General features: G+C 66.8%; 48 protein-coding genes, 1 tRNA gene, 3 rRNA genes and 1 pseudogene (1 of these 53 cut by a window edge). 28 read left to right on the top strand and 25 right to left on the bottom strand.

Annotation, left to right across the window (positions count from 1 at the left end; genetic code table 11):
* The first annotated feature begins 180 nt into the window (after nt 1–180).
* The 3 genes from BEMPMBAN_RS12795 to rrf all read left to right on the top strand — a co-directional run bounded on the left by BEMPMBAN_RS12795 (nt 181) and on the right by rrf (nt 5508).
* A 16S ribosomal RNA gene (locus BEMPMBAN_RS12795) occupies nt 181–1701 on the top strand.
* Between the two features lie 456 nt (nt 1702–2157).
* Nucleotides 2158–5277: ribosomal RNA gene (locus BEMPMBAN_RS12790) — 23S ribosomal RNA — on the top strand.
* Nucleotides 5278–5394: 117 nt separating this feature from the next.
* A 5S ribosomal RNA gene (gene rrf, locus BEMPMBAN_RS12785) occupies nt 5395–5508 on the top strand.
* Together the 16S, 23S and 5S rRNA genes form the textbook arrangement of a ribosomal RNA operon.
* A 65-nt stretch (nt 5509–5573) precedes the next feature.
* Here rrf and BEMPMBAN_RS12780 read toward each other — a convergent pair.
* The 7 genes from BEMPMBAN_RS12780 to BEMPMBAN_RS12750 form a co-directional block, all read right to left on the bottom strand.
* The gene (locus tag BEMPMBAN_RS12780) at nt 5574–6077 is read right to left on the bottom strand and encodes a methylated-DNA--[protein]-cysteine S-methyltransferase (protein ID WP_159230749.1); all 504 of its coding nucleotides are present in this window, start codon (nt 6075–6077) and stop codon (nt 5574–5576) included.
* Nucleotides 6077–7564 (bottom strand): DNA-3-methyladenine glycosylase 2 family protein, encoded by a 1488-nt coding sequence (locus tag BEMPMBAN_RS12775; RefSeq protein ID WP_159230748.1) that lies wholly within the window; start codon nt 7562–7564, stop codon nt 6077–6079. Before BEMPMBAN_RS12775 ends, BEMPMBAN_RS12780 begins: the two co-directional genes overlap by 1 nt.
* Nucleotides 7565–7706: 142 nt before the next feature.
* The gene (locus BEMPMBAN_RS12770; protein ID WP_159230747.1) at nt 7707–8336 is read right to left on the bottom strand and encodes a flavin reductase family protein; all 630 of its coding nucleotides are present in this window, start codon (nt 8334–8336) and stop codon (nt 7707–7709) included.
* 8 nt (nt 8337–8344) lie between these two features.
* Nucleotides 8345–10798 carry a phosphoenolpyruvate--protein phosphotransferase gene (gene ptsP / locus BEMPMBAN_RS12765; protein ID WP_159230746.1) on the bottom strand — a complete coding sequence of 818 codons (2454 nt, stop codon included), beginning with the start codon at nt 10796–10798 and terminating at the stop codon, nt 8345–8347.
* A complete protein-coding gene (gene dhaL, locus BEMPMBAN_RS12760; RefSeq protein ID WP_425294968.1) occupies nt 10795–11442 on the bottom strand; it encodes a dihydroxyacetone kinase subunit DhaL in 648 nt (215 codons plus the stop codon). The genes ptsP and dhaL overlap by 4 nt, the downstream gene beginning before the upstream one ends.
* Complete coding sequence (gene dhaK, locus BEMPMBAN_RS12755; RefSeq protein ID WP_159230745.1) at nt 11442–12449, bottom strand: dihydroxyacetone kinase subunit DhaK; 1008 nt, start codon at nt 12447–12449, stop codon at nt 11442–11444. The genes dhaL and dhaK overlap by 1 nt, the downstream gene beginning before the upstream one ends.
* A 12-nt stretch (nt 12450–12461) precedes the next feature.
* A complete protein-coding gene (locus BEMPMBAN_RS12750) occupies nt 12462–13238 on the bottom strand; it encodes an MIP/aquaporin family protein (protein ID WP_159230744.1) in 777 nt (258 codons plus the stop codon).
* Nucleotides 13239–13394: 156 nt separating this feature from the next.
* Here BEMPMBAN_RS12750 and BEMPMBAN_RS12745 point away from each other — a divergent pair, with 156 nt between their 5' ends.
* A complete protein-coding gene (locus BEMPMBAN_RS12745; RefSeq protein ID WP_159230743.1) occupies nt 13395–14138 on the top strand; it encodes an IclR family transcriptional regulator in 744 nt (247 codons plus the stop codon).
* Between the two features lie 53 nt (nt 14139–14191).
* Nucleotides 14192–15490 (top strand): glutaminase A, encoded by a 1299-nt coding sequence (gene glsA, locus BEMPMBAN_RS12740; protein WP_159230742.1) that lies wholly within the window; start codon nt 14192–14194, stop codon nt 15488–15490.
* On the opposite strand, the gene BEMPMBAN_RS12735 is transcribed toward glsA, so the two are convergent.
* The gene (locus BEMPMBAN_RS12735) at nt 15477–17090 is read right to left on the bottom strand and encodes an adenylate/guanylate cyclase domain-containing protein (protein WP_159230741.1); all 1614 of its coding nucleotides are present in this window, start codon (nt 17088–17090) and stop codon (nt 15477–15479) included. The genes glsA and BEMPMBAN_RS12735 overlap by 14 nt on opposite strands.
* Before the next feature lie 63 nt (nt 17091–17153).
* Between BEMPMBAN_RS12735 and nucS the strand changes: the two genes are divergently transcribed.
* Both nucS and BEMPMBAN_RS12725 read left to right on the top strand, forming a co-directional pair.
* On the top strand, nt 17154–17825 hold the full coding sequence (gene nucS / locus BEMPMBAN_RS12730) for an endonuclease NucS (protein WP_200845960.1): 672 nt from the start codon (nt 17154–17156) through the stop codon (nt 17823–17825).
* A complete protein-coding gene (locus BEMPMBAN_RS12725) occupies nt 17825–18127 on the top strand; it encodes an Rv1322 family protein (RefSeq protein ID WP_159230740.1) in 303 nt (100 codons plus the stop codon). The genes nucS and BEMPMBAN_RS12725 overlap by 1 nt, the downstream gene beginning before the upstream one ends.
* Nucleotides 18128–18134: 7 nt before the next feature.
* On the opposite strand, the gene mce is transcribed toward BEMPMBAN_RS12725, so the two are convergent.
* Nucleotides 18135–18617, bottom strand: coding sequence for a methylmalonyl-CoA epimerase (gene mce / locus BEMPMBAN_RS12720; protein ID WP_159230739.1), 483 nt, complete (start codon nt 18615–18617; stop codon nt 18135–18137).
* A 111-nt stretch (nt 18618–18728) separates the two neighbouring features.
* Here mce and BEMPMBAN_RS12715 point away from each other — a divergent pair, with 111 nt between their 5' ends.
* The 3 genes from BEMPMBAN_RS12715 to BEMPMBAN_RS12705 are packed head-to-tail and all read left to right on the top strand — an operon-like array spanning nt 18729 to nt 21309.
* Complete coding sequence (locus BEMPMBAN_RS12715) at nt 18729–19940, top strand: acetyl-CoA C-acetyltransferase (RefSeq protein ID WP_159230738.1); 1212 nt, start codon at nt 18729–18731, stop codon at nt 19938–19940.
* 54 nt (nt 19941–19994) lie between these two features.
* The gene (locus BEMPMBAN_RS12710; RefSeq protein WP_159230737.1) at nt 19995–20390 is read left to right on the top strand and encodes a DUF3817 domain-containing protein; all 396 of its coding nucleotides are present in this window, start codon (nt 19995–19997) and stop codon (nt 20388–20390) included.
* A 13-nt stretch (nt 20391–20403) separates the two neighbouring features.
* Entirely contained in the window at nt 20404–21309 is a 906-nt protein-coding gene (locus BEMPMBAN_RS12705; RefSeq protein ID WP_159230736.1) for a tetratricopeptide repeat protein, read from the top strand.
* A gap of 7 nt (nt 21310–21316) precedes the next feature.
* Here BEMPMBAN_RS12705 and BEMPMBAN_RS12700 read toward each other — a convergent pair whose 3' ends face one another.
* Nucleotides 21317–21718: a nuclear transport factor 2 family protein gene (locus tag BEMPMBAN_RS12700; RefSeq protein WP_200845959.1), complete on the bottom strand. Its 402-nt coding sequence runs from the start codon at nt 21716–21718 to the stop codon at nt 21317–21319.
* Entirely contained in the window at nt 21715–22983 is a 1269-nt protein-coding gene (locus tag BEMPMBAN_RS12695) for a cytochrome P450 (RefSeq protein WP_159230735.1), read from the bottom strand. The genes BEMPMBAN_RS12700 and BEMPMBAN_RS12695 overlap by 4 nt, the downstream gene beginning before the upstream one ends.
* Nucleotides 22984–23100: 117 nt before the next feature.
* On the opposite strand from BEMPMBAN_RS12695, the gene BEMPMBAN_RS12690 reads away from it, so the two are divergent.
* Nucleotides 23101–24306, top strand: coding sequence for a LuxR C-terminal-related transcriptional regulator (locus BEMPMBAN_RS12690; RefSeq protein ID WP_159230734.1), 1206 nt, complete (start codon nt 23101–23103; stop codon nt 24304–24306).
* On the opposite strand, the gene glgB is transcribed toward BEMPMBAN_RS12690, so the two are convergent.
* On the bottom strand, nt 24303–26525 hold the full coding sequence (gene glgB, locus BEMPMBAN_RS12685) for a 1,4-alpha-glucan branching protein GlgB (protein ID WP_159230733.1): 2223 nt from the start codon (nt 26523–26525) through the stop codon (nt 24303–24305). The two genes, BEMPMBAN_RS12690 and glgB, sit on opposite strands and share 4 nt — an antisense overlap.
* 4 nt (nt 26526–26529) lie before the next feature.
* Nucleotides 26530–28617: an alpha-1,4-glucan--maltose-1-phosphate maltosyltransferase gene (locus tag BEMPMBAN_RS12680; RefSeq protein WP_159230732.1), complete on the bottom strand. Its 2088-nt coding sequence runs from the start codon at nt 28615–28617 to the stop codon at nt 26530–26532.
* A 184-nt stretch (nt 28618–28801) separates the two neighbouring features.
* Between BEMPMBAN_RS12680 and glgP the strand changes: the two genes are divergently transcribed.
* Nucleotides 28802–31447, top strand: coding sequence for an alpha-glucan family phosphorylase (gene glgP, locus BEMPMBAN_RS12675; RefSeq protein ID WP_159230731.1), 2646 nt, complete (start codon nt 28802–28804; stop codon nt 31445–31447).
* 3 nt (nt 31448–31450) lie between these two features.
* Here the strand turns inward: glgP and BEMPMBAN_RS12670 are convergent, their stop codons facing one another.
* The 3 genes from BEMPMBAN_RS12670 to BEMPMBAN_RS12660 all read right to left on the bottom strand — a co-directional run bounded on the left by BEMPMBAN_RS12670 (nt 31451) and on the right by BEMPMBAN_RS12660 (nt 36411).
* Nucleotides 31451–32866: a neutral zinc metallopeptidase gene (locus BEMPMBAN_RS12670; protein WP_159230730.1), complete on the bottom strand. Its 1416-nt coding sequence runs from the start codon at nt 32864–32866 to the stop codon at nt 31451–31453.
* 173 nt (nt 32867–33039) lie between these two features.
* Entirely contained in the window at nt 33040–35040 is a 2001-nt protein-coding gene (locus BEMPMBAN_RS12665; RefSeq protein WP_159230729.1) for an ATP-dependent DNA helicase, read from the bottom strand.
* A gap of 15 nt (nt 35041–35055) precedes the next feature.
* Entirely contained in the window at nt 35056–36411 is a 1356-nt protein-coding gene (locus BEMPMBAN_RS12660) for a nicotinate phosphoribosyltransferase (protein WP_425294967.1), read from the bottom strand.
* 53 nt (nt 36412–36464) lie between these two features.
* On the opposite strand from BEMPMBAN_RS12660, the gene clpS reads away from it, so the two are divergent.
* Genes clpS through rdgB form a run of 11 tightly spaced genes read left to right on the top strand, consistent with a single transcriptional unit; the run spans nt 36465 to nt 43939 of the window.
* Complete coding sequence (gene clpS, locus BEMPMBAN_RS12655) at nt 36465–36779, top strand: ATP-dependent Clp protease adapter ClpS (protein WP_159230728.1); 315 nt, start codon at nt 36465–36467, stop codon at nt 36777–36779.
* A gap of 7 nt (nt 36780–36786) precedes the next feature.
* Nucleotides 36787–37371 carry an oxidative stress transcriptional regulator AosR gene (gene aosR / locus BEMPMBAN_RS12650; protein WP_159230727.1) on the top strand — a complete coding sequence of 195 codons (585 nt, stop codon included), beginning with the start codon at nt 36787–36789 and terminating at the stop codon, nt 37369–37371.
* Nucleotides 37371–38408: a P1 family peptidase gene (locus tag BEMPMBAN_RS12645; RefSeq protein WP_159230726.1), complete on the top strand. Its 1038-nt coding sequence runs from the start codon at nt 37371–37373 to the stop codon at nt 38406–38408. The genes aosR and BEMPMBAN_RS12645 overlap by 1 nt, the downstream gene beginning before the upstream one ends.
* Nucleotides 38409–38418: 10 nt before the next feature.
* Entirely contained in the window at nt 38419–38850 is a 432-nt protein-coding gene (locus tag BEMPMBAN_RS12640; RefSeq protein WP_159230725.1) for a M67 family metallopeptidase, read from the top strand.
* An 11-nt stretch (nt 38851–38861) separates the two neighbouring features.
* Nucleotides 38862–39146, top strand: a complete 285-nt coding sequence (locus BEMPMBAN_RS12635; RefSeq protein WP_159230724.1) for a MoaD/ThiS family protein — start codon at nt 38862–38864, stop codon at nt 39144–39146.
* Between the two features lie 21 nt (nt 39147–39167).
* Entirely contained in the window at nt 39168–40130 is a 963-nt protein-coding gene (locus BEMPMBAN_RS12630) for a cysteine synthase (protein ID WP_159230723.1), read from the top strand.
* A 10-nt stretch (nt 40131–40140) separates the two neighbouring features.
* Nucleotides 40141–40827 (top strand): rhomboid family intramembrane serine protease, encoded by a 687-nt coding sequence (locus BEMPMBAN_RS12625; protein ID WP_159230722.1) that lies wholly within the window; start codon nt 40141–40143, stop codon nt 40825–40827.
* Entirely contained in the window at nt 40824–41657 is an 834-nt protein-coding gene (murI, locus tag BEMPMBAN_RS12620; protein ID WP_159230721.1) for a glutamate racemase, read from the top strand. Before BEMPMBAN_RS12625 ends, murI begins: the two co-directional genes overlap by 4 nt.
* 58 nt (nt 41658–41715) lie before the next feature.
* The gene (locus tag BEMPMBAN_RS12615; RefSeq protein ID WP_159230720.1) at nt 41716–42489 is read left to right on the top strand and encodes a cyclic nucleotide-degrading phosphodiesterase; all 774 of its coding nucleotides are present in this window, start codon (nt 41716–41718) and stop codon (nt 42487–42489) included.
* 44 nt (nt 42490–42533) lie between these two features.
* Nucleotides 42534–43316, top strand: a complete 783-nt coding sequence (rph, locus tag BEMPMBAN_RS12610) for a ribonuclease PH (protein ID WP_159230719.1) — start codon at nt 42534–42536, stop codon at nt 43314–43316.
* A 5-nt stretch (nt 43317–43321) separates the two neighbouring features.
* Nucleotides 43322–43939 (top strand): RdgB/HAM1 family non-canonical purine NTP pyrophosphatase, encoded by a 618-nt coding sequence (gene rdgB / locus BEMPMBAN_RS12605; protein WP_159230718.1) that lies wholly within the window; start codon nt 43322–43324, stop codon nt 43937–43939.
* Here rdgB and BEMPMBAN_RS12600 read toward each other — a convergent pair.
* The 3 genes and pseudogenes from BEMPMBAN_RS12600 to BEMPMBAN_RS12590 all read right to left on the bottom strand — a co-directional run.
* Nucleotides 43930–45072 (bottom strand): annotated as a pseudogene (locus BEMPMBAN_RS12600) (acyltransferase family protein); the annotation flags it as partial. The gene rdgB and the pseudogene BEMPMBAN_RS12600 overlap by 10 nt on opposite strands.
* A gap of 19 nt (nt 45073–45091) precedes the next feature.
* The gene (locus BEMPMBAN_RS12595) at nt 45092–45436 is read right to left on the bottom strand and encodes a DUF3817 domain-containing protein (protein WP_159230717.1); all 345 of its coding nucleotides are present in this window, start codon (nt 45434–45436) and stop codon (nt 45092–45094) included.
* 13 nt (nt 45437–45449) lie between these two features.
* Complete coding sequence (locus tag BEMPMBAN_RS12590) at nt 45450–45851, bottom strand: hypothetical protein (protein ID WP_159230716.1); 402 nt, start codon at nt 45849–45851, stop codon at nt 45450–45452.
* Nucleotides 45852–45884: 33 nt separating this feature from the next.
* Here BEMPMBAN_RS12590 and BEMPMBAN_RS12585 point away from each other — a divergent pair.
* A tRNA-Leu gene (locus tag BEMPMBAN_RS12585) sits at nt 45885–45969 on the top strand.
* A gap of 36 nt (nt 45970–46005) precedes the next feature.
* On the opposite strand, the gene BEMPMBAN_RS12580 is transcribed toward BEMPMBAN_RS12585, so the two are convergent.
* Nucleotides 46006–46248, bottom strand: coding sequence for a hypothetical protein (locus BEMPMBAN_RS12580; RefSeq protein ID WP_159230715.1), 243 nt, complete (start codon nt 46246–46248; stop codon nt 46006–46008).
* A gap of 99 nt (nt 46249–46347) precedes the next feature.
* A complete protein-coding gene (locus BEMPMBAN_RS12575; protein WP_159230758.1) occupies nt 46348–46620 on the bottom strand; it encodes a WhiB family transcriptional regulator in 273 nt (90 codons plus the stop codon).
* Between the two features lie 100 nt (nt 46621–46720).
* Between BEMPMBAN_RS12575 and BEMPMBAN_RS12570 the strand changes: the two genes are divergently transcribed.
* Nucleotides 46721–47347: a TetR/AcrR family transcriptional regulator gene (locus BEMPMBAN_RS12570; protein WP_425294966.1), complete on the top strand. Its 627-nt coding sequence runs from the start codon at nt 46721–46723 to the stop codon at nt 47345–47347.
* Here BEMPMBAN_RS12570 and BEMPMBAN_RS12565 read toward each other — a convergent pair.
* A complete protein-coding gene (locus tag BEMPMBAN_RS12565) occupies nt 47303–48199 on the bottom strand; it encodes an AraC family transcriptional regulator (RefSeq protein ID WP_200845957.1) in 897 nt (298 codons plus the stop codon). The genes BEMPMBAN_RS12570 and BEMPMBAN_RS12565 overlap by 45 nt on opposite strands.
* Nucleotides 48200–48224: 25 nt before the next feature.
* Here BEMPMBAN_RS12565 and BEMPMBAN_RS12560 point away from each other — a divergent pair, with 25 nt between their 5' ends.
* Nucleotides 48225–49487, top strand: coding sequence for an amidohydrolase family protein (locus BEMPMBAN_RS12560; protein WP_159230714.1), 1263 nt, complete (start codon nt 48225–48227; stop codon nt 49485–49487).
* Nucleotides 49488–49589: 102 nt separating this feature from the next.
* Here BEMPMBAN_RS12560 and BEMPMBAN_RS12555 read toward each other — a convergent pair whose 3' ends face one another.
* The 3 genes from BEMPMBAN_RS12555 to BEMPMBAN_RS12545 are packed head-to-tail and all read right to left on the bottom strand — an operon-like array spanning nt 49590 to nt 52481.
* Nucleotides 49590–51425: a sulfatase-like hydrolase/transferase gene (locus BEMPMBAN_RS12555; RefSeq protein ID WP_159230713.1), complete on the bottom strand. Its 1836-nt coding sequence runs from the start codon at nt 51423–51425 to the stop codon at nt 49590–49592.
* Nucleotides 51422–51868 carry an SRPBCC family protein gene (locus tag BEMPMBAN_RS12550; protein ID WP_159230712.1) on the bottom strand — a complete coding sequence of 149 codons (447 nt, stop codon included), beginning with the start codon at nt 51866–51868 and terminating at the stop codon, nt 51422–51424. The genes BEMPMBAN_RS12555 and BEMPMBAN_RS12550 overlap by 4 nt, the downstream gene beginning before the upstream one ends.
* A 37-nt stretch (nt 51869–51905) precedes the next feature.
* The gene (locus BEMPMBAN_RS12545; RefSeq protein ID WP_159230711.1) at nt 51906–52481 is read right to left on the bottom strand and encodes a TetR/AcrR family transcriptional regulator; all 576 of its coding nucleotides are present in this window, start codon (nt 52479–52481) and stop codon (nt 51906–51908) included.
* A 107-nt stretch (nt 52482–52588) separates the two neighbouring features.
* On the opposite strand from BEMPMBAN_RS12545, the gene BEMPMBAN_RS12540 reads away from it, so the two are divergent.
* Nucleotides 52589–53593 (top strand): NAD-dependent epimerase/dehydratase family protein, encoded by a 1005-nt coding sequence (locus tag BEMPMBAN_RS12540; protein WP_159230710.1) that lies wholly within the window; start codon nt 52589–52591, stop codon nt 53591–53593.
* Nucleotides 53590–54044, top strand: the start of a protein-coding gene (locus BEMPMBAN_RS12535; RefSeq protein WP_159230709.1) for an acyl-CoA dehydrogenase family protein. It continues 1795 nt past the right edge of the window; 455 of the gene's 2250 nt are visible here — the first part of the coding sequence; it begins with the start codon at nt 53590–53592; its stop codon lies beyond the right edge, outside the window. Before BEMPMBAN_RS12540 ends, BEMPMBAN_RS12535 begins: the two co-directional genes overlap by 4 nt.

The raw sequence follows: 54044 nt of genomic DNA, 5'->3' as shown, positions 1-54044 counted from the left end.
CGGGTGTGTTGTTTGAGAACTCAATAGTGTGTTTGGTGGTTTTTGTTTGTTTTTTGGTCATGCCTGCATTTTCCCGTTTGGGGGTGTGACTGTTTTTGATGCCAGTTTTTGGTGTCTTTTTGTTAGGTCAGGCTTGTTCTGATTCGAATTCTGCTTGTGCTTTTGGGTGCGAGAAGTTTTTGTTTGGAGAGTTTGATTCTGGCTCAGGACGAACGCTGGCGGCGTGCTTAACACATGCAAGTCGAACGGAAAGGCCCTTCGGGGTACTCGAGTGGCGAACGGGTGAGTAACACGTGGGTGATCTGCCCTGCACTTTGGGATAAGCCTGGGAAACTGGGTCTAATACCGAATATTTCCTGCTGGTTGCATGACTGGTGGGGGAAAGCTTTTGCGGTGTGGGATGGGCCCGCGGCCTATCAGCTTGTTGGTGAGGTTATGGCTTACCAAGGCGACGACGGGTAGCCGGCCTGAGAGGGTGACCGGCCACACTGGGACTGAGATACGGCCCAGACTCCTACGGGAGGCAGCAGTGGGGAATATTGCACAATGGGCGCAAGCCTGATGCAGCGACGCCGCGTGAGGGATGACGGCCTTCGGGTTGTAAACCTCTTTCAGTAGGGACGAAGCGCAAGTGACGGTACCTGCAGAAGAAGGACCGGCCAACTACGTGCCAGCAGCCGCGGTAATACGTAGGGTCCGAGCGTTGTCCGGAATTACTGGGCGTAAAGAGCTCGTAGGTGGTTTGTCGCGTTGTTCGTGAAAACTCACAGCTTAACTGTGGGCGTGCGGGCGATACGGGCAGACTGGAGTACTGCAGGGGAGACTGGAATTCCTGGTGTAGCGGTGGAATGCGCAGATATCAGGAGGAACACCGGTGGCGAAGGCGGGTCTCTGGGCAGTAACTGACGCTGAGGAGCGAAAGCGTGGGGAGCGAACAGGATTAGATACCCTGGTAGTCCACGCCGTAAACGGTGGGTACTAGGTGTGGGTTTCCTTCCTTGGGATCCGTGCCGTAGCTAACGCATTAAGTACCCCGCCTGGGGAGTACGGCCGCAAGGCTAAAACTCAAAGAAATTGACGGGGGCCCGCACAAGCGGCGGAGCATGTGGATTAATTCGATGCAACGCGAAGAACCTTACCTGGGTTTGACATGCACAGGACGCCGGTAGAGATATCGGTTCCCTTGTGGCCTGTGTGCAGGTGGTGCATGGCTGTCGTCAGCTCGTGTCGTGAGATGTTGGGTTAAGTCCCGCAACGAGCGCAACCCTTGTCTCATGTTGCCAGCACGTTATGGTGGGGACTCGTGAGAGACTGCCGGGGTCAACTCGGAGGAAGGTGGGGATGACGTCAAGTCATCATGCCCCTTATGTCCAGGGCTTCACACATGCTACAATGGCCGGTACAAAGGGCTGCGATGCCGTGAGGTGGAGCGAATCCTTTCAAAGCCGGTCTCAGTTCGGATCGGGGTCTGCAACTCGACCCCGTGAAGTCGGAGTCGCTAGTAATCGCAGATCAGCAACGCTGCGGTGAATACGTTCCCGGGCCTTGTACACACCGCCCGTCACGTCATGAAAGTCGGTAACACCCGAAGCCGGTGGCCTAACCCCTTGTGGGAGGGAGCCGTCGAAGGTGGGATCGGCGATTGGGACGAAGTCGTAACAAGGTAGCCGTACCGGAAGGTGCGGCTGGATCACCTCCTTTCTAAGGAGCACCACAAGACTCAGGCCGGCCCGCATATCGCGGTTCACCGAGTTCTGGGCGATTCTGTGGATGGCCTTCGCCTGTAGTGGGTGGGGGTCTGGTGCATAAAGCGAGATAAAACAAGCAACTGACCGGGTCGGGACGGCCCCCCTTTTTTGGGGGGGTGGTATTCCTGGTCGAAAATGGCTGCCGGACACACTATTGGGCTTTGAGACAACAAGCCCGTGCCCTTCGGGGTGGCTTCACGTTGGTGGAGTCGGAGTGTTGTTGCCCTGCTTTGGTGGTGGGGTGTGGTGTTTGATTTGTGGATAGTGGTTGCGAGCATCTGAACGCACAGGTTTTGTGGCTTGTGTGTTTGGTGTAATGCAAATTTTTCTGATACCCGCGCATGGTCTGGCTCCTTCTTTGGAGGGGTTGGGGTGTGTGTGGGTGATGACTCATTTTTTTGGTTTTGTGTTGTAAGTGTTTAAGGGCGCATGGTGGATGCCTTGGCACTGAGAGCCGATGAAGGACGTGGGAGGCTGCGATATGCCTCGGGGAGCTGCCAACCGAGCGTGGATCCGAGGATGTCCGAATGGGGAAACCCGGCGCGAGTGATGTCGTGTCACCCGTACCTGAATACATAGGGTGCGGGGGGGAACGCGGGGAAGTGAAACATCTCAGTACCCGTAGGAAGAGAAAACAAAAGTGATTCCGTGAGTAGTGGCGAGCGAAAGCGGAGGATGGCTAAACCGTGTGCATGTGATACCCGGCAGGGGTTGTGTGTGCGGTGTTGTGGGGTTCGTCTTCTCAGATCTGCCGGTCTGGGCAACAGTGATAAAGGTTCGTGTTAGTTGAAGTGGCCTGGGATGGTCTGCCGTAGTGGGTGAGAGCCCCGTAGACGAAAACATGTTCTCTGTTGTGACGGTGTCCCCGAGTAGCAGCGGGCCCGTGGAATCTGCTGTGAATCTGCCGGGACCACCCGGTAAGCCTGAATACTTCTCAGTGACCGATAGCGGATTAGTACCGTGAGGGAATGGTGAAAAGTACCCCGGGAGGGGAGTGAAATAGTACCTGAAACCGTGCGCTTACAATCCGTCAGAGCCCTCCTTCGTGGTGGGGTGATGGCGTGCCTTTTGAAGAATGAGCCTGCGAGTCAGGGACATGTCGCGAGGTTAACCCGTGTGGGGTAGCCGTAGCGAAAGCGAGTCTGAATAGGGCGTATCCGATCCGTAGGGGTTGGTGTAGTGGTGTGTTCTGGACCCGAAGCGGAGTGATCTACCCATGGCCAGGGTGAAGCAGCAGTAAGATGTTGTGGAGGCCCGAACCCACTTAGGTTGAAGACTGAGGGGATGAGCTGTGGGTAGGGGTGAAAGGCCAATCAAACTCCGTGATAGCTGGTTCTCCCCGAAATGCATTTAGGTGCAGCGTCGCAGTGTTCGTGTCGGAGGTAGAGCTACTGGATGGCCGATGGGCCTCACAAGGTTACTGACGTCAGCCAAACTCCGAATGCCGACACGGTGTAATGCGGCAGTGAGACGGCGGGGGATAAGCTCCGTGCGTCGAGAGGGAAACAGCCCAGATCGCCGGCTAAGGCCCCTAAGCGTGTGCTAAGTGGAAAAGGATGTGCAGTCGCAGAGACAACCAGGAGGTTGGCTTAGAAGCAGCCACCCTTGAAAGAGTGCGTAATAGCTCACTGGTCAAGTGATTGTGCGCCGATAATGTAGCGGGGCTCAAGCACACCGCCGAAGCCGCGGCAGCCAAACTTGTTTGGCTGGGTAGGGGAGCGTCCTGCATCCGGTGAAGCCACAGAGTGATCTAGTGGTGGAGGGTGTGGGAGTGAGAATGCAGGCATGAGTAGCGATTAGGCAAGTGAGAACCTTGCCCGCCGAAAGACCAAGGGTTCCTGGGCCAGGCCAGTCCGCCCAGGGTGAGTCGGGACCTAAGGCGAGGCCGACAGGCGTAGTCGATGGACAACGGGTTGATATTCCCGTACCCGTGTGTGGGCGTCCCTGACGAATCACCGGTACTAACCGCCCAAAACCAGAGACACTGATCCCTTCGGGGTGACGGTTTCTGGGGCTGCGCGGAACCTTCGGTGGTAGTAGTCAAGCGATGGGGTGACGCAGGAAGGTAGCCGTACCAGTCAGTGGTAATACTGGGGTAAACCTGTAGGACGAACGATAGATAAATCCGTCGTTCATGTGTCTGAGAGGTGATGCATAGCCGATTGAGGCGAATTCGGTGATCCTAAGCTGTCGAGAAAAGCCTCTAGCGAGCACACACACGGCCCGTACCCCAAACCAACACAGGTGGTCAGGTAGAGAATACCAAGGCGTACGAGTGAACTATGGTTAAGGAACTCGGCAAAATGCCCCCGTAACTTCGGGAGAAGGGGGACCCCCGTACCGTCAACACCCTTGCGGTGGGCAGCGGTGGGGGGTGGCACAAACCAGTGAGAAGCGACTGTTTACTAAAAACACAGGTCCGTGCGAAGTCGCAAGACGATGTATACGGACTGACGCCTGCCCGGTGCTGGAAGGTTAAGAGGACCCGTTAACCCCTCGGGGTGAAGCGGAGAATTTAAGCCCCAGTAAACGGCGGTGGTAACTATAACCATCCTAAGGTAGCGAAATTCCTTGTCGGGTAAGTTCCGACCTGCACGAATGGCGTAACGACTTCTCAACTGTCTCAACCATAGACTCGGCGAAATTGCATTACGAGTAAAGATGCTCGTTACGCGCGGCAGGACGAAAAGACCCCGGGACCTTCACTACAACTTGGTATTGGTGCTCGATACGGTTTGTGTAGGATAGGTGGGAGACTGTGAAGCGGCCACGCCAGTGGTTGTGGAGTCGTTGTTGAAATACCACTCTGATCGTATTGGGCCTCTAACCTCGAACCGTATATCCGGTTCAGGGACAGTGCCTGGCGGGTAGTTTAACTGGGGCGGTTGCCTCCTAAAAAGTAACGGAGGCGCCCAAAGGTTCCCTCAACCTGGACGGCAATCAGGTGTTGAGTGTAAGTGCACAAGGGAGCTTGACTGCGAGACGTACATGTCAAGCAGGGACGAAAGTCGGGACTAGTGATCCGGCACCCCCGAGTGGAAGGGGTGTCGCTCAACGGATAAAAGGTACCCCGGGGATAACAGGCTGATCTTCCCCAAGAGTCCATATCGACGGGATGGTTTGGCACCTCGATGTCGGCTCGTCGCATCCTGGGGCTGGAGCAGGTCCCAAGGGTTGGGCTGTTCGCCCATTAAAGCGGCACGCGAGCTGGGTTTAGAACGTCGTGAGACAGTTCGGTCTCTATCCGCCGCGCGCGTCAGAAGCTTGAGGAAACCTGTCCCTAGTACGAGAGGACCGGGACGGACGAACCTCTGGTACACCAGTTGTCCCACCAGGGGCACCGCTGGATAGCCACGTTCGGACAGGATAACCGCTGAAAGCATCTAAGCGGGAAACCCCCTCCAAGACCAGGCTTCTCACCCATTAAGTGGGATAAGGCCCCCCGCAGACCACGGGATCGATAGACCAGACCTACACACCTAGCAATAGGCGCAGGGAACTGGCACTAACCGGCCGAAAACTTACAACAACAACAAAACCTCGCAACCACACCACACAAGAATCAACCACGATTCACACCCCACCACCAAAAAACACCCCCACCCCACAACACCAGGGGTGGCACTCAAAAACGAGTGAATAAAGTTACGGCGGTCCATAGCGGCAGGGAAACGCCCGGACCCATCCCGAACCCGGAAGCTAAGCCTGCCAGCGCCGATGATACTACCCACACGGGTGGAAAAGTAGGACACCGCCGAACACATTTTAAGTCCTTTGCCCCCCAATTCTATTGGGGGGCAAAGGCATTTCTGTACCTATTCTGGTTCAGTCGAACAGCGTCGCCACAGGTGCGACTTTCTGCTTCTCCATGTCGAGAAGTGCCTTTTTTCTTTCGAGGCCGCCGCCATATCCGGTGAGGCTTCCGTTCGCCCCGATGACGCGATGGCATGGCACGACGATGCCGATCGGGTTGTGGCCGTTGGCGAGTCCGACGGCCCGGAAGGCGCCCGGGGCGTCGAGCTGCTTGGCGATCTGGCCGTATGACCGTGTCTCTCCATACGGGATCGTCATCAGTGCCGCCCATACGCGGCGCTGAAACGCAGTGCCCACGAGGTCCAGCTCCAGCTCGAACTCTGTCCGTGCTCCGTTGAAGTACTCCTCGAGCTGAAGGACGGCCTCGGCGAACGCACTGTCGTCACGCTCCCATCCGACGCGGTTGGGTTCATAGGTCTGATCCACCATGCGCAGGTGCCGTAGCCGCCCGTCCACGCCGGCGAGCGTCAGCGTGCCGACCGGACTGTCCATGGTGCGGTATCGGATAGGTTCCATCATTTCTCCTTCGGTGGCCATTGGTTCACGGCGTGGTCGAGTGCGGTCCAGAGATGTTGGGTGGCGTAGGAACGCCACGGCTGCCATCGGTTGCTGCGCTCCATCAGATCCTTCGGCGCCGTCGGCAACCCGAGCTGACGCGCCGCCGCCACCACCCCCAGATCGGTGGCCGGGAACGCGTCCGGATCGCCGAGGCCGCGCATGGCGACCATCTCCGCGGTCCAGGGACCGATGCCGGGAAGTCTGAGGAGCTGTTCGCGTGCCAGCGTCCAATCACATCCGGAGTCGAGCACGACCTCTCCATCCTGCAACGCGGTGACCAGCGCTGTCAGCGTGCGCCGCCTGGCCCTCGGAAAAGCCAGAAGCCGCTCGTCGATGTCCGAAAGGTCTGCGACAGTGGGGAACACATGGGTCAACTGGCCTTCGGCGTCCTTGATCGGACGACCGTAGGCCGCCACGATACGTCTGGCGTGGGTGCGCGCCGCCGCCATCGACACCTGCTGACCGAGGACGACCCGCAGGGCGAGCTCGTGCTCGTCGACCGTGCGGGGAATACGCTGGCCGGGCGCCTTGGCGACCAACGTGCCGAGCTCCTCGTCGGCGCCGAGCGCCGCCACGATGGCCTCGGGATCGGCGTCCAGATCCAGCAGCCGTCGGCACCGGGCGATGGCAGCGGACACGTCACGAAAGTCGTCGACCACAAGCCGGCACCGGACATGGTCCGGATGGGGCTGCAGGCTCACGATCCCGGTGCCGTGCGGCAGGCCCAGCGTCCGCCGATACGTGCCGTCGCGCACCTCCTCGACGCCGGGCACGGTCGATGCCGCCAGATGGCCGAACAGTCCTTCATAGGCGAACGGAGTCCGCACCGGCAGCCGCAGCGTCATCACGCCGGTGCCGAGAGTGTCGTCGCCGCCGAAACGGGCTCTCGCTCTTGCGCGTAGCGACGTCGGTGTCAGGTCGCACACCGTGCGCAGGGTGTCGTTGAACTGGCGGATGCTGGAGAACCCGGCCGCGAAGGCGACGTCGCTGAACGGCATCTCGGTGGTCTCGATGAGCACCCGTGCCATCTGGGCCCGCTGTGCCCGGGCCAGCGCCAGCGGCGCCGCCCCCACCTCAGCGTGCATGAGGCGTTCGAGCTGGCGCACCGTGTACCCCAGCCGGGCCGCCAGACCCGTGACGCCGTCCCGGTCGACGGTGCCGTCGGCGATCAGCCGCATCGCACGGGCCACGACGTCACCGCGCACGTTCCACTCGGGTGAGCCGGGGGAGGCATCCGGCCGACACCGCTTACAGGCCCGGAAGCCGGCCCGCTGGGCCGAGGCCGCGGTGGGATGAAAACAGATGTTGCGGGCGAACGGCGGCCGCACCGGGCAGCTGGGCCGACAATAGATCTTGGTGGTGAGCACAGCGGTGACGAACCAACCGTCGAACCTCGCGTCCTTGGCCTGGACGGCCCGGTAGCAGCGGTCGAAGTCGGTGTGCATGACATTGACACTTACACGTGGGCACCGACATCACTGGCGGAAAAGCGACATCGATGGCCAGGAACATGCACGCTGGCATTGCCCAGATGTGCCCGTCCGATCCCCGCCCCGCGAAGCCACGGCCTCGACGGCGCGGCACACGCTAGCGGTCGTCGGGTCGGATCATCGTGAACATCGTCTCGGGCAGCACCTCGGCGTAGTTGCCGAGTCCACCCGCGCGCAGGATGGGTTGCGCGGCCGCCGTGTCGTAGACACCGTCGACCAAGAACTGTTGATCGATGTGAACGGCGACCACTTGGCCGAGGACCAGCCACGTGGAGACGGCGCTGCCGTCGATGCTGCTCAGCTGAACCATCTGGGTGAGTTTGCACTCGAAGTTGACCGGAGATTCGAGCACCCGCTGTCCCACAATGACTTTGGCGGGCACCGGGGTCAGTCCACTACGGACGAACTCGTCGGCGTCGGGTGGAATCGAGGCCGATGTCTCGTTCATCGCTGCGGCCAGCGGACGGGTGGCGAGGTTCCACACGAACTCGCCGGTGGCGTCGATGTTCGAAACGGTGTCCTTCCAGCCGATAGAGGCGAAGCCGATGATCGGCGGCCTGTAGTTGAACGCGTTGAAGAAGCTGTAGGGGGCGAGGTTGGGTGCTCCCGTGGCGCTGAGCGACGAGATCCAGCCGATCGGCCGAGGGCCGATGATCGCGTTGAGCGGGTCGTGCGGAAGTCCCGAACCGTCTTCCGCCCGGTAGAAGTGCGCGTCGGAACCGGCCATGGTTCTTTCTACCCGGGATTCAGCTGCTCCCGCACCGCGGACGCGCTGTCGGCCGACAGTGCCGCCGTGGCCGCGACGGCCGCGTTCCGACTGTCCACTGCCCGCACCGCTTCCTTGGTCGACGCGATGGCCGGCGGGGACACCGACAACGCCTCGACGCCCAACCCGACCAGCAACCCGGCGGCGCGCTCGTCGGCGGCGAACTCACCGCACACCGATACCGAGGCCTGGCCGGCGGCACCCTGGCAGGTGCTGCGGATCAGCGCCAGCAGGCCGGGGTCGAAGGTGTCGCCGATCGCCGCGACCGCCTCGTTGTTGCGGTCGGCGGCCAGCGCGTACTGGGTGAGGTCGTTGGTGCCGATCGAGAAGAAATCCACATGCCGTGCGAACGCCGCGGCTTTGAGTGCCGCGGCCGGCACCTCCACCATCATCCCGACCTGCAGATCCTGCGGGCGCCCACGCCCGGTCGCGGCCAGCGCTTCGTCGAGGAGACCGCGGGCGGCGAACAACTCGTCGAGCGTGCTCACCATCGGAAACATCACGCTGACCGGTGTCTGGTGTGCCACCCGGGCCATGGCCAGTAGTTGGTCGGTCAACAGTTGCCGATGCTGCAGGGACAGCCGGATACCGCGCACCCCGAGAAACGGGTTGGCCTCTGCAGGCGTCGGCAGGAACTCCAACGGTTTGTCACCGCCGACGTCCAAGGTGCGCAGCGTGATTCGTCTACCGTCCATCGATTCGGCGATCTTGCGGTACACCGCGGTCTGTTCCTCGACATCCGGCGCATCGGGCCGGCCGAGGAACAGGAACTCGGTGCGGATCAGGCCCGCGAAGTCGGCGCCGGCGGCCACCGCCGCCCTGGCGTCGTCCACCGAACCGAGATTCGCCCCTACCCGCACCACCCTTCCATCGGTGGTGATCGCCGGTTCGGCCGCCCGCGCCCTGGCCGTGCTCTGCCGACGTGCCAGCGCCGCGACCCGGTCACCGAAGCGGCGGCGGAGATCGTCGGGTGGGTCGACGATGACCTCGCCGCTGGTGCCGTCCACCGCCACCACGGTGCCTTCGGCGATGTGCAGTGCGGCCGGTCCGGCGCCGACGACGGCAGGGATTCCCTTGGCGCGCAGCAGGATGACGTTGTGGGCATGCGGGCTACCGAAGGCCAGAACCACGGCGGCCACCTGTTCGGGTACCAGCTCGGCGGCTTCGGCCGGGGTGAGGTCGGCGGCGATGAGGACCCCGGTGGTGTCCACTGTCGAGGTCGCCGAGCCGAGCATGGCCCGCAGCACCTGGTCACCCACCGCGGTGACGTCCTCGGCTCGTGCCCTCAAATAGGGATCGGGCAGCGCCGTGAACTCGGCGGCCAGCGCGGCCACAGTCTGCGACCACGCCGCTACCGCTGAGCCGCCGGCGTCGATGCGGGCGCGGACACCGTCGAGCAACTCGGTGTCATCGAGCAGCAATTGGTGGGCGTCGAAGATCGACGCCTCGGTCTCGCCGACCTCGCGCGCGGTATGGGTGCGCAGCTGGCCGATGGCACGCCGAACACCGGCGATGGCCTTGCTCACCCGTCGCCATTCGGTGGCGGGGTCTTCGGCGGCGGTGTCCGGAATCGCGATCGGCCGCAGCCGCGCCGACCGGGCCGGCCCGATGCCCAGACCGGGGGCCGCGCCGATCGGACCCTGGCGCGTGCCGACCGGCTCGGCGGCGACGGGCGGCTCGGTCAGCGGCTCGTCGAAGTGTCGGGCCGCCAACGCCAGGACATGGTCCAACGCCTCCGCGGCCTGGCTGCCGGAGACGCGCACCTCGACCTCGTGACCGCTTCGCACCCCCAGCGTCGCGATCTTCGACAGACTGCCTGCTGCAACCCATTCCGAGTCGGTCGAGCGGTTGCGGATCGAAACCCGGGCATCGCGCTTGCGTGCCTCCTGAACGAGCCGGGCGGCGGGCCTGGCATGGAGCCCGTGCGGATTGGTGACGACGAACTGGCCGGTCAGTTCGTCGGCTCCGGCGGGGGCGTCCGCGGACACCGCCGCTGCGGGTGCCGGATCGAGATGGCCGATCTTGCCGGCCAGCGCGCCGGCCGCCTCGGCCACCACTTCGTCGATGGTGGCGCCCCCGGCCGCCGCGACGGCTGCGACGACCAACCCCTCGACCAGCGGAGCGGGGCACAGCACCACCCGCCCGCGAAGTTCGTCGTCGAGCAGATCGAGTGCGAGTTCTGCGGAGAGCACCGCACTTCCGAGGTCCATCAGCACCACCACGCCGGCGCCCTGATCAGCGGCGGTGATGGCTTCGACGATCTGGGTGGCGTCGGTGCCGAACGTCGTGTCGTCGAGCCCGGCGGCGATGGTGATCTTCAGCTGCTTGCCGTGCACCATCTCCTGAGCGAGCCCCACGGCCGCGCGGGCCAGCGCCCGGCTATGCGAGACGATGACGAGCCCGACCAGCCCGGTGGCGCTCATCCGCCTGCTCCGAATGCCGTTGCCGCCGCGGTGATCAGCATCGCCGAGGAGGTGGCGCCCGGATCGATGTGCCCGACGCTGCGCTGTCCCAGATAGCTGGCTCTGCCCTTGCGCGCGACCATGGATTCGGTGGCGTCGCGTCCTTGCTCGGCGGCCGATGCGGCTGCCCGCAGCGCGGGGGCGAGACCGTCGCCGGATGCCAGCGCACCCTCGAGCGCGTCCAGTGCCGGCGCCAGCGCGTCGAACATCGTCTTGTCGCCGGCCTCGGCGCGCCCGCGCGCGACCACACCGTCGACTCCGGCGCGCAGTGCCTTGGCGAACTCGGCGGCGCCCGCGGTATCCGCACCGAACGCCGGGGCCATCCGAAGGAAGAGCGTGCCGTACAGCGGTCCGCTGGCGCCACCGACCGAACTGACCAACGTCATGCCGACCTTCTTGAACAGCGCCGGAAGGTCGGTGGGCGGGGCTTCGTCGACGGCCGCGATCACGGCGGTCATGCCGCGGTCCATGTTGATGCCGTGGTCGGCGTCACCGATGGCGGCGTCGAGATCGCTGAGATACTGCGCGTTCTCGGTGATCACCCGGGCGAACTCGCGCAGCCATTCGGTGACCAGGGCGACGTCGATGGTCTGGTCGGTGCTCATCAGCAGCCTTTCCGCAGCGCCGGCGTGTTGACCGGGTGGTCCCACAGACCCAGCAGATCGTCGTCGGTGCGCAGCAGCGTCACCGAGCAACCCGCCATGTCGAGGCTGGTGATGTAGGGCCCGACCAGTGAGCGCACCACTGACACCCCGGCCTTGTCGAGAATCGCGGCGATCTCGGAGTACATCACGTACAGCTCGAGCGGCGGCGTGGCTCCCATGCTGTTGACGAACAGAATGACACCGCCGCCGGCGGCATCCGACGCGAAGTCGAGGTCGGCGAGGATCGGCTCGAGCAACAACTCGGCGACTGCTCGGGCCGGCTGCATCGGCAGTCGCTGCCTGCCCGGTTCCCCGTGGATCCCGATGCCGAGCTCCATCTCGTTGTCGGGTAGATCGAAGGTCGGATGACCGACAGCGGGCACTGTGCACGACGTGAGCGCCACCCCCATACTGCGCGCCGACTCGTCGACCCGCCGGGCGACCCCGACCACCTCGGCCAGGCTGCGTCCCTGATCGGCCGCGGCCCCCGCCAGTTTCTCCACCAGCACCGTGGCGCCGACGCCGCGGCGCCCGGCGGTGTAGGTGCTGTCCTGTACGGCGACGTCGTCGTCGACGATCACCGACTCGACGTCGATGCCCTCGGCCTGCGCGAGTTCGGCGGCCATCTCGAAGTTCATCACGTCACCGGTGTAGTTCTTGACGATGTGCAGGACCCCGGCGCCGCCGTCGACGGTCTTGGTCGCCTCCAGCATCTGATCGGGTACCGGTGAGGTGAAGACCTCGCCGGCGCACGCCGCGTCCAACATGCCGGCGCCGACAAAGCCGCCGTGCAGCGGTTCGTGGCCCGAACCACCTCCGGAGATGAGCGCGACCTTGCCGGGCACCGGGGCATCACCGCGATAGATGATCCGGTGGGTGTGGTCGATTCGCAGTTCCGGGTGGGCGAGCGCCATGCCGTGCAGTGCTTCTGCGACGACGTCGCCGGGGTCGTTGATGAGTTTCTTCACGGGGTTGTCTCCTCAGGCTGCGCTGGTGGTCTGGGGGGTGGAATCGGCGGGTGCGGCGACCGGGCTTTCCGGTGCGGAGTCGGCCCGGGTACGGGAGATCGCGACGTAGGTCACGGCGGCGAGGATGCCGGCGAGGAACTCCGCGCCGAGGTAGACCGGAAGCTGACTCCACGAGACCTGCCCGCCGGCGAGTTGCTGGACGAACATCGGTCCGAAGGTGCGGGCAGGATTGATCGCGGCTCCGGTGGTGGGGGCGACGGGGATGATCGCGGCGAAGACCACCAGGCCGATCGCCACTCCGGCGAACCCGGCGGAAGCCTTGCGGTGGATCACGCCGAACACGGTGAACACAAGAATGAACGTACCCACGAACTCGGCGAAAAAGGCCTGGATCGATGGGGTTTCGCTGGAGTAGGCGGCGACGCCGAGGCCGACGTCGCTGGCCGCCATCCCGAGCACACCGATGATCGCGGCCGCGCCGGCAACGGCGCCGACAACCTGCGCGCCGATGTAGGCGGGCACCCGCGACCACGGGAAGTTGCCGGTGACCGCCAGTCCGACGGTGACCGCGGGGTTGATGTGGTTGCCCGAGATGTGGCCCAGGGCGTAGATGGTGGCGACCACGATGGTGGCGAACGCGAAGGAGATCATCCCCAGGTCCGCCATCGTGAACGGGGCGTCGCCGTTGACGATCAGGGTGGCTGGTACGGCACCGACGCCGACGAACACCAGAAAGGCGGTGCCGAGGGCTTCGGCTACGAGCTTCTGCGGGAGTGAGGGCTCGTCCATGCTTGCTCCTTGTGAGTTGTACGAATGCCGCCGGAGGGTCCCGCCCGACTCGCTATCGGCGATATCGGATTGCATTCGATAATGTCGAATGTGATCTGGACCATACGCTTATGCTTCGAGGGGCACAAGGGGTGCGCGCAACGAAAGTGGGAGCAGATGATCCAGGCGGTCGACCGGGCGCTACGCATCCTCACTGTGTTGCAGGGCGGGCGCCGGATGAGCCTGGGGGAGATCGCGGCCGCGATCGATCTTGCGCCGTCGACAGTGCACGGACTGATCCGCACCCTGCTCGCGCACGGAATGGTGCAGCAGGAACTCGATTCGGGCCGTTACCGTCTGGGTCCGGCGACGCTGCGGTTGGGCAACGTCTACCTCGAGACGCTTGAACTGCGTGCGCGGGTGGCGATCTGGGCCGAGGGGCTGGCGCGGCGCACCGGGTGTGCGGTGCGCACCGCGGTGCTGCTGTTCGACGAGGTCGTCGTCGTCGCCCACGAACCCCGACCTGACGGAACCCGTCAGATGCCCGAGGTCGGCATCGTGATCCCGGCTCATGCCAGCGCTTTGGGCAAGGCGTTGCTGGCGTTCGCTTCCGGTGGACTCCCGCAGGGGCCGTTGCGCAGCATGACCGGTGAGACGATCACCGCGCCCGAGGTGCTGGCCGGCCAACTCGACTCGGTGCGAACCACCGGCATAGCCCATGAGGTCGAGGAAGCCGTGATCGGCGAATGTGCCTGTGCTGCAGCGGTATTCGATTCGTCGGGGGAGGCGATCGGGGCGATCAGCCTGGTGGTTCCCGCTGCCAGGTGGCCGCTGGAGCCCGCCGAAATCGACGCGCTTCGCGACGCGGCGCGCACGGTGTCGCGCGAACTCGGAGCGCCGGTGTGGCCGGCCCGCCGGTAGCCGGAGGGCGCAGGGCATGACAAAGGTGGGGTGCAAGCTACATACTCCGAGCTGTGGCAGAACTGGTGCAGCGCTATCTCGACGGAATCCGCGCCGAACACGCCGGTGTCGCCGATGGCGAGCTGGCCCAGTACATCCCTGAGCTGGCGTCTGTCGATCCGAGCGGATTCGGCCTCTCGCTGTCGTCGGCGGACGGCTTCATCTATGAATCCGGGGACGCATCAGTCGAATTCACCATTCAGTCGATCTCCAAGCCGTTGACGTACGCGCTGGCGCTCGAGCGTATCGGCGTGGCCGCCGTCGATGCGAAGATCGGCGTGGAACCCTCCGGCGAGGCGTTCAACGAGATCAGCGTGGACCACATCACGAAGACGCCCAAGAACCCGATGATCAACGCCGGGGCCATCGCTGCGGTCTCACTGGTGCCGGGCGCCTCGCCCGACGAGAGGTTCGCGCTGATCCGGGACTTCTACTCGGCGATCGTCGGACACCGTCTGGAACTGGACGTCGACGTCTATGCCTCCGAGAAGGCTGCCGGCAGCCGCAACCGCGCGATCGGCTACATGCTGCAGAGTCTCGGAGTGCTCGCCGACGATCCCGACGACGTGCTCGACGTGTACTTCCGCCAGTGCGCGCTGCGCGTGACGTCGACGGACCTGGCAAAGATCGGCGCCACGCTCGCCCGCGGCGGCGTCAACCCGCAGACCGGCCGGCGGGTGCTGAGCGCGGCGGTGGTTCGGCGGACGTTGTCGGTGATGGTCACCTGCGGGATGTACGACGCTGCCGGCGATTGGGTCAGCGCGGTGGGAATGCCCGCCAAGAGCGGCGTCGGCGGCGGGATCGTCGCGGTGCTGCCAGGACAGCTCGGGATCGGGGTGTATTCGCCACGGCTCGACGACAAGGGCAACAGCGTGCGCGGAGTGCTGTTGTGCCGCAGCCTGTCCGAGCAGTTGGGTCTGCACTTCCTGACGGTGGCGCGCGATTCGCGGTCAACGCTGCGCGCCGTGCATGAACCCAGCCGCGGGATTCGGGTCTACGAGACGCACGGCGATCTGCTGTTCAGCGGCGCAGAGCAGGTGCTGCGCGTGGCCGACCGCGACCGGGACGACTTCGAGGTCGCGATTCTGGATGTGTCCCGCGTCGACGACATCGACGACGCCGCACGGGCGCTGCTGTCGGGCATGAGTTCCGCGCTACGGTCCGCCGGCAAGGTCGGCTACCTGGTGGACCCCGATGGCATCGTCATCCGCTCCGAGCCCGACCTGCAGGCGGTGTGCTTCCACACGGTCGACGCAGCCGTCGACGAAGCGCGGTCCTGGCTGGACCGCAATCGGCGCGTCAGTCCGCACTGACCGGGGTGGCCAGCCGGATCGGCTCGTCGTATCCGCGCAGTGTCACCGACTCGCCGAGAGTCCAATGCGCACTTTCGGTTTCGGTGGCATTGCGCACCACCGCACCCGATGCCACCAGCCGCGAAGGTTCGTTCTTGGACAGTTCGCACAGCCGGGCCGCCTCATTGACGGGTTCGCCGATGACCGTGTACTCGAAGCGTTCCCATGCGCCGACGTTGCCGGCGACGACATGTCCGGCGGCGACGCCGATACCCGCCTCACACTCGGGCACCTCCTCACACAGCCGCCGGCTGATCGCCCGGGCCGCCGCCAGTGACTCGTCCTCGGGATGCTGCAGCGACACCGGGGCGCCGAAGACCGCCAGGACGGCATCACCCTCGAACTTGTTCACCAGTCCGTGGTGGCGGTCGACCTCCTCGACGATCACCGCGAAGAACCGGTTGAGCAGTTCGACGACCTCCGCGGCCGGCAGGCTGGTCACCAGCTTGGTCGACCCGATGATGTCGACGAAGACGACTGCGGCATAGCGCTCTTCGCCGCCCAATTCGGGTCGTTCCTGCTCGGCCAGCGCGGCGACCTCCCGGCCGACGTGACGCCCGAACAGATCGCGCACCCGTTCGCGTTCCCGCAGCCCGTGCACCATCGAGTTGAACCCGCGCTGCAACTGGCCCAGCTCTGTGCCGTCGAAGACCACCAGGTTGGTGTCCAGGTCTCCCCGCTCGACCCGGTTGAGGGCCGCCCGCACGACGCGCACCGGGGTCACCGTGAGCCAGGCCAGAATCCACATCAGGATCGCCCCGAAGAGCAATGCGAACAGCGCCAGGATCATCACCGCGACCGTGAACTGGGTGGGTGTCAGGTTGCGCTGGATCAACGTGATTGCGGCTGCGAGGAAGATGCCGAGCACGGGCACCCCCGACCCCAGCGCCCACACCAGCATGGTGCGGCCCATGAGGCCCTCGGCGAATCGCCGCGGCGGCTTACCCGCCTCCAGCGCCTGGGCGGCGACCGGTCGCAGCGCGAACTCGGTGAACAGATAACAACTCGCGGCGACGACGATGCCGGGGAAGCTGACCCCCAGTAGCCACTTCGGGATGTAGGCGGTGTCCTGCAGACCGTAGAGGGTGGTGAGGAGGATGGTGCCGACGCCCCAGAGGATCAACAGGACGCGGGTCAGCCGCCACGGTGCCAGGAATGTGTTCCGCTGGTCCTCGCGGGTGGGGGGACGCTCCTCGATCGCCCACCGCACGTTCTTGATCACCCGCAGCGTCGCCCAGAACACCCCGACCACCAGCGCGGTCGCCAGATAGATCGGAACGACGATCGCGGTGATCCAGACGACGTCGCGGTCGAACACGCTGGGGGTGGGGAATGCGACGGTGACGACCAGCGCCGCGACGCCGATTCCGACCAGGTTGGCGAACACCACGAATGTGGTCAGGATGAGCTGGATCCGCACCCGGCGGCGGCCTTGGCTCTCGGAAACGCGGCCGAGGATCCACGAACCGAACTCGGGAGTCACCGCGACCCTGCCACTCTGTTTGGTCACTCGTTCCAGCACACGGCCCAGCCGCTGTGCCGCCGTCCGGTTCGCCGTCATCGTGGCGTCAGCCTAACGACCGTGTCGGGTCAAGACTTTTGTTCGACGTTTAAGGTGGTTCGGGTGCGTCTCGTGATCGCCCAGTGCACCGTCGACTATGTCGGTCGGCTCACCGCTCATCTACCCTCGGCTCGCCGACTGCTGTTGTTCAAGTCCGACGGGTCGGTCAGCGTGCACGCCGACGATCGGGCCTACAAGCCACTGAACTGGATGAGCCCCCCGTGCTGGTTGACCGAGGACGACGGTGGGGCCGCGCCGGTGTGGGTGGTCGAGAACAAGGCCGGTGAACAACTCCGTATCACCGTCGAGGACATCGAGCACGATTCCAGCCACGAACTGGGTGTCGACCCCGGCCTGGTCAAGGACGGCGTCGAGGCCCACCTGCAGGCGCTGCTGGCCGAACACGTCGAGTTGCTCGGCTCCGGGTACACGTTGGTTCGGCGCGAGTACATGACCCCGATCGGCCCGGTGGACCTGCTCTGTCGTGACGAGCAGGGCCGTTCGGTGGCCGTGGAGATCAAGCGTCGCGGTGAGATCGACGGGGTCGAACAGCTCACCCGCTATCTCGACCTGCTCAACCGCGACTCGCTGCTGGCCCCGGTGGCGGGCGTGTTCGCGGCCCAGCAGATCAAGCCGCAGGCCCGCACTTTGGCCGAGGATCGGGGGATCCGTTGTCTTACTTTGGATTACGATAAGATGCGCGGCATGGACAGCGACGAGTTCAGGCTGTTCTGATGGCGCGGCGGCGAGCGGTGGGGCGGAAAGCGCCGAGTCGGAACCCGCTGCCTGCGCCCCGGCGCATCGAGGTGGGCGCCGACGGCAACGACTACGAGGTCCGGCCGGTGCCGGCGGCGAGGGCGACGAAGATCTACCGCTGCCCCGGTTGCGACCACGAGATCAAGCCCGGCACAGCGCATGTGGTCGCACTGCCGGCAGACTCAGGCACCGCGCAGGACGCAGCCGAGGACCGCAGGCACTGGCACACCGCGTGCTGGACGCACCGGGCTACCCGCAGCCCGACACGCAGATGGTCGTGACGCGGGCCTAGTGTTCGGCGTCGTCGTCGGTGGCCGGCTCGACGAGCTCGATGAGGACCCCACCCGCGTCCTTGGGGTGGATGAAGTTGATCCGCGAGCTGGCGGTGCCACGCCGCGGCGCGTCGTAGAGCAACCGCACACCCTGCTCGCGCAGTCGGGCGGTCAGCGCGTCGATGTCGCTGACGCGGTAGGCCAGCTGCTGCAGGCCCGGGCCACGCTTGTCGATGAACTTGGCGATCGTGCAGGTGTCGTCGATGGGGGCCATCAGTTGCACCTGCGCGCTGCCCACCGGGGCGCCGCGCACGGACAGCATCGCTTCGCGCACCCCCTGGTCTTCGTTGACCTCTTCGTGCAGCACGATCATGCCCAGATGATCGTGATACCACTTGATCGCAACGTCGAGGTCGGGCACTGCGATGCCGACGTGGTCGATGGCGGTGACCAGCGCGGTGGCCAGCACAGGACGGGCGTCAGTCTGCTCGGCGGTCATATCGCAAAGGTAACCTAACGACATCGGTTTCGAATAGGTAGGTCCAGATGTATAGCCTGAACTATCCGTTCGAAACCTGCTTGGCCACTCGAAACCTGCTTGGAGGTAGGCATGACGACGTCTGTGATTGTTGCTGGAGCCCGAACGCCGGTCGGCAAGCTGATGGGTTCGCTGAAGGATTTCTCCGGCAGTGATCTCGGTGCGGTGGCCATCGCGGGCGCCCTCGAGAAGGCCAACGTCGCGGCTTCGGCGGTGGAGTACGTGATCATGGGCCAGGTGCTGACCGCGGGCGCCGGGCAGATGCCGGCGCGCCAGGCGGCGGTGGCTGCCGGTATCGGCTGGGATGTGCCCTCGCTGACGATCAACAAGATGTGCCTGTCGGGGATCGACGCGATCGCCCTGGCCGATCAACTGATCCGTGCCGGCGAGTTCGACGTCGTCGTCGCCGGTGGTCAGGAGTCGATGACCCAGGCGCCGCATCTGCTGATGAACAGCAGGTCAGGCTATAAATACGGTGATGTCACGGCGATCGATCACCTCGCCTACGACGGTCTGCACGACGTCTTCACCGACCAGCCCATGGGGGCGTTGACCGAGCAGCGCAACGACGTGGATCAGTTCACCCGCGCCGAGCAGGACGAGTTCGCCGCGGCGTCGCACCAGAAGGCCGCGGCGGCGTGGAAGGACGGCGTTTTCGCCGACGAGGTGGTGCCGGTGAAGATCCCGCAGCGCAAGGGCGATCCGGTGGAGTTCACCGAGGACGAGGGCATCCGTGCCGACACCACAGCCCAGTCGCTGGCAGGTCTGCGGCCCGCGTTCCGCAAGGACGGCACCATCACCGCGGGATCTGCCTCCCAGATCTCCGACGGCGGATGCGCAGTCGTGGTGATGAACAAGGCAAAAGCTGAGGAACTGGGGCTGACCTGGTTGTGTGAGATCGGTGCTCACGGCGTCGTCGCCGGGCCGGATTCGACGCTGCAGAGCCAACCTGCCAACGCCATCCGCAAAGCAGTGGCCAGGGAAGGCATCAGTCTCGACGACCTCGATGTCGTCGAGATCAACGAGGCCTTCTCCGCCGTGGCTCTCGCCTCGACCAAGGAACTGGGTATCGACCCCGACCGGGTGAACACCAACGGAGGCGCCATCGCCATCGGCCACCCGATCGGGATGTCGGGCGCCAGGATCGCGCTGCACGCTGCGCTGGAGTTGGCGCGCCGGAGTGGAGAGCGAAGCGACGGGGAAAAGGGACGGCCGGGTTATGCGGTGGCCGCGCTGTGTGGCGCCGGCGGCCAGGGAGATGCCCTGATCCTTCGGCGTCCCTGAGCAGCAGGCTCAGTCAACGACGCAACGTAGTAGCTGGGCGGGAATTCCGGCACAATGGCGGCCATGACAAGCGCATTCGACGTTCGCAGTGTTGCGGGATGGTTCCGGTTGATCGCCTTGGCCGAGGCGGTCAGCTGGGTCGGACTGCTGCTAGGCATGTACTTCAAATACCTGGGCTCCCCGCAGACCGAGGTCGGGGTGAAGGTGTTCGGACCCGTGCACGGTGGGGTCTTCGTCGCCTTCGTGGTGGCGGCGCTACTGGTCGGTCTCGCGCACAAATGGGGGCTCGGCACATGGTTGCTCGCGTTGCTGGCCAGTATCGTGCCGCTCGGCAGTGTGATCTTCCTCATATGGGCTGACCGGACGGGTCGGATGGCGCCGGTTGCGGCGACTCCGAGCGCGGTGTCAGTCGGCGGGCAACCAGGGCGGTCGGCACCGGAATCGACGTGACAGACTTGATCTCGTGACTCGTCCACGACCCCCAATCGGGCCGGCCATGGCCGGTGCAGTTGATCTCTCGGCACTCAAACAGCGGGCAACCGCCGGTGAGGGCACGCCGTCGGGTGCCTCCGCCGGTAAGCCCGGCGGAGTAGAGATCACGGAAGCGAACCTGGAAGCCGAGGTACTGGTCCGCTCGAACGAGGTGCCCGTGGTGGTGGTGCTGTGGTCGCCCCGCAGCGATGCGAGCGTCCAGCTCGGTGAAACCCTCGCCGGCCTCGCGGCCACCGACGGCCCCAAGTGGTCGCTGGCCACCGTCAACGTCGACGCCGTGCCGCGGGTGGCCCAGATGTTCGGCGTACAGGCGGTTCCCACCGTCGTCGCGCTGGCCGCCGGCCAACCGATGTCCAGTTTCCAGGGCGTGCAGCCGCCTGAGCAGCTGCGCCGCTGGATCGATTCGCTCCTGGACGCCACGGCCGGAAAACTCCCGGGCGCAGGCGACGCCGAGCAGGCCGAGCAGGTCGACCCGGCGGTCGAACAGGCGCGAACGCACCTCGACAACGGCGACTTCGATGCCGCCCTGGCCGCCTACCAGGCGATCCTCGATGGGAATCCGAACCACGCCGAAGCCAACGGCGCGGTGCGTCAGATCCGTTTCCTGCAGCGGGCCACCGCGCATCCGCGGGACGCCGTGGCGATCGCCGACGCGTCGCCAGACGATATCGAGGCGGCGTTCGCCGCCGCCGACGTCGAGGTCCTGCAGCAGAACATCGCCGCGGCGTTCCAGCGGTTGACCGGACTGGTCAAGCGCACCACGGGCGACGATCGCACCAAGGTCCGGTCACGGCTGATCGAACTGTTCGAGCTGTTCGATCCCGCCGACCCCGAGGTGATCGCGGGTCGGCGTAACCTCGCCAACGCCCTGTACTGATCTGCCGTCAGTCTTCGCTGAACGCGAGGTGCGTCAGTGCCGAGTTCATGAAGTCACGGAAGTGCAGCCAGCGGCCGTCGCGCAACGAGATGATGTGGGCGAACTCCGATTCCCATTCGCGACCGGTGTCGCGCCGACGGAACCGCTGCCGCCCCCACGTCGCCAGATCGTCTCCGTCGGCGATGAACTTCCACGCCTGCATCTCGACGATCTCGATGGCGCTGCCGACCCGGGAGAAGAAGGTCAACGCCTGCTCGATGCCCCGGTAGTCGCCCGCGTACGGGATCGCCGGGGTTCCGTAGTAGGTGATCCGTATCTCGGGGTCCAAGTGAACGAGAGCGCCGTCGAGGTCACCCGCCGGGATGGCGGCGTAGATCGCCGCAGTCGCGTCGATGTTGCGCCGGCTCATCGGGTCAGCCGGATCGGCAGCCGGACGAATCCATGGGTCAGCAGGCTCGCTGTCTGCTTGTCGCCCGGGTCCTCGGTCAGCGCGACGCCCCGATAGCGGTCGAGGACGGCGTTGAGTACCGCGGTGACCTCCAACCGGGCCAGGGGGGCGCCGAGGCAGAAGTGCACACCATGGCCGAGGGAAAGCTGCTGGCGGATGTTCGGGCGGTCCAGATCGATCCTCTCCGGGTCGGAGAACACGTCCGGATCGCGGTTGGCGGAACCGAAGAACAACGCCACCCAGTCGCCGCTGCGGATGTCCGCACCGTCGATCTGCACATCGCGGGTGGCGATCCGGAACAGTCGCTGTGGCGGTCCGTCCACCCGCATGGTCTCCTCGATGAACAGCGGAACCAGCGCGCGGTCCGCGCGCACCCGTTCGGCGATCGCCGGTTCCCGAGCGAGCGCGTGCAGCAGGTTTCCGATCAGGTAGGTGGTCGTCTCACTGCCGGCCACGACGAGCGTCACGCAGAACCGGACGATCTCCTCGGGCGTCAGCCGCTGACCGTCCACCTCGGCGCGCAGCAGTGCCGAGATCAGGTCCTCGGCGTCCTCGATGCCGCCGCTGGGTGGACGTTCGGCCAGCTGGGCAGTGTGTTCGACCAACCGCGAAGCGAACGCTGCGACCATTTCCTCGTTGCTGGCGATCCGTTGCTCGGGTGTCAGATCCGACGACAACATGAACGCATTGGCCCACCGTTTGAAGCGGACATGATCCCCCTGGGGCAGACCGAGTAGCCGGACCATGGCTCTGGTGGGGACCTCGGCGGCGAAATCCATCACGTCGACCACCGTCTCTGCGGCGTCACCGTCGAGTTCGGCCAGCAGATGGGGGGTCAGGTCGCCGAGCCAGCTGTCGAGTCGTCGCACCCGTCGTGGTGAGAACGCCTGACTGACCAGCTTGCGCTCGGTGGTGTGGCGAGGTGCGTCGGTGTTCACCAGCATCAGGCTCGGTGCAGACGAAGCTTCCTGGATCGGGTCGCGTGAGGAGAACGTCTCGGGGTCACGGGCGGCGGCATGTATCTGTTCGTAGCGGAACAACGCCCAGGCAGTGACCGGCTCGTCGGCTCCGGGCACGGTGCCCGGCGGCCAGTCACGGTAGCCGGCAACCGGCGACGCGGCCCTCAGAGTGTCGTAGAGGGGGTAGGGGTCGGCGATCCCCGCCGGGGTGGTGAGCAGGTCGAGGGCAGAACCGGTGATCGCGGAGGCGCCGCGGATGAAGGTCATGGTTGAAGCCTGATCGGCGACGTCCGCCTGGTCGATCCCCCGATGGGACGCACTTGCTCTCCCGTCCGGGTGGATTCGCCTCCCGAGCCCCCGAAGCGGTGAGACGATCGACGGACGATGGTGACCACCGACCTGGCTTCCGGGGCCCCCGGCGTCCCCGCACCGACCGCGTTGGCCGACGACGGCCACCCCGGGTGGGCATCGCGCCCGGAACGCGCCACCGCGGTCTCCCGTCGTTTCCAGGAGGCGCGTGAGCAGGGATTGATCCATTGCGACCCTGGCGACATGCCGGCGCAGGCAGTGGCCGAGGCCGTCGACGCGGCGGCCGCCGTCGTGCGGTGCGCGCTGGAGAGCCACGGCGACGACGAGGCGCTCGCCGCGCTGGAGTCGGTCCTCGACCTGTCGCTGCTGGAGCGGGAACTGATCGAGGATGGCGCCCACCGCCGCGGGCGGGCGCTGCTGCGGGTGCAGGACGGACTGAGCAAGTTGCGCGCGGTCGACGGTGTCGCCGAGATCGTCGACCGGGCGCCCCGCGAACTGGTCGAATCGTGCGGCTTCGACCGGGCGGTGTTGTTCCGCGTGCACGACGGCCGGATGGTGATGGAGGCCGCCTACTTCGGCGACGACAGTGCGGGGGCCGAGAAGATGGTCGCGTTCGCGCAGTCGGTGTCCCCGCCGCTGGATCACATGCTGCTCGAGACCGAGATGATCCGGAAGCGGGCGCCCGCGATCGTCCGCGATGCCACCACAGATCCCCGGGTGAACCGGCCCATCATCGATTTCTCGCTGACCAGGTCCTACGTCGCCGCACCCGTGATGCCGACGGGTCAGGTCATCGGGTTCCTGCACGCCGATCGCCTGTACTCCGGTCAGACCGTGGACGAGATCGATCGCGACACCGTCTGGGCCTTCGCCGAGGGCTTCGGGTACGCATTCGAGCGCACGGTGCTGATGGAGCGGATGCGCCGCCAGCAGGCTGAGGTCCGTACCGCCCTGGCGACCGCCGAAGCCGCCGCCAGGGCGCTGCAGGACGCCGATCTGGACCTGCGGAAGGTGGACCCACCCGAGCAGAGTTCCGCAGCGCGTTCGCTGGTCGAACCGGAGTCGATTCGGGCGGTGCTGACCCGGCGCGAGGTCGAGGTGTTACGGCTGATGGCGGCCGGGCGCACCAATCAGCAGATCGCCGGCGACCTCGTCATCTCGACAGGGACGGTGAAGTCCCACGTCAAGCGGGTGCTCCGCAAACTCCGTGCGACGAACCGGGCGGAGGCGGCCTCCACCTACGTGCGGCTCGCCAGCGTGCCGGACGCGGGCTGGCTCTAAGCGACCGGTTCGAACCACAGCGCCGACAGCGGCGGCAGGGTCATGACCGCCGAAGCGGGCCGCCCGTGCCACGGTTCGTCGGTCGCCTCGACCGCGCCGTAGTTGCCGATGCCCGATCCGTGGTAGGTGTCGGAGTCGGTGTTGAGCACCTCGCGCCACGTCCCGGTGTGCGGCAGGCCGAGGCGGTACTGCGGGTGTTCGGCGCCGGAGAAGTTGAACACACACGCCATCATCGAGCCGTCGTCGCCGAACCTCAGGAAGCTCAGCACGTTGCTCGCCGAGTCGTTGGCGTCGATCCAGGAGTAGCCCTCCGGCGAGGAGTCGCGCGACCACAGCGCACGGCTGCGGCGGTAGATGCTGTTGGCGTCGCCCAGCATCCGCAGGATCCCTTCCGAGAAGCCGTTCTCGTCGAGCTGGAACCAATCGACCCCGCGCTCCTCGGACCACTCGGCGCGCTGGCCGAACTCCTGGCCCATGAACAGCAACTGCTTGCCGGGGTGTGCCCACTGGTAGGCGAGCAGGCTGCGGATGCCGGCAGCTTTCATGTGGTCGTTTCCGGGCATCCGGTCCCACAGCGTGCCTTTGCCGTGTACCACCTCGTCGTGGCTGATGGGCAGCACGAAGTTCTCACTGAACGCGTAGAGCAGCGAGAACGTCAACTCGTGGTGGTGATAGCTGCGATGAATCGGGTCACGCTTGATGAACTCCAGCGTGTCGTTCATCCACCCCATGTTCCATTTCATCGAAAAGCCCAGCCCGCCAAGGTTTGTCGGGCGGGTGACACCCGGCCACGAAGTGGACTCCTCGGCGATCGTGACGATTCCCGGGTTGATCTTGTGGACGGTGGCGTTCATCTCCTGGAGAAACTGCACCGCTTCGAGGTTCTCCCGGCCACCATGGACGTTCGGCGTCCAACCACCCTCGGGCCGTGAGTAATCCAGGTAGAGCATCGACGCGACGGCGTCCACCCGCAGGCCGTCGATGTGGTACTCCTGCAGCCAGTACAACGCGTTGGCGACCAGGAAGTTGCGAACCTCAGCCCGACCGAAGTCGAAAACGTAGGTGCCCCAGTCCAACTGCTCGCCGCGGCGGGGGTCGGCGTGCTCGTAGAGCGCGGTCCCGTCGAACCGGCCCAGCGCCCACGCGTCCTTCGGGAAATGGGCGGGCACCCAGTCCACCAGCACCCCGATGCCGGCCTGGTGCAGGGTGTCGACGAGATGGCGGAACTCGTCGGGTGTGCCGAACCGCGAGGACGGTGCGTAGTAGGACGTCACCTGGTAGCCCCAGGAGCCGCCGAAAGGATGCTCGGCGACGGGAAGCATCTGCACATGGGTGTATCCGTGTGCCACCACGTAGTCAGTGAGCTGGTCGGCCAACTCGGTGTAGCTCAGGCCGGGCCGCCACGACCCGAGGTGGACCTCGTAGGTACTCATCGGCTCGAACACCGGGTTGCGCAGCGCGCGGCCCGCCATCCATTCGTCGTCCGCCCAGGTGTACTCGCTGACGGTGACCCGCGACGCAGTGTGCGGCGGCACCTCGGTGGCGAACGCCATCGGGTCGGCACGCTCGGTGACCACGCCGTCGGCGCCGTGCACCTTGAACTTGTAGAGGCCGCCGACCGGGAACCCCGGCCAGAACAGCTCCCATACCCCGGTGGAACCCAGGGCGCGCATCTGCGCCTCGGTGCCGTCCCAGTGGTTGAACTCCCCGATCAGGGTGACGCCTTTGGCGTTGGGCGCCCACACCGCGAACGAGACACCTTCGACCACGCCGTCGGCGGTGGTGAAACTGCGCGGATGTGCACCCAGGATCTCCCACAGCCGCTCGTGGCGCCCTTCGGCGAACAGGTGCAGGTCGATCTCACCGAGGGTGGGCAGGAACCGGTACGCGTCGGCGACCGCGTGCACGTGCGGGGTGTCACCGCCGGTGTCGTAGCTGATCTCGAGGCGGTAGTCGATCAGATCGGTGAACGGCAGCGCAACGGCGAACAGCCCCGATTCGATGTGTTCGAAGCGGTGCCGTTGGCCGCCGACCACCGCATCGACGGCCACGGCGTGCGGGCGGTAGGCACGGATGACCGTGTGGTCACCGTATTCGTGCGCGCCGAGCACCGAGTGTGGGTCGTGGTGGTCGCCGGCAATGAGGCGGTTGAGGTCGGCGGTGTGCGGACGCAGATGCGGGCTCTGCACCTGGTTGGTCAGGTTGGACGCTTTGGTCATGTCGTCACTCCCTACGCAGAAGGGTCAGTCGTCGGTCAGCGGGAAGCTGGGGCATGTTGAGCACATGCGCCACCGCCCGGGCGGGTTCGAGGCGAACGTAATTGCCCTGACCCCAGTGATATTCATCTCCGGTGATTTCGTCGCGCACCCAGAAGCGGTCCTGCTGCTCCATTCCCAGCGCGTCCATGTCCAGCCACAACGTGCCCTCCTCGGGGCCGAACGGATTGAGGGTCACCACCACCAGCACCTGATCCCCGGTTTCCGGATCGAACTTGCTGTAGGCCAGTAGCGCGTCGTTGTCGATCTGGTGGAACGTCACGGTGCGCAGCTGCTGCAGTGCGGGATGCAGGTGCCGGATCTCGTTGAGCCGGGTCAGAAACGGTTCGAGGGACTCACCGTCGGCCATCGCCGCGTCGAAATCGCGGGGACGCAGTTCGTACTTCTCGGAGTTGAGGTACTCCTCGCTGCCCTCTCGGACCGCGCGGTGCTCGAAGAGTTCGAAGCCCGAGTACACCCCCCACGTGGGGCTCATCGTCGCCGCCAGCACGGCGCGGATCGCGAACATACCGGGCCCCCCGTGCTGCAGGCTCTCGTGCAGGATGTCGGGGGTGTTCACCCACAGGCTCTGCCTGCTGTAGTCGGCATGCTCGGCGATCGACTGCCCGAACTCGGTGAGCTCCCATTTCGCGGTGCGCCAGGTGAAGTACGTGTAGGACTGGGTGAATCCGAGCTTGGCCAGCCCGAACAACCGTGCCGGACGGGTGAACGCCTCGGCCAGGAACAGCACGTCGGGGTCGATGTTCTTGACCTCGCCGATCAGCCAGGCCCAGAAGTTCGGCGGCTTGGTGTGCGGGTTGTCGACGCGGAACACCTTGACGCCGTGGGAAACCCAGTATTTGACGACCCGCAGCACCTCCTCATACAGCCCGGCCGGGTCGTTGTCGAAGTTCAGCGGATAGATGTCCTGGTACTTCTTCGGCGGGTTCTCCGCGTAGGCGATGGTGCCGTCCGGCAACACGGTGAACCACTCCGGGTGATCGCGGGCCCACGGGTGGTCCGGTGCGCACTGCAGTGCCAGGTCGAGGGCGACCTCCAGGCCGTGATCACGGGCGGCCGCGACGAACTCGTCGAAGTCCTCGATGGTGCCCAGTGCCGGGTGCACCGCATCGTGACCACCCTCGTCGCTGCCGATCGCCCAGGGCGAGCCGACGTCGTCGGGGGCGGCCGTGACGCTGTTGTTGCGCCCTTTGCGGTGCACCTTGCCGATCGGATGGATCGGTGGCAGGTAGGCGATGTCGAACCCCATCCGGGCGATTCGGGGCAGCGCCTTGGTCGCGGTGGCGAAGGTGCCGTGCACGGGGGCGCCCGAACTGTCCCAGCCTCCGGTGGACCGGGGGAAGAACTCGTACCACGAACTGAAGCGCGCCAATGGGCGATCCACCCACACGCCGTGCTGCTCGTCACGCGTGATCAGCTCGCGCAACGGATACTGGTCGAGCAGGTCGGTCACCTCGGGTGCCAGCGCCGGACCGGCGCGCCAGAATGGATCGCCCGGCTCGCGCAGCCGCTCCGCGGCCTCGATCAACGGGTACCGCATCTGCCGCGGCACCCCGGCCGCTGCGCGCTCGAGCAGCCGAGCACCCACCAACAGGTCGTTGGACAATTCGCCCTCGCTCTGGCCGGCATCCAGCTTGGCGATCACATGCTGGCGCCAGGTGGCGATCGGGTCACCCCAGCCGTCGACACGGTAGGTCCACAGGCCGACGGTGTCCGGGCTGAACTGGCCGTGGAACACATCGGGCGTGCTGCCCTGCCGCATCGGCACGGTGATGGGGCGAACCCGCGGAGCGTTCACCAATTCCTGGATCGGCACAGGCTCCGGAGCGCGAACCCGACCCGGTGGTTCGTCGGCCAGCGGCGGATAGGTGGTGCCGTGATAGCGCACCACCAGCGTCGCCGACACCGCGTCGTGGCCCTCCCGCCACACCGTCGCCGTCACCGGCACCACCTCGCCGACGACTGCCTTGGCGGGGAACCGTCCGCCGGACACCACAGGCGCAACGTCATCGATCTCGATTCGACCGGCGGTCACTCACCACTCCTTGCCCGTGCGGCGCGCGCCGCGCGTGTCGATGTCTGGTCTCGTTCACTGCCTGGTTGTTCGACCCTCTCGCGCTTATACCCACCGTAGTGCGGACCTCAACCACTTGGGAGTCCGAAGCCGACCGCCGCCGAACTGATCTGCGCGGACCGCAACGTCAGTAAGGTGGGCTCGCGTGAAAGCCCTCCGCCGGTTCACCGTCCGCGCCCATCTCCCCGAGCGGCTCCGCGCGCTCGAACACCTCTCCGGCAATCTGCGGTGGTCATGGGACAAGCCGACCCAGGATCTGTTCGAGGCGATGGATCCCGGGCTGTGGAAGCAGGTCGGCTGTGATCCGGTGTCGATGCTCGGACACGTCGGCCCCGAGCGGGTCGACGAGTTGGCCCGCGACGAATCGTTCGTTCAACGTCTCGACGCTCTGGCCGCCGACCTGGACGACTATCTGCAAAGGCCGCTGTGGTACCAGCAGCTCGCCACCGAAACGGGCGGCGGTGCCGACGGGGCGCTGCCCAATGGCCTGCCCAATGGAATCGCCTACTTCTCGATGGAGTTCGGCGTGGCCGAGGTGCTCCCGAACTACTCCGGCGGCCTGGGCATCCTCGCCGGTGATCACCTCAAGTCGGCGTCGGATCTGGGTCTTCCGTTGATCGCGGTCGGGTTGCACTACCGGTCCGGGTACTTCCGGCAGTCGCTGACCGCAGACGGGTGGCAGCGCGAGAGCTATCCGTCGCTGGATCCGCAGGGTCTTCCGCTGCGCCTGCTCGTCGACGCCTCGGGTGAGGCGATCCTGATCGAGTTGGCCCTGCCCGACGGTGCGCAGCTCGCCGCGCGCATCTGGGTCGCACAGGTGGGCCGAATTCCGTTGTTGCTGCTCGATTCCGATATCCCGGAGAACGACCACGACCTGCGTGGGGTAACCGACCGGCTCTACGGCGGCGACCAGGAACACCGGATCCGGCAGGAGATCCTCGCCGGCATCGGTGGAGTCCGGGCGATCCGGGCGTTCACCGCGGCCGAGGGTCTGCCGTCTCCCGAGGTGTTCCACATGAACGAGGGGCACGCCGGATTCCTGGGCGCGGAACGCATCCGCGAGCTCATCGAGGCGGGGCTGGACTTCGACACCGCGCTCACGGTGGTCCGCGCGTCGACGGTGTTCACCACCCACACTCCGGTTCCGGCCGGCATCGACCGCTTTCCGGTCGAGTTGGTGGAACGCTACTTCGGGCCCGAGCCGGGTGCCGTCGGCTCGCGACTGTTGCCCGGCGTGCCGGTCGACCGCATCGTCGCCTTCGGCGACGAAGACGACGCGACAAAGTTCAACATGGCCCACATGGGTCTTCGGTTGGCCCAGCGCGCCAACGGGGTGTCGCTGCTGCACGGCCAGGTCAGCCGCGGGATGTTCAACGACCTGTGGCCCGGATTCGACCAGGAAGAGGTGCCGATCGGCTCGATCACCAACGGTGTGCACGCGCCCACCTGGGCGGCGCCGCAGTGGATGGAGCTGGGCCGTGAGCTGCTGGGCAGCGATGATCTGAGCTCGCTGCGCGAACCGCAGACCTGGGAACGGCTCAAGCAGGTCGACCCCGGACACATGTGGTGGATACGTTCCCAGTTGCGTACGGCGCTGGTCGAGGACGTGCGCGCCCGGCTGCGGCGCTCCTGGCTGGATCGCGGTGCCGCGGATGCCGAACTGGGCTGGATTGCAACAGCTTTCGATCCGGCGGTGCTGACCATCGGGTTCGCCCGCCGGGTGCCCACCTACAAGCGCCTGACGTTGATGCTGCGCGATCCGGACCGGTTGGAGAAGCTGCTCCTCGACGACAAACGCCCCATTCAACTGATCGTTGCGGGTAAAGCGCACCCCGCCGACGACGGGGGCAAGGCACTGATCCAGCAGGTGGTGCGCTTCGCCGACCGCCCGGAAGTGCGCCACCGCATCGCGTTCCTTCCCGACTACGACATGTCGATGGCCCGGCAGCTCTACTACGGCTGCGACGTCTGGCTGAACAACCCGCTGCGGCCGCTCGAGGCATGCGGCACCTCCGGGATGAAGAGTGCGCTCAACGGCGGGCTGAACCTGTCGATCCGCGACGGGTGGTGGGACGAGTGGTATGACGGCGAGAACGGGTGGGAGATCCCGACCGCCGACGGGCTGGCCGACGAGGACCGGCGTGACGACATCGAGGCGTCCGCTCTCTACGATCTGCTCGAGCAGTCGGTGGCGCCGAAGTTCTACGACCGTGACGAACGCGGGATCCCGACGCGATGGGTCGAGATGGTCCGTCACACCCTGCAGGTGCTCGGTCCCAAGGTGCTGGCGTCGCGCATGGTGCAGGACTACACCGAGACGTACTACATCCCGGCGGCGCAGTCGCTGCGGCGCACGATCGAACCCGGCAGCTCCAGCGCCGGGGAGTTCGACGCGCCGTTCGGTGCCGCCCGCGAACTGGCGCAGTATCGGCATCGTGTCCATCGCGCCTGGCCGCAGGTCGAGATCACCGATGTGGACAGCTCCGGGCTGCCCGACGCACCCCTGCTGGGTTCGCAGCTCACGTTGACCGCGAAGGTGAACCTCGCAGGACTGCGGCCCGAGGAGGTGTCGGTGCAGGCGGTGCTCGGCCGCGTCGACGCTGCCGACGCCCTGGTCGATCCGGTCACCGTGCCGATGAGACACATCGGCGCCGTCGACGGGGGCAGGCAGATGTTCACGGCGACGACACCGCTGCCCATCACCGGATCGGTCGGCTACACCGTCCGGGTGCTGCCGCACCACCGGCTGCTCGCCGGCGACAATGAGCTCGGACTCGTCACGCTGGCATGACGGTCACCGGAAACGCTTGAAACAGCGCTCCACGTCGCCGAGAACGCCGACCCGGAACGCATCGATCCTGGAGAACCCCGACGGCACGGACTCGCCGTTGACGTCGCTGGCCACCAGGCCGTTGATCAGGATCCCGGACACCGCCTCGTCGATGTCGCCTGCGGTCAATGCGATGGTGTCGCCGGCGGGGGTGGTGACCTCCTTGCTCATCCTGACCGTCGCCACCCCGCTCAGGCACGCGGTGCGCAACGCGGCCGCTGCGGTGTCGAGCTCAACCCCGCCGTGTTCCCGCTGGATCGCCAGCATGTACCGGGACACCAACACCGAATAGGCCATGTTGTCGCCGGTGGCGAGGTTGCTGCCGTCGCGGGGGATGCCCTGGGTGCCCAGTTCCGCGAGCTGCGGCAGGTCGACGACGATGGTGTTGCTCGACGGGCAGAACGACGCCGGCGGGCTGGGCCGGACATCGCCGCAGGCCTCCGCATCGGCGGGGTCGAAGCTCAGGGCCGGGGGGTCGGCGGGCTCGAACAGGATGCCCATCGCATCGACGATGGAGCGGACGGAGTCCTCGGTCACCGCGAGCTCTCCGGTCTGGTCCTCGGGCAGCAGCACCGGCAGATCACCACGCCGTTGCCCGATCTCACGCAGGTCGATCGCCGAACATGCCGCCGGGCCGTCGGTGAAGCCGAACTGAAACGCCGAGACCCGCTCGAACGCCGAGCCGTGCTCGTCGTAGCCGGCGTCGGGGTCCCCCTCGTTGAGCAGTGGGTCCCGGAACGAGATGACGCCCGCCAGCACGTTGTTGAGCCCTTCGCCGGTGCTCAGCGTGAAGCGTGGGGAACTGTCTTCGGCCACCCAGCGCATATATGCGCCGGACAGGCAGTCGGCCTGTTGCTCGTTGACCAACGTAGGGGTCTGCCGTTTCGACATGCCGGACAGCCGCGCCACCGCGTGGCCGTACTCATGGGCGAGCACCATCACCACACCGATGTCGCCGTGCGCCCCGCGCAGGGTGGGTAGCAATTCGCCCCGGTCCCACCCCAGGGTGCGTTCGGGATAGCAGAATCCCGCGTTGACCAGCCCGTAGGTGCTGTCGCCGCAGAACTCCGTGTCGAAGCCGGCGGCATCCCAGGAGAACAGTGCCCGCGCCGGGGTGAAGTCGTCGCCGAACGTCTCGGGGTAGGCGGTTTCCCAGTACTGCTCGATATCGCTGATCGCGCTTCCGGCCAGTTGGTCGATCTCGCCGCCGTCGGTGCCTTCGATGTCGCGGGTGGGGCCCTCGGCGTTGGGCCGCAGGCCGGTGGGTCCGTCGGTTGCCGGCATGCCGGCCACGCTGAACGGGTCGTCGAACACCGATACGGCCTGACCCTGAAGCGTTGTCGAGCAGCCGCAGCCGAGCAGCACCGCGCATGTCGTCATCGTGGCGCCGACGAGGTGACGCCGCCTTCTGTACCGACCCGTGGACCGACTCATGGACGACAGCCTCCCGAAGGTCACTGCGCGGCCTGGGCGGCACGCACCGCAACGTTCCCGTCAGAATAGTGAACCGGCCCGTGACCGCGCCTGTCTCAGCGGAATTGCAGCCTCTGCTCTCAGGCGGGCGCTTGCAGCCGCTGCAGCGCCGCCCGCACCGAATCCCCGTCGGTGGTCGCCCAGAACGGCGGCAGGGACGCGCGGAGGAACCCGCTGTAGCGTGCGGTAGCCATCCGCGAGTCGAGGACGGCGACCACCCCGCGGTCGTCCACCCGGCGCAGCAGTCGACCGGCGCCTTGGGCGAGCAGCAGCGCGGCGTGGCTGGCGGCCACCGCCATGAAGCCGTTGCCACCCCGCGCCGCGACAGCCCGCTGCCGGGCGGTCAGCAGCGGATCGTCGGGACGCGGGAACGGGATCCGGTCGATCAGCACGAGGGACAGTGACGGGCCGGGGACGTCGACGCCCTGCCACAGCGACAACGTGCCGAACAGCGAGGTCGGTTCGTCGTCCGCGAAGCGTTGCACCAACGCCGAGGTGGTGTCCTCACCCTGGCACAGCACCGGGGTCTCGAGACGGTCCCGGATGATCTCGGCCGCGGCCTTGGCCGCCCTCATCGAGGAGAACAGGCCGAGGGTGCGTCCGCCCGCGGCGGTGATCAACGACGCGATCTCGTCGAGTTGCTCGCCGGACCCGGTGCCGTCGCGGCCGGGAGGCGGCAGGTGTGCGGCGACGTAGAGGATCCCTGATCTGGCATGGTCGAACGGGGAGCCCACGTCGATGCCCCGCCACGTGACATCGGCGTCGCCGCCGCGGTCCAGGCCCCATGCCGAGGCCATCGAGTCGAAGGTGCCGCCGACGGTGAGCGTGGCCGACGTCAGCACCGCGGTGGAACGGCCGAACAGGCTGGCGCGCAACAGGCCTGCCACCGACAGCGGTGCCACGCGCAGGATCGAGCGGGCACCGGTGCGGGCGTCCTCGGACTGTTCGATCCACACCACATCCGCGCGGTCGGGGATCGCGGGAACAAACGCGCTGAGGATCCGGGTTGCGGTGTCGCTGACTTCGGTGAGCGCGGTCGCCGCCTCGGTGCGTGCGGCGGCGGCCTTGGGGTCGCTGGGCGCGGTGTCGATCGAGGTCCGGGCACCGGCTGCGGCGTCACGCAGCACCGTCAGGTGATTCGCCAACTCCCCGTCGAGTACGTCGATGCGACCCGGCCGTGCGTCGAATAGCACGGAGGTGAACGTCGCGATCGCTCCCTCCAGCCGTTGCGCCAACTCGGGCTCGACGATGCGCGCCGCCCGGCGCTGCGCGACGCCCAGCGACGTCGCCGAGAGCTCCGCGGTCGCCACACCGGTGACCCGGTCCACCAGCTCGTGAGCCTCGTCGACGATCAGCAGGTCGTGCTCGGGCAGTACGTTGGCCTCGCCGATCGCGTCGATCGCCAGCAGTGCGTGGTTGGTCACGACGATGTCGGCGTGGCCGGCTCGGTCGCGGGCGCGCTCGGCGAAACAATCGGTGCCGAACGGGCACCGGGACACCCCGATGCACTCCCGAGCCGACACGCTGACCTGCGACCATGACCGATCGGGCACCCCGGGGGCCAGCTCGTCACGATCGCCGGTCTCGGTGCTCGACGACCACTTGATCAGCCGCGCCACGTCGCGCCCCAGGGCGCTTGCCGCAACGGGGGAGAAGAGTTCCTCCTGGGTCCGGTCCTCGGGTGCCGGCGGAGCACCGTCCGAGCCGACCTGGCTGCCGTTGTGAATTTTGTTGAGACACAAATAGTTTCCCCGGCCCTTCAGAAGGGCGAATTCCGGTCTGCGGGGCAGCGAGCCGGTGAGCGAGTCGGCGAGTCGAGGCAGGTCGCGGTCGACCAGCTGACGTTGCAGCGCGATGGTCGCGGTCGACACGACCACGGGGCGGTTGTCGGCCAGGGAGTGGGCGATCGCGGGCACCAGATAGGCCAACGACTTCCCGGTGCCGGTGCCGGCTTGTACCGCCAGATGCTCGCCCCGTTCGAATGCCTGGGTCACCGCCTCGGCCATGGCGATCTGGCCGGCGCGTTCCGTCCCACCCAGTGCGGCCACCGCGTGGGCCAGCAACTCGGTGACGTCAGGCATCCGCGAGCCCCGTCCTCAGCGTTCGCGCCGGGTCGGTGGGATCATTCGCGTCGGGATCGCCGGGTCTCCTTTGGAGAGCTTCAGACCGTCCCACGGGAGGCTGTGCAGGCCTTCGGTGACGCGTTCCCGCGCGGCTTCCAGGTCGAGGTTGGCGACCGGCTCCCCGCCCCGCACCAGTGGGACCGTCAGCTGCCGCGACGCCAGGCCCGGGGCGGCGGGCGGCTCATCGTCGGGCGGGTACACGACTTCCTCGACGACGGTCCCCGAACCTTTGGCCAGCCGGGCCGCACACTTGCGCCCGCCGTGGGACTCCTTGTGACTGCTGCGTTTCTCGACGGGGATGCCGTCGACTTCGACCAGCTTGTAGACCATGTTGGCGGTCGGGGCGCCCGATCCGGTGACCACCGACGTGCCGACACCGTAGGAGTCGACGGGTTCGGCGCGAAGCGCGGCGATGGCGAACTCGTCCAGGTCGCCGGAGACGACGATCCGGGTTCCGGTGGCACCGAGACCGTCCAGCTGTTGGCGTACCTGGCGGGCCAGCACCCCGAGGTCACCGGAGTCGATGCGGACGGCACCCAGTCGCGGTCCCGCGACCTCGACGGCGTTGGCGACCCCGGCGGTGATGTCGTAGGTGTCCACGAGCAGCGTCGTCCCCACGCCCAGCGCAGCGACCTGGGCCCGGAACGCCGCCTTCTCCCAGTCCGATGGCGACTGCCCCGCGCCGGTGGTGGTGTGCAGCAGCGTGAAGGCGTGTGCGCTCGTCCCCAGCGCGGGCACCCCGTAGCGGCGCTTGGCCTCCAGGTTCGACGACCCGGCGAAGCCGGCGAGGTAGGCCGCGCGTGCCGCGGCGACGGCGGCGTGTTCGTGGGTGCGCCGGGAGCCCATCTCGATCAGCGGTCGGCCGTCGGCGGCACCGACCATGCGGGCGGCGGCCGACGCGACGGCGGTGTCGTGGTTGAAGATCGACAGCGTCAGCGTCTCCAGCAGCACGCATTCGGCGAAGGTTCCGTGCACGGACAGCACCGGCGAGCCGGGGAAGTACAGCTCGCCTTCGGGGTAGCCGTCGACGTCGCCCCGAAATCGGTACCCGGCCAGGTAGTCGAGGGTGTCGGCGTCCAGGAAGTCGTCCAGTGCGCTGACCGTGGGGGCGTCGAACCTGAACTCCTGCAACGCTTCCACGAGTCTGGCGGTACCGGCAGTGACACCGTAACGCCTTCCTTCGGGAAGGCGCCGGGCGAACACTTCGAACGTGGCGCGCCGGTGCGCGGTACCGTCCTGCAATGCCGCGGCGAGCATCGTCAGTTCGTACTTGTCGGTCAGCAGCCCCAGCGGCAGACCCGGAGACGAGGCCGGGGGCGATCCAGTCACCCGTCAACCGTATCGGTTCGGCGCACGGATGTGGCCCCGGTATTCTTGGCCGCATGGTCACGCCGGCGAAGGCCCGTCCGGGAACCCGCGAAGAACGCGACGTCGCCACCGTCCCCCGGGACGAGGTCGCCCCCGACAGTCCGTGGGTGACGCTGGTCTGGGACGATCCCGTGAACTTGATGACCTACGTGACCTACGTGCTGCAGAAGCTGTTCGGATACTCCGAACCGCACGCCACCAAGCTGATGCTGCAGGTCCACAACGAGGGCAAGGCGGTGGTCTCGGCGGGCAGCCGGGAGTCGATGGAGATCGACGTGTCCAAGCTCCACGCCGCCGGGCTGTGGGCGACGCTGCAACAGGACCGCTGAGGAGACTGTGCGTAAGTGGAAGCGGGTCGAGGGCGCCGACGGCCCGCGGTTGCGGTCGGCGCTGGCCGCACACGAAGCCGAGTTGTTGAGCAGCCTGGTCACCTCTCTGCTCGGAATGCTCGAGGATCGTCAGTCCTCGGCTCCGAACGACGAGCTCACTGAGATCACCGGGATACGGACCGGCAATTCGGTTCCGCCAGAAGACGATACGATGAAGCGGCTGCTGCCGGACTTCTACCGGCCGGCGACCGAACACCCGGCCGGGTCCGGTGCCGCGGAGAGCCTCAACAGTGCGCTTCGCGGCCTGCACGAGCCGGCCATCATCGACGCGAAACGTGAAGCGGCGCAACGCCTGCTGGACACCGTGCCCCGGGGTGGCGGGAAGTTCGAGCTGACCGAGGAGGATGCCCAGGCGTGGGCCGCCGCGGTCAATGACGTCCGGCTGGCGCTGGGCACGATGCTCGACATCGGCGCCGACGGACCCGACCGACTGCCCGCCGACCATCCGATGGCCGGTCACCTCGACGTCTACCAGTGGCTGACGGTGTTGCAGGAGTCTCTGGTGCTGAGCCTGATCGACCGAGGGCGCTAGTGGTCGGCGCAATCACCGATGTCGGCGGTATCCGCGTCGGGCATCATCACAGGCTCGACTCCGACGCACAGCTCGGCTCCGGCTGGGCGACCGGCACGACGGTGGTGCTGACCCCTCCCGGGACCGTCGGCGCGGTCGACGGGCGCGGGGGAGCTCCCGGGACGCGCGAGACCGACCTGCTGGACCCGAGCAACTCGGTGCGCCATGTCGACGCTGTGGTGCTCACCGGGGGCAGTGCCTTCGGCCTCGCCGCGGCTGACGGCGTGATGACCTGGCTCGAGGAGAGCGGCCGCGGCGTGGCGATGGACGGTGGCGTGGTGCCGATCGTTCCTGCCGCGGTGGTCTTCGATCTGCCGGTCGGGGGCTGGGGTTGCCGGCCCACCGCGGAGTTCGGCTACCTCGCGGCGCAGCAGGCGGGCACCGAGGTCGCGGTGGGCACCGTCGGCGCGGGCGTCGGGGCGCGGGCCGGGGTGCTCAAGGGCGGCGTGGGCACCGCCTCGGTGACACTCGACTCCGGGGTGACGGTCGGTGCGCTCGTGGTCGTCAACGCCGCCGGCGACGTCGTCGACCGCGGCACCGGCCTGCCGTGGCTGGCCTATCAGATCGCGGAGTTCGGGCTGGTGGTCCCACCGGCCGACGAGTTGGCGGCCTACGCCGAACGGCGCGCCGAGTTCAGCCCGTTGAACACCACCATCGCCGTCGTGGCCACCGATGCCGCGCTCAGCCCGGCGGGTTGTCGCCGGGTGGCGGTCGCTGCGCACGACGGACTGGCGCGCACCATCCTGCCGTGCCACACCCCCCTCGACGGGGATACGGTGTTCGCGCTGGCCACCGGCGCGGTAGAGGTGAATCCGGACCCGACGACCCCGGCGTCGATGTCCCCGGAAGTGCCGCTGATCACCGCGATCGGCGCGGCCGCCGCGGACTGTCTGGCCCGCGCGGTGCTCCTCGGAGTGCTGGCCGCCGAGCCGGTCGCCGGAATACCCACCTACCGTTCCCTGTTGCCGGGAGCGTTCGGGATGAGAGGAAGCTCGTGAAGGAGGCGCAGTGTTGACGATCCGTGCCGACCTGGTCGACGCGATGGTCAGCCACGCCCGTGCCGACCATCCGGACGAGGCCTGTGGGGTCATCTCGGGCCCTGAGGGGTCCGATCGTCCTGAGAACTTCATCGCGATGCTCAACGCTGAGCGTTCTCCGACGTTCTACCGGTTCGATTCCGGGGAGCAGCTCAAGGTGTGGCGCAGGATGGAGGATGCGGACGAGGTACCCGTGGTGATCTATCACTCGCACACCGCCACCGAGGCCTATCCGAGCCGCACCGACATCTCTTATGCCTCAGAACCCGACGCCCACTATGTGCTGGTGTCCACCCGAGACCCCGACGAGCACGAGGTGCGCAGCTACCGCATCGTGGACGGCGTCGTCACCGAAGAGCCCGTCAAGATCGTCGATCAGTACCAGGTCGATCAGTACCAGTAGGAGAGAAACCCGTGCCCGATTCAGCCAATGTGACCGTCTCGATCCCGACCATCCTGCGCACCCACACCGGTGGTGAGAAGCGTGTCACCGCCTCCGGCGACACGCTGGCCGCGGTGATCAGCGATCTGGAAGCGAACTATTCGGGGATCACCGAGCGCATCGTCGACGGCGAGAAGCTGCACCGGTTCGTCAACATCTACGTCAACGACGAGGACGTCCGGTTCTCCGGCGGCCTGGACACCACGATCTCCGACGGGGACTCGGTCACGATCCTGCCTGCCGTCGCCGGTGGCTGACATGGCCGGGGTGACTGCGACATGACCAGGTACGACTCGCTGCTCGACGCCCTCGGTGACACCCCCCTCGTCGGGCTCCAGCGGCTCTCGCCGTCCTGGGATGGCTCTCCACACGTGCGGCTGTGGGCCAAACTCGAGGACCGCAACCCGACCGGCTCGATCAAGGACCGCCCGGCGCTGCGGATGATCACCGACGCCGAGCAGAGCGGGCTGTTGCAGCCCGGGGCCACGATTCTGGAGCCGACCAGCGGCAACACCGGTATCTCGCTGGCGATGGCCGCGTTGCTCAAGGGTTATCAGATGATTTGCGTGATGCCGGAGAACACCTCGATCGAGCGTCGCCAGCTGTTGGAGCTCTACGGTGCCCGGATCATCTACTCACCGGCCGAAGGCGGCTCCAACACCGCGGTCGCGCGCGCCAAAGAGCTTGCCGCAGAACATCCCTCGTGGGTGATGCTGTATCAGTACGGCAACCTGTCCAACGCCGCGGCACACTACGACGGCACCGGACCGGAGTTGCTCGCCGACCTGCCCGAGATCACACATTTCGTCGCGGGCCTCGGCACCACCGGCACGCTGATGGGCACCGGCCGGTACCTTCGCGAGCACGTCCCCGGCGTGCAGATCGTCGCCGCCGAACCCCGCTACGGCGAGGGTGTTTACGCCCTGCGCAACATCGACGAGGGTTTCATCCCCGAACTCTACGATCCCGACGTGCTGACCACCCGCTTCGCCGTCAGCTCGTACGACGCGGTGCGGCGAACCCGGGAACTGGTGCAGTCCGAGGGGATCTTCGCGGGCATCTCCACCGGCGCGATCCTGCATGCCGCCCTCGGCATGGCCGCCAAGGCGGTCAAGGCTGGTGAGCGTGCCGACATCGCGTTCACCGTGTGCGACGCCGGGTGGAAGTATCTGTCGACCGGTGCCTACGCCGGTAGCCTGGATGACGCAGAGGACGCGCTGGAAGGGCAGCTATGGGCTTGAGGGTTCGCCGATGAGTCTGTCAGGCGGCTATCCGGGCATGGCCGGACCGCCTGCGCAGCCGAAGAAGCGCCCGACGTGGGTCGTCGGGGTCGTCACCATCGTCTCGTTCGTGTTACTGCTCTGGCTGATCGAACTTTTCGACGCGTTGACCGGCCACCAACTCGACAACAACGGCATTCGCCCGCTGGAGACCGACGGTCTGACCGGCATCCTGACGGCGCCGCTGTTACACGCCAATTGGGAGCACCTGATCGCCAACACCGGCCCGGCGCTTGTACTCGGGTTCCTGGTGACGCTGGCCGGGCTGTCCCGGTTCCTCTACGCGACCGCGATCATCTGGATCGTCGGTGGGCTGGGCACCTGGCTGATCGGCAATGTCGGCGCGCCGGCCTACAACGGCGTGGTGATCGAGACCAATCACATCGGCGCCTCGGGCCTGATCTTCGGTTGGCTGGCCTTCCTGATCGTTTTCGGCTTCTTCACCCGCAACATCTGGGAGATCGTCATCGGCGTGGTGGTGCTGTTCATCTACGGCAGCATCCTGCTCGGCGTCCTCCCAGGGACGTTCGGTGTCTCGTGGCAGGGTCATCTGTGCGGGGCCCTGGCCGGGCTGCTCGCCGCCTATCTGCTGTCCGGGCCGGAACGCAAGACGCGCGCGCTGCGGCGTCCGGTGCGGCCGCCGCAGCTGAACACATGACCTCACCGCAGGCCCCGATCGGGATCTTCGATTCCGGTGTCGGGGGGCTGACCGTCGCCCGGGCCGTCATCGATCAACTGCCGGACGAAGACGTCATCTACATCGGTGACACCGGCAACGGGCCCTACGGCCCGCTCACCGTCCCGGAGATCCGGTCCCATGCCCTGGCCATCGGTGACCACCTCGCCGGGCGGGGCGTCAAGGCGCTGGTGATCGCCTGCAACACGGCATCCTCGGCATGCCTGCGCGACGCCCGCGAGCGGTACGCGCCGGTGCCCGTCGTCGAGGTGATCCTGCCCGCGGTGCGCCGCGCCGTGCGTTCCACCCGCAACGGGCGCGTCGGGGTGATCGGCACGGCTGCCACCATCGCCTCGGGTACCTACCAGGACGCGTTCGCTGCGGCCCGCGACATCGAGATCTTCGGGGTGGCCTGTCCCCGTTTCGTCGACTTCGTCGAACGCGGGGTGACCAGCGGCCGACAGGTGCTGGGACTGGCGGAGGGCTATCTGGAGCCGTTGCAACGCGCCGAGGTGGACACGCTGGTGCTCGGCTGCACCCACTATCCGATGCTGTCGGGTCTGATCCAATTGGTGATGGGTGACAACGTCACCCTGGTCTCGAGCGCCGAGGAGACAGCAAAGGATCTGCTGCGTGTGCTCACCGAGAACGACTTGCTCAAACCCCATCCCGAGCCGACGGCTCCCCGGCCACTGCGACTTTTCGAAGCGACCGGTGATCCCGAGGCTTTCACCGCGCTGGCAGCACGATTTCTGGGGCCGTCGCTGGACGGGGTCAGGCCGGTCGAACGTCACCTCGGCGCGCGAACATGACGTTCATCGCCGAAAGCGGCGATGTTTTCGCCATGCAGATCGTGGGCATGGCAAGCTAGTGGGCGTGCGAGTCACCGTACTGGGTTGTTCCGGCAGTGTGGTCGGCCCTGATTCGCCCGCCTCGGGATATCTGGTAACGGCGCCCGACACACCGCCGCTGGTTCTCGACTTCGGCGGGGGGGTGCTGGGCGCGCTGCAGCGCCACGCCGACCCCAACTCCGTGCACGTGCTGCTCTCGCATCTGCACGCCGATCACTGCCTGGATCTGCCGGGGCTTTTCGTCTGGCGGCGCTACCACCCGTCGCCGGCGCCCGAGCGGGGCATCGTGTACGGGCCCGCCAACACCTGGGCGCGGCTGGGCGCGGCATCCTCGCCGGAGGGCGGCGAGATCGACGACTTCACCGACATCTTCGACATCCGTCACTGGGTGGACAACCAACCCGTGCAGATCGGGTCGCTGACGGTGGTGCCCCGACTGGTGTGCCATCCCACCGAGTCCTACGGCATGCGCATCTCCGATCCGTCCGGGGCCACGATCGTCTACAGCGGCGACACCGGTTACTGCGATGCCCTGATCGATCTGGCTCGCGGCGCCGACGTCTTCCTCTGCGAGGCGTCCTGGACTCATTCGCCGTCACGCCCGCCCAGGCTGCACCTGTCGGGCACCGAGGCCGGACGGGCCGCCACGCGGGCGGGCGTCTCCGAGTTGCTCCTCACCCACATCCCGCCGTGGACGTCCCGCGAGGACGTCATCAGCGAGGCGAAAGCGGAGTTCGACGGTCCGGTGCATGCCGTGGTGTGCAACGAGTCTTTTGAGGTCACCCGCTCCTGAACCGCGGCCCCGGCGTGGGTCGGGTGACCGGATAAGGTTGGCCCGTGTCCAGACGAGAAGACGGCCGGCTCGACGACGAACTGCGCCCGGTCACCATCACCCGCGGCTTCACCTCTCACCCGGCGGGATCGGTGCTGGTGGAATTCGGTCAGACCCGGGTGATGTGTACTGCCAGTGTCACCGAGGGTGTGCCCCGCTGGCGGAAGGGTTCAGGTCAGGGCTGGCTGACGGCGGAATACGCGATGCTGCCCGCCGCCACGCACGATCGCTCGGACCGCGAGTCGGTCAAAGGCCGGGTGGGCGGCCGGACCCAGGAGATCAGCCGGTTGGTCGGCCGGTCACTGCGCGCCTGTATCGATCTGGCCGCGTTGGGTGAGAACACCATCGCGATCGACTGCGACGTGCTGCAGGCGGACGGCGGAACCCGCACGGCGGCCATCACCGGTGCCTACGTGGCGCTGGCCGACGCCGTGACCTACCTGTCCGCTGCGGGCAGGCTGTCGGACCCGCGGCCGTTGTCCTGCGCTATCGCCGCGGTCAGCGTCGGCGTCGTCGACGGCCGCATCCGGGTGGATCTGCCCTACACCGAGGACTCCCGCGCCGAGGTCGACATGAACGTCGTGGCCACCGACACCGGCACGCTGGTCGAGATCCAGGGCACCGGAGAAGGCGCGACGTTCCCGAGGTCGACGCTGGACAAGATGCTCGACGTGGCGATGGTCGCCTGCGATCAACTGTTCGACGTTCAGCGGCAGGCGTTGGAGCTGCCGTATCCGGGTGTGCTGCCGGAGTCGGCAGAGTCCACGAAGAAGGCGTTCGGAAGCTGACGCAGATGTCCCGGCTACTGGTGGCCAGTCGGAACCCCAAGAAATTGGCCGAATTGCGCCGGGTGCTGGCCGGCGCGGGAGTGTCCGGGCTGACACTGCTGTCACTCGACGATGTGCCGGCGTTCGACGAGGCGCCCGAAACGGGAGCCACCTTCGAGGAGAATGCGCTGGCCAAGGCGCGCGACGGCTTTGCGGCCACCGGGCTGCCCACCGTTGCCGACGATTCCGGGCTGGTGGTCGATGCGCTCAACGGGATGCCCGGTGTGCTCAGCGCCCGTTGGTCGGGTCGGCACGGCGACGATGCCGCGAACACGGCTCTGTTGCTGGGTCAGCTACGTGATGTTCCCGACGAGCGCCGCGGCGCGGCCTTCGTGTCGGCGTGCGCGGTGGTGTTCGGACCCGGGGATTCCGACAGCTCGGTGGTCCGCGGAGAATGGGCGGGAAGCATCGCGCGGGAGCCCCGAGGCCACGGCGGGTTCGGTTACGACCCGGTTTTTCTACCCGCGGGGTCGCCGATGACGGCGGCCGAGCTCAACCCGGAGGACAAGGACTCGGTCTCGCACCGTGGTCGCGCACTGGCGGCGTTGGTGCCGGCGCTGCGAGCCCTGGTCGGGGAGCGTTGAGGTCTGGTCACACGGTGTAGGAGCCATGCCGCCGGGACCGTCAGCGCCAGGGTCGCCGCGATCAGCCCGGGCATCGACCCGGTGAACAGCGGCCAGCCCAGGACGAGGTGCATCACCAGCGCCATTGCCACGACGTGCAGCAGGAAGATCTCGTAGGAGATCTCACCGAGCCAGACCATCGGCCTGCTGGCCAGCAGTCGCGAATACCAGCCGGGGGAACCCAGCGCCAGCGGTGCGACGGCCGACGTGGCGATCACCGTGTACAGCAGCGACTTCGCCACCGGTGCCCACGCCGGATCCGGTCCGGGCAGGGCACCGCCGATCGGTGTCGACACCACCAGGTACAGCACCACCGCCACGGCGACCGCGACCCCTGCCCGGCATCGCGTGCCGATGGCCTGCAGCACCGCCAGGGTCATGCCGCCGGCGAACCAGGCGATGTGCGCGGGAAGCCACATGCCCGCAGAGTTCGGCAGCACATCGGTGGTGACGACGACCGCGAGCCAGGCCGGCGTGACGGCGGCGAGCGCGGCGAGCCCGGTCAGCACCAGTGCCGGTCGCCACTGCCCGCGGCACAGCACCCGCAGCAGTAGAAATGCCAGCGCGGGAAGCGTGGCGTAGAAGGCGACTTCGACCGCCATGCTCCACATCTGTGACAACCCCGGGTGCAGCATCGTCGTCAGATAGTCGTCGGTGTAGATCTGGGTGAACGTCAGGTGGCGGAGCAATCCGTGCCAGGTCTGGCCGGGGTTCGGGCCGGGGGCGAAGACGGTGTAGATCTCGTAGGTCGCGATCACGGTCAGCACGTACGCCGGGACCACACGGCGCACCCGGTGCCTGCCGTATCGCGTCAGGGACGGCGGCGGACCGCCCCGGGCAGCCGCGCGCACCCAGGGGCGGAACAACAGGAATCCGGACAGCACGAAGAAGATCGCGACGCCGATCTCCAGGCGTGCGTAGATGCCGCCGAGATAGCCGTGGGTGAGGTAGCCGGTCGCGAACGCCGCGTGCGTGCCGACGACGAGAAGCGCGGCGACGGCGCGCAGGCCGGTCAGAGCGGGAATTCGGGACGAGTGTGAGCTGTGGCCACCCTCCGGGGCAGCGCTGCAGCGCACCCCGGTGCTGGCTGTCACCGCATCGATTCTAGTGAGCTCAGATGCCGAACTGCGCCTTGATGTTCTGGGTCTGGAAGTGCTCGACGATGATGCCGACCAACGGGACGGTGCCGGCGAGCAGCACGCCGACGGTCTTGGCGATCGGCCAGCGGACCTTCACCGCGAGATTGGCGGTGAACAGCAGGTAGACGAAGTAGACCCAGCCGTGCACGACCGCGATCCAGCCCAGCGAATCATCGTTGAAGGCGTACTTCATCACCATCTCGTAGCACAGCGCGATCAGCCAGATGCCTGTCGCCCAGGCCAGCACCCGGTAGCCGAGCAACGCCTTGCGGATGGTCTCCACGGGGGTGATGGGTGCGGGGGATTCGGGTGCGGTCACGTACCGGTTCCTGTCAGTCTGAAGTCAGTCTCGGGTCGTCTTCGGTGACACCGTTCGTGGTGACACTCTTCTCGGTCTTGGCCAGCTCGGCCAGGTAGGCGTTGTACTCACGCAAAGTGGGGTCACCGTCGGTGTGGCTGGCCGGCGCCGGCCTTTCGGGCAGCAGTCCGGCGGGGATCTCTGTCTGCTGCGAGGGGGGTTCGGGAGGGGCCTGCTCGTAGCGGACGAACTTGAAATAGGCATACACGCAGAACCCGGCGAACAGCGGCCACTGTAGTGCGTACCCGAGGTTCTGGAAGTTGCCGGAGGTCGATTCGAAGCGGGTCCACTGCCACCAGGCCAAAGCCAGGCAACCGCCGGCGGCGGCGGTCACCAGAAGGATGAGCGCCGGCCTCCTACGCCGTGTAGTGGACACGTCTAAACGGTACCGCGCTACGATCGAGGCGCCGCGGGCGTGGCGAAATTGGCGATACGCGCGGGCTTTAGGTGCCCGTGTTCGAAAGAACGTGTGGGTTCGAGTCCCACCGCCCGCACTCCACTACGTCAGCCGTCGACTGCCTGCGCGGTGGTCAGGCAGGTGCGTCGGCTGGAAGCTCGGTGGCCTGGGCCTTGAAGCACATGATGCTGGCGGTGAAGCTCAGTACCGCGACGAAACCGGCGAGAACGGCGATCAGGGTTTCGGACATCCCCCAGCTGGCGAGTCCGAACGCCACCGCGATGATGGCGGTGACCAGCAGGAACAGGCCCGTCGTGGCGACGGTCTCATTGAAGGGATCATCGGAGCTGTAGCGGCTCTCGGCCATCTCGGCCATGGGTTCTCCTCGTCGCGTACCGGGCTGATGCATCGTTGTTACCCACGCGTACGCCGGCGAAACCCGCAGCGCATGTTTCACCCGTGCAGGTGTCTGCGCTCACCCTCTGCGCACCGAAAACCCATTGCGCTCGGCAAGGGAGCGCAGTTGCCGGAGGGCGAACTGGCGGTTGCGGCCACTCTCGGGCAGCACGATGCCGGCCCACAAGCCTTCCGCTCCCGGCGTCACGCAGGCCTCTTTGGCGCACTGCCAGCGTCGGGGACATGCCCGGCAGAGGGCCTTGGCGCCGTCATCGGGAGTGTTCATCCAACGGTCGGGGTCGCGCGTGCACGGCGCGGTCCACGGTTGTTCTGCAGTCGTCACCGGATACACGAATCCCTCCCTCCCGGTGGTCGGCAATACGCTTGTACCGTACTGACGATACAGCTGTACTGCGAATCTCGTTGGGGTGACGTTGACTACGGTGGCGAGTGTGAGTTCGAAACCGGACCGGACCGGTGCGGAAGAACCGCGCAACATCGAACGGATTCGTGCTGCCGCTCTGCGGTGCTTTGCTGCCCAGGGCACGTCGGGGACGACGCTGCGAGGGGTCGCCGCGGCGGCGGGGGTGTCTCTCGGGTTGGTGCAACATCACTTCGCCACCAAGGCTGGTCTGATTCACGCGGTCGACGAGGGCGTCCTGGACCTGGTGATCACGCCGATGGCGGAGCCGATCCCAGAGGGCGCCGTGGACTCGATCGCCGAGATCGGACAGCGGGTGAACCGGATCTTCGTCGAGCACCCCGACGCCGCGGCCTATGTCAGCCGGGCGCTGGTAGACGGCAGCCCGCTGGGTGTGAGGATCTTCGACGCTCTGTTCGCGTTGGGCAAGGCTCGATGGGAGCAGCGCGCGCAACGCGGGGAAACCCGCCCGGACATCGATCTGACCTGGGCCGCCCTCAACGGCATCGTGCTCGCGCTCGGCGCTGCCAGTCTGAGCGCGCACATCGACCGGCAGCTTCCCGAGCCATTCACCACCCCTTCGCAACTCCAGCGATGGCAGGCGTCCGTGGATTCACTGCTGCGCGAAGGGCTGTTCCGCCGGCCGGGTGCCGACTGAGTCGCCCTGGGCCTCGGTGACCCGTCTGCGGTACCCGGAGGGTGTTTCCCCGCAGAACTGGGCGAACGCCCGGGTGAACGAGCTGACGCTGTCGAAACCGACGGCGGTGGCGGTTTCCTGCACCGACTGCATGGGGGCTGCGAGCAGGGCCATCGCCCGCAGCATCCGGGCATGCAGGAGGTAGGTGCGCCACGACAGGCCGAGGGTGTCGGAGAACAACCGGCGAAGTGTCCGCTCCGAGACCGAGACCGCCCGGCTGACCTGCGCGCAGGTCACCGTGTCGAGATGGTTCTTGGTGTAGTCCATCGCCTCGGCGACGATCGGGTGCTCCGATGTCGGAAGGCTCAGCGGCGCTTCGTGTTCGAGTGCCTCGCCGACGAGTGCGGCCAGGGTGCGGAAGAACCCCTCGGACATCTGCTCGTCGTGATCCTCGCCGGGGCTGCGATCGATCGGCCAGCGCAGCGCGTAGATCATCATCTCCCGGATCAGGGGGGAGACGGCCAGGATGCGGGCACGGTCGCCGCTGTCGGCGATCATCGTGCGGTCGAACATCACCGCCACCGTCTTCACGTCGGGGTTCATCACCGCCTGGTGGTCCAGGCCCGCCGGAATCCACGCAGCCTGCTGTGGCGGGAGAAGGTAGTGCGCGCAATCGGTTTCGACCTCGACCACCCCGTGCAGCGCGTACTCGATCTGGTGCACCTCATGGGAGTGCCAACCGGTGATCAATGCGTCGCCCTCGTAGAGATAGCTTCCGCCGAGCGCGGAGCCGCCTCGGCGGAGCTCGATCACGCGGCGAGGCATCTTGGCCGCTGCGGACAAGAATCTGTCCGAAGACGCAGAGACGGTCATGTACACACACGGTACTAGTGGAGACATGAAGACCGAAGACCTCATCCTGGTGAGCATCGACGACCACGTGGTGGAACCGCCGGACATGTTCCTCAACCACGTCCCGGCCAAGTACAAGTCGGAGGCGCCGATAGTCGTGACCGACGACAAAGGTGTTGACCAGTGGATGTACCAGGGTCGGCCGCAGGGCGTCAGCGGGCTCAACGCCGTGGTGTCGTGGCCGCCCGAGGAATGGGGACGCGACCCGGCCGGATTCGCCGAGATGCGACCGGGCGTCTACGACGTCCACGAGCGGGTCAGGGATATGAACCGCAACGGAATTCTGGCGTCGATGTGTTTCCCGACGTTCACCGGCTTCTCCGCCCGGCACCTCAACATGCATCGCGAGGACGTGACGTTGGTGATGGTGTCGGCCTACAACGACTGGCACATCGACGAATGGGCCGGTTCCTATCCTGATCGCTTCATCCCGATCGCGGTACTACCGACGTGGAATCCCGAGGCGATGTGCGCGGAGATCCGCCGGGTGGCGGCCAAGGGTTGCCGCGCGGTCACCATGCCCGAGTTGCCGCATCTGGAAGGACTGCCCAGCTATCACGACGACGAGTACTGGGGCCCGGTGTTCCGGACGCTCTCCGAGGAGAACGTGGTGATGTGTCTGCACATCGGCACCGGATTCGGCGCGATCAGCATGGCGCCCAACGCCCCGATCGACAACCTGATCATCCTGGCAACCCAGGTGTCGGCCATGTGCGCCCAGGATCTGTTGTGGGGTCCGGCGATGCGCAACTATCCCGACCTGAAATTCGCCTTCTCCGAGGGCGGCATCGGTTGGATCCCGTTCTATCTGGACCGCAGCGACCGGCACTACACGAACCAGAAATGGCTGCGCCGCGACTTCGGCGACAAGCTGCCCAGCGACGTCTTCCGAGAGCACTCACTGGCCTGCTATGTCACCGACAAGACCTCGCTGAAACTGCGTCACGAGATCGGCATCGACATCATCGCCTGGGAGTGCGACTACCCGCACTCGGACTGCTTCTGGCCCGACGCCCCCGAGCAGGTTCTCGCCGAACTCGACGCCGCGGGCGCCGACGACTCCGACATCAACAAGATCACCTGGGAGAACTCCTGCCGGTTCTTCGGCTGGGATCCGTTCAAGCACACCCCGCGGGACCAGGCGACCGTCGGCGCGCTGCGCGCCAAAGGCGCCGATGTGGACGTGTCGATCCGGCCACGCGCCGAGTGGGCCCGCCTCTACAACGAAAAGCAGTTCGCGCAGGCGTGAGTCAGCGCAACCCGGCACGCCGAGAACCGACTTTTGCAGACTTCTTCTCGAAAAACGTCTGCAGAAGTCGGATCTCGTGTGCATTCGACCCGTGCGCGTGAGTCAGCGGCGCTGGATGAGTTGACGTGCCTTCGCTGACCACCCTGACGGCTTCGCCGGCCGCCTCACCGCATACGGCCACGGTTGATGGCGCTCGGGGACGGATTCCGTGCGGACGTACTTCAGCTGTGCCCGCAGATGTGCGCGCAGCTCGTGCAGCTCGGGATCGGGCCAGCGGTTCTGCGCCTCAACCGGATCAGCGGTGAGATCGTAGAGTTCCCACTGGTCGTCGAGTGGGTCGCTGCGGTACGTCGGACCGCCCATCCCGTCGGCGGCGAGATGGCGCACACCCGGTTCGGTCCAGGTGCCGGGGTCGTCGAACGTGCGCACCAGCTTCCACAGGTGTCCGGCACCACCGGGCGCTGCGTCGTCGGCCACGCGGGCGACCAGCCCCTCGAAGTTTGCCGCGGTATGGGCTGGAATTCGGATGCGCAGCGGCGCAGGAGGATTCGCTGTCAACCTCAGCGCGCGCGCCACCCCTGACGCCCCGGTATCGCCTTCGAGCACGTTGTCGCGGGTCATCAGGTACACCGCCCGCGTGTCGTCGCCGGGTGCGCCGTCGACGACCGGCATCAGGTCGCGGCCCGGTAGCGGGTGCACTTCCGAGAACGACTCGGCGAGTGTGGCGGCGACGGCGTCGACATCAACACCGGCCGCCGAAAGCAATGTCGGGACGAGATCGACATGCGAGGTCGGTGCCGACACCGAGCGCGCGGGCGTCGGGTGGGAGCCGACCCTGGCGATGACAAACGGCACCCGGGTGGCCTCGTCGTACAGATTGAACCACTTCTGGTGCAGGCCTCCGTGGGCACCGAGCAGCTCGCCGTGGTCGGCGGTGCGGACCAGGACGGTGTCGTCGGGACCGTCGCCCGAGCCGCCCTCGGTGACCGCGCGGCGCACCCGGTCGATCGGGGTGTCGACCTCGGCGTGCAGTCGGTAGTAGAGATCCCGGTACTGCTGCGCGTTCTGTCGATAGGTCCGCTCGATGACCTGCGCCGGACCGTAACCGGAGTAGTACGACTCGCGGAAGGCGATCTGCGCGGCCGGTTTGGTGGCCAGGTCTTCCTCTGCTGTCGGAGCGGGCGGGACGTGGGGCGGGTCCAGCGGGGACGGCTTGACCGGGTTGCGTCGCGCCCAGCCCGGGAACAACACGATGTCGTGCGGGTTGACGAAGCTGGCCACCAACAGGAACGGTCGGAGCGCGTCGGCGTCTCCTGCGCGACGTCGCGCGTAGCGGTCCTCGAGCCACGCGACCACGCGGTCGGCGATCAGCGGATCGCGGCGGATGCCGGCATTCGCCAGCGCAGCGCCGTGCGGTTCCGGGCCCACCCATCCCGAGAAACCGTACGCCGCAAGGGGATCAGCCTCCAGATAGCGGCGCACCGCATCGGCATCGATGAGCCCGTCGTCGTCGTTGGTGGCCAATGGTCTCCCGGTGGCCGGATCGATCAGGTCAGCGTGGGAGATGTGCCACTTTCCGTCGTAGTGGGTGTCATAACCCGCGGCGCGGAACCAGTTGCCGAGTGTCGGGACCTCGCGGGGGCGCAGCCAGCGCAACCGCGAGTCGTCGGCGGCCTTGCCGAGGCCGTCGGTCTGGGTGACCCCGTGCAGATCGGGGTAGTGGCCGGTGAAGATCGTCGGGCGGCTGGGGACGCAGGCCAGGGAGCCGGTGTAGTGCCGAACGAAGCTGACGCCGTTGTCGTCGAACCATTTTCGCCCATTGAGCGTCCCGTCGCGCCACTTGCTGATCGCCTCGGTTTCATAGGACGGTGCGGCACGTTCCTCGTCGGTCATCACGATGACGACGTCGGGTCGGTCACCGTTGGCGGGGGCGGTCATCGGGTCTCCTCACAGTGCTCGGCCAGCGAGTCCAGCAGCGCTGCGGAGCGCTTCGCCACCAACCGGGCGCCGATCCTCTCGGCGACCGGACGCAGCGGATTGGGCTTCGTCCGGACGGTGCTGGTGAGCGTCACGGTAGTGCGGCCCGGGTCGTCGGGGCGCAGATCCCACCGATTCGACGCCGACATCGAGCGCGGCACCCCCGAGATGTCGTAGGCGAGCAGGTGGGGCGGGGCGAAGGCGACGATCGTCTCGACGAACGTGTCGCGTCCCACCTGCACCCGGCGGGTCAGGCCGAGCGGGTCACCGTCGGAGCCGTTGCCGAGCAGACAGGAATGGTCCACCCCGTCGGCCCACGTGGCGAGCGAGCCGAAATCTGCCAGCACCGCCCAGATCTTTTCCGCGTCGGCAGCGATCGTGCGGCTGTGGCTTACCTCGGACATCACCTCATCCAACCCCGCAGCGCGGCGCCGCGCCAGATCAGCTGGTACGGGTGCCGGCGAGAACGGTACGGGTGATCGACTCCGCCCGGTCGTGGGCGAACGACCGCCCTTCGCTGAGGATGGCGTAGACGACGCCTCCGACGATGGCGTCGGCGGCGTCCCGGGCGGTCGCCGGGACGAACCCCTCGCTCAGCAGTCGATGACGCACTGTTTCGTGCAGTGGGGTGCTGAACCCGGCGCGCAGCCGGGCCGCGGTGTCGGGATGCTCCATCCCGGCGGTGGTGAGGATGCGGAGCATCGCGTTGCCGCGGGCTGTCGTCAGGGCCCTGGCGAGCCCGACCGCCCACGTGCAGAGGTCGGCGGTGACGTCGTCGGTTGGCTTGATCGGCCGCAGGATCTTGTCGGCGTCGCCAAGGATGACATCGGCGACGAGGGCGTGCCGGCTGGGCCACCAGCGGTAGATCGTCTGTTTTCCGACACCGGCACGGGCGGCGACCGCCTCGATGCTGAGCTTGTCGAAGCCCCGCTCGAGCAGTAGCTCCCGGGTGGCGCCGACGATCGCCATGCGCGACTTCTCACTGCGCCGTCGCGGCGCAGTGGCCTGGGCGGTCATCCGCCGACCCCCCGCTTTACACCCTCGGACATCGCCCGTAGTCTGCCACAAGACGAGACGTTGCGTCTCGTGAAATCCTTCGGACGAACGGGGCGACGGTGGGAACGATGCTGGTGATCGGGGCCAGCGGCTTCCTCGGCTCGCACGTCACCAAGCAACTGGTAGCGCGTGGTGACGACGTGCGTGTGCTGATCCGGACCACCAGCTCGACACGGGCGATCGACGGGCTGCCCGTCGACGTCCGCCACGGCGACGTCTTCGACACCGCATCGCTGCGTTCCGCCATGGACGGCTGTGACGTCGTCTACTACTGCGTGGTCGATGCGCGACCTTGGTTGCGCGATCCCGCACCGTTGTGGCGCACCAACGTCGACGGTCTACGCACGGTGTTGGACGTGGCTGCGCAAGCCGACCTGGCGCGGTTCGTGTTCACCAGCTCGATCGGCACCATCGGTCGATCCGAGCACGGACTCGCCGACGAGAACACCGCCCACGACTGGCTCGACGTGGGTGGTGAGTACATCCGCTCCCGGGTGGCCGCCGAGAAACTGGTCCTGGAGGCGTGCGGTGACAGGGGACTGCCCGGCGTGGCGATGTGCGTGGCGAACACCTACGGGCCGGGGGACTGGTTGCCCACCCCTCACGGTGGACTGCTGGCCGCCGCGGTCCGCGGGAAACTGCCGTTCTACATCGACGGCTACGAAGCCGAAGTGGTCGGTGTCGAGGATGCGGCGCAGGCGTTGCTCCTTGCCGGTGAACGTGGCCGGATCGGTGAACGCTACATCGTGTCCGAGCGCTTCATGAGCACTCGCGAGATCCACGAGATCGCCTGCACTGCGGTCGGTGTCGCACCGCCGCGGTGGGGGGTGCCTATCCGGCTGATGTCTGCAGCCGGCTACGTCAGCAGTGCCCTCGCGGGTCTGCGCGGGACTGACACCAGGTTGACGCCGCTGAACATCCGCCTGATGCACATCATGACCCCGTTGGACCACAGCAAGGCCGTCCGGGAGCTGGGCTGGCAGCCGCGGCCCACCCCCGAGGCGATCGTGGCGGCAGCACAGTTCTTCCGCGACGCAGGACGCCGACCCGCGGCCGCAGAGGAATCGCGATGACGATCGGACTCACCCCCGAACAGCAGCAGCTGGCCGAGGCGATCATCCAGTTCGCCGCACGGCACGCACCCATCGAGAAGACGCGCAGCACATTCGATTCACTCGCCGCCGGCGATCTGCCGCAGTGGTGGGACGAACTCGTCGTCAACGGCTTCCACGCAGTGCATCTGCCCGAGGAGGCCGGTGGGCAGGGCGGCACGTTGATGGACACAGCGTGCATGGTGGAGGCGGCCGCCACCGCGTTGCTGCCAGGGCCGGTGGTGCCGACGGTGACCGCGGGCGCGATCGCGCTGTCGGCCGAACGGACACCGGACGTGCAGGCGCTGTTGGCCCGAATGGCCCAGGGTGCGTCGGCAGCTGTCGTCCTCCCGGATGCCCGAGGACTTCGGGCGACCTCGGGTGAGGACGGTTGGACGGTGCGCGGTGCGTCGGCGGCGACCCTGGGATTGTG

Source organism: Mycolicibacterium austroafricanum (assembly GCF_902705885.1).
GTDB lineage: Bacteria > Actinomycetota > Actinomycetes > Mycobacteriales > Mycobacteriaceae > Mycobacterium > Mycobacterium vanbaalenii_A.
This window is presented reverse-complemented; position numbering and strand designations above follow the sequence as displayed.

Bases quoted from the DNA above. Each gene is read 5' to 3' on its own strand.
- BEMPMBAN_RS12780 (WP_159230749.1), bottom strand. From the start codon at position 6,077: ATGGAACCTATCCGATACCGCACCATGGACAGTCCGGTCGGCACGCTG.
- BEMPMBAN_RS12775 (WP_159230748.1), bottom strand. From the start codon at position 7,564: ATGCACACCGACTTCGACCGCTGCTACCGGGCCGTCCAGGCCAAGGAC.
- BEMPMBAN_RS12770 (WP_159230747.1), bottom strand. From the start codon at position 8,336: ATGGCCGGTTCCGACGCGCACTTCTACCGGGCGGAAGACGGTTCGGGA.
- ptsP (WP_159230746.1), bottom strand. From the start codon at position 10,798: ATGAGCGCCACCGGGCTGGTCGGGCTCGTCATCGTCTCGCATAGCCGG.
- dhaL (WP_425294968.1), bottom strand. From the start codon at position 11,442: ATGAGCACCGACCAGACCATCGACGTCGCCCTGGTCACCGAATGGCTG.
- BEMPMBAN_RS12750 (WP_159230744.1), bottom strand. From the start codon at position 13,238: ATGGACGAGCCCTCACTCCCGCAGAAGCTCGTAGCCGAAGCCCTCGGC.
- BEMPMBAN_RS12745 (WP_159230743.1), top strand. From the start codon at position 13,395: ATGATCCAGGCGGTCGACCGGGCGCTACGCATCCTCACTGTGTTGCAG.
- BEMPMBAN_RS12735 (WP_159230741.1), bottom strand. From the start codon at position 17,090: ATGACGGCGAACCGGACGGCGGCACAGCGGCTGGGCCGTGTGCTGGAA.
- BEMPMBAN_RS12725 (WP_159230740.1), top strand. From the start codon at position 17,825: ATGGCGCGGCGGCGAGCGGTGGGGCGGAAAGCGCCGAGTCGGAACCCG.
- mce (WP_159230739.1), bottom strand. From the start codon at position 18,617: ATGACCGCCGAGCAGACTGACGCCCGTCCTGTGCTGGCCACCGCGCTG.
- BEMPMBAN_RS12715 (WP_159230738.1), top strand. From the start codon at position 18,729: ATGACGACGTCTGTGATTGTTGCTGGAGCCCGAACGCCGGTCGGCAAG.
- BEMPMBAN_RS12710 (WP_159230737.1), top strand. From the start codon at position 19,995: ATGGCGGCCATGACAAGCGCATTCGACGTTCGCAGTGTTGCGGGATGG.
- BEMPMBAN_RS12700 (WP_200845959.1), bottom strand. From the start codon at position 21,718: ATGAGCCGGCGCAACATCGACGCGACTGCGGCGATCTACGCCGCCATC.
- BEMPMBAN_RS12695 (WP_159230735.1), bottom strand. From the start codon at position 22,983: ATGACCTTCATCCGCGGCGCCTCCGCGATCACCGGTTCTGCCCTCGAC.
- BEMPMBAN_RS12690 (WP_159230734.1), top strand. From the start codon at position 23,101: ATGGTGACCACCGACCTGGCTTCCGGGGCCCCCGGCGTCCCCGCACCG.
- glgB (WP_159230733.1), bottom strand. From the start codon at position 26,525: ATGACCAAAGCGTCCAACCTGACCAACCAGGTGCAGAGCCCGCATCTG.
- BEMPMBAN_RS12670 (WP_159230730.1), bottom strand. From the start codon at position 32,866: ATGACGACATGCGCGGTGCTGCTCGGCTGCGGCTGCTCGACAACGCTT.
- BEMPMBAN_RS12665 (WP_159230729.1), bottom strand. From the start codon at position 35,040: ATGCCTGACGTCACCGAGTTGCTGGCCCACGCGGTGGCCGCACTGGGT.
- clpS (WP_159230728.1), top strand. From the start codon at position 36,465: ATGGTCACGCCGGCGAAGGCCCGTCCGGGAACCCGCGAAGAACGCGAC.
- BEMPMBAN_RS12630 (WP_159230723.1), top strand. From the start codon at position 39,168: ATGACCAGGTACGACTCGCTGCTCGACGCCCTCGGTGACACCCCCCTC.
- BEMPMBAN_RS12625 (WP_159230722.1), top strand. From the start codon at position 40,141: ATGAGTCTGTCAGGCGGCTATCCGGGCATGGCCGGACCGCCTGCGCAG.
- murI (WP_159230721.1), top strand. From the start codon at position 40,824: ATGACCTCACCGCAGGCCCCGATCGGGATCTTCGATTCCGGTGTCGGG.
- rdgB (WP_159230718.1), top strand. From the start codon at position 43,322: ATGTCCCGGCTACTGGTGGCCAGTCGGAACCCCAAGAAATTGGCCGAA.
- BEMPMBAN_RS12580 (WP_159230715.1), bottom strand. From the start codon at position 46,248: ATGGCCGAGATGGCCGAGAGCCGCTACAGCTCCGATGATCCCTTCAAT.
- BEMPMBAN_RS12565 (WP_200845957.1), bottom strand. From the start codon at position 48,199: ATGACCGTCTCTGCGTCTTCGGACAGATTCTTGTCCGCAGCGGCCAAG.
- BEMPMBAN_RS12560 (WP_159230714.1), top strand. From the start codon at position 48,225: ATGAAGACCGAAGACCTCATCCTGGTGAGCATCGACGACCACGTGGTG.
- BEMPMBAN_RS12555 (WP_159230713.1), bottom strand. From the start codon at position 51,425: ATGACCGCCCCCGCCAACGGTGACCGACCCGACGTCGTCATCGTGATG.
- BEMPMBAN_RS12550 (WP_159230712.1), bottom strand. From the start codon at position 51,868: ATGTCCGAGGTAAGCCACAGCCGCACGATCGCTGCCGACGCGGAAAAG.
- BEMPMBAN_RS12545 (WP_159230711.1), bottom strand. From the start codon at position 52,481: ATGACCGCCCAGGCCACTGCGCCGCGACGGCGCAGTGAGAAGTCGCGC.
- BEMPMBAN_RS12540 (WP_159230710.1), top strand. From the start codon at position 52,589: ATGCTGGTGATCGGGGCCAGCGGCTTCCTCGGCTCGCACGTCACCAAG.